Annotated in this window: 50 protein-coding genes (1 of these 50 running past the window's edge); 35 read left to right on the top strand and 15 right to left on the bottom strand. The window is 62.0% G+C overall.

Annotation, left to right across the window (positions count from 1 at the left end; all coding sequences use genetic code 11):
* From tgt to CSZ94_RS27980, 8 genes are all read left to right on the top strand, one after another.
* A protein-coding gene (gene tgt / locus CSZ94_RS10000) for a tRNA guanosine(34) transglycosylase Tgt (RefSeq protein ID WP_102121353.1) crosses the window boundary here: on the top strand, positions 1-461 show its final stretch. 679 nt of this gene lie to the left of the window's left edge; the window shows 461 of its 1,140 coding nt (coding positions 680-1,140); the start codon falls outside the window, past its left edge; it ends in the stop codon at positions 459-461.
* Between the two features lie 196 nt (positions 462-657).
* Positions 658-990, top strand: coding sequence for a preprotein translocase subunit YajC (yajC, locus tag CSZ94_RS09995; RefSeq protein ID WP_096238151.1), 333 nt, complete (start codon positions 658-660; stop codon positions 988-990).
* A 97-nt stretch (positions 991-1,087) separates the two neighbouring features.
* Complete coding sequence (gene secD / locus CSZ94_RS09990) at positions 1,088-2,953, top strand: protein translocase subunit SecD (protein WP_102121352.1); 1,866 nt, start codon at positions 1,088-1,090, stop codon at positions 2,951-2,953.
* Between the two features lie 90 nt (positions 2,954-3,043).
* Entirely contained in the window at positions 3,044-4,066 is a 1,023-nt protein-coding gene (gene secF, locus CSZ94_RS09985) for a protein translocase subunit SecF (protein WP_102121351.1), read from the top strand.
* Positions 4,067-4,138: 72 nt separating this feature from the next.
* Entirely contained in the window at positions 4,139-4,888 is a 750-nt protein-coding gene (locus tag CSZ94_RS09980) for a hypothetical protein (RefSeq protein ID WP_102121350.1), read from the top strand.
* The gene (locus CSZ94_RS09975; protein WP_180977426.1) at positions 4,885-5,586 is read left to right on the top strand and encodes a helix-turn-helix transcriptional regulator; all 702 of its coding nucleotides are present in this window, start codon (positions 4,885-4,887) and stop codon (positions 5,584-5,586) included. The genes CSZ94_RS09980 and CSZ94_RS09975 overlap by 4 nt, the downstream gene beginning before the upstream one ends.
* Before the next feature lie 74 nt (positions 5,587-5,660).
* The gene (locus tag CSZ94_RS09970; protein ID WP_102121349.1) at positions 5,661-6,287 is read left to right on the top strand and encodes a glutathione S-transferase family protein; all 627 of its coding nucleotides are present in this window, start codon (positions 5,661-5,663) and stop codon (positions 6,285-6,287) included.
* A 185-nt stretch (positions 6,288-6,472) separates the two neighbouring features.
* Positions 6,473-6,646: a hypothetical protein gene (locus CSZ94_RS27980; protein WP_180977425.1), complete on the top strand. Its 174-nt coding sequence runs from the start codon at positions 6,473-6,475 to the stop codon at positions 6,644-6,646.
* Here CSZ94_RS27980 and CSZ94_RS09965 read toward each other — a convergent pair.
* The 3 genes from CSZ94_RS09965 to CSZ94_RS09955 form a co-directional block, all read right to left on the bottom strand.
* On the bottom strand, positions 6,643-7,488 hold the full coding sequence (locus CSZ94_RS09965) for an HDOD domain-containing protein (RefSeq protein WP_102121348.1): 846 nt from the start codon (positions 7,486-7,488) through the stop codon (positions 6,643-6,645). The genes CSZ94_RS27980 and CSZ94_RS09965 overlap by 4 nt on opposite strands.
* A gap of 153 nt (positions 7,489-7,641) precedes the next feature.
* Entirely contained in the window at positions 7,642-7,926 is a 285-nt protein-coding gene (locus CSZ94_RS09960; protein ID WP_071075179.1) for a hypothetical protein, read from the bottom strand.
* Positions 7,927-7,971: 45 nt separating this feature from the next.
* Positions 7,972-8,406 (bottom strand): MarR family winged helix-turn-helix transcriptional regulator, encoded by a 435-nt coding sequence (locus CSZ94_RS09955; protein ID WP_180977424.1) that lies wholly within the window; start codon positions 8,404-8,406, stop codon positions 7,972-7,974.
* A 132-nt stretch (positions 8,407-8,538) separates the two neighbouring features.
* Here CSZ94_RS09955 and CSZ94_RS09950 point away from each other — a divergent pair, with 132 nt between their 5' ends.
* The 10 genes from CSZ94_RS09950 to CSZ94_RS09905 all read left to right on the top strand — a co-directional run bounded on the left by CSZ94_RS09950 (position 8,539) and on the right by CSZ94_RS09905 (position 23,520).
* Positions 8,539-9,483: a GlxA family transcriptional regulator gene (locus tag CSZ94_RS09950; RefSeq protein WP_102121347.1), complete on the top strand. Its 945-nt coding sequence runs from the start codon at positions 8,539-8,541 to the stop codon at positions 9,481-9,483.
* 140 nt (positions 9,484-9,623) lie between these two features.
* Complete coding sequence (astC, locus tag CSZ94_RS09945) at positions 9,624-10,865, top strand: acetylornithine/succinylornithine family transaminase (RefSeq protein ID WP_102121346.1); 1,242 nt, start codon at positions 9,624-9,626, stop codon at positions 10,863-10,865.
* 104 nt (positions 10,866-10,969) lie between these two features.
* The gene (locus tag CSZ94_RS09940) at positions 10,970-12,001 is read left to right on the top strand and encodes an arginine N-succinyltransferase (RefSeq protein WP_102121345.1); all 1,032 of its coding nucleotides are present in this window, start codon (positions 10,970-10,972) and stop codon (positions 11,999-12,001) included.
* Between the two features lie 13 nt (positions 12,002-12,014).
* Positions 12,015-13,067 (top strand): arginine N-succinyltransferase, encoded by a 1,053-nt coding sequence (gene astA, locus CSZ94_RS09935; RefSeq protein ID WP_102121344.1) that lies wholly within the window; start codon positions 12,015-12,017, stop codon positions 13,065-13,067.
* The gene (gene astD / locus CSZ94_RS09930) at positions 13,060-14,556 is read left to right on the top strand and encodes a succinylglutamate-semialdehyde dehydrogenase (protein ID WP_102121343.1); all 1,497 of its coding nucleotides are present in this window, start codon (positions 13,060-13,062) and stop codon (positions 14,554-14,556) included. Before astA ends, astD begins: the two co-directional genes overlap by 8 nt.
* A 9-nt stretch (positions 14,557-14,565) precedes the next feature.
* Complete coding sequence (astB, locus tag CSZ94_RS09925) at positions 14,566-15,906, top strand: N-succinylarginine dihydrolase (protein ID WP_180977423.1); 1,341 nt, start codon at positions 14,566-14,568, stop codon at positions 15,904-15,906.
* Between the two features lie 150 nt (positions 15,907-16,056).
* Positions 16,057-20,784 (top strand): NAD-glutamate dehydrogenase domain-containing protein, encoded by a 4,728-nt coding sequence (locus CSZ94_RS09920; RefSeq protein ID WP_102121341.1) that lies wholly within the window; start codon positions 16,057-16,059, stop codon positions 20,782-20,784.
* Positions 20,784-21,797 (top strand): succinylglutamate desuccinylase, encoded by a 1,014-nt coding sequence (locus CSZ94_RS09915; RefSeq protein ID WP_102121340.1) that lies wholly within the window; start codon positions 20,784-20,786, stop codon positions 21,795-21,797. The genes CSZ94_RS09920 and CSZ94_RS09915 overlap by 1 nt, the downstream gene beginning before the upstream one ends.
* Positions 21,798-21,943: 146 nt before the next feature.
* A complete protein-coding gene (locus CSZ94_RS09910; protein WP_258000894.1) occupies positions 21,944-22,900 on the top strand; it encodes a DUF2167 domain-containing protein in 957 nt (318 codons plus the stop codon).
* Positions 22,901-23,010: 110 nt separating this feature from the next.
* Entirely contained in the window at positions 23,011-23,520 is a 510-nt protein-coding gene (locus CSZ94_RS09905) for a DUF1993 domain-containing protein (protein ID WP_102121339.1), read from the top strand.
* A gap of 6 nt (positions 23,521-23,526) precedes the next feature.
* Here the strand turns inward: CSZ94_RS09905 and CSZ94_RS09900 are convergent, their stop codons facing one another.
* Positions 23,527-24,048: a glycine zipper 2TM domain-containing protein gene (locus CSZ94_RS09900; protein WP_102121338.1), complete on the bottom strand. Its 522-nt coding sequence runs from the start codon at positions 24,046-24,048 to the stop codon at positions 23,527-23,529.
* A 164-nt stretch (positions 24,049-24,212) separates the two neighbouring features.
* Here CSZ94_RS09900 and CSZ94_RS09895 point away from each other — a divergent pair, with 164 nt between their 5' ends.
* The 6 genes from CSZ94_RS09895 to CSZ94_RS09870 all read left to right on the top strand — a co-directional run bounded on the left by CSZ94_RS09895 (position 24,213) and on the right by CSZ94_RS09870 (position 33,123).
* Positions 24,213-25,325, top strand: a complete 1,113-nt coding sequence (locus CSZ94_RS09895) for an NADH:flavin oxidoreductase/NADH oxidase (RefSeq protein WP_102121337.1) — start codon at positions 24,213-24,215, stop codon at positions 25,323-25,325.
* 152 nt (positions 25,326-25,477) lie between these two features.
* On the top strand, positions 25,478-27,061 hold the full coding sequence (locus CSZ94_RS09890) for an ATP-binding cassette domain-containing protein (RefSeq protein ID WP_102121336.1): 1,584 nt from the start codon (positions 25,478-25,480) through the stop codon (positions 27,059-27,061).
* A 254-nt stretch (positions 27,062-27,315) separates the two neighbouring features.
* Positions 27,316-27,774: a RidA family protein gene (locus CSZ94_RS09885; RefSeq protein ID WP_102121335.1), complete on the top strand. Its 459-nt coding sequence runs from the start codon at positions 27,316-27,318 to the stop codon at positions 27,772-27,774.
* A 129-nt stretch (positions 27,775-27,903) separates the two neighbouring features.
* Entirely contained in the window at positions 27,904-29,334 is a 1,431-nt protein-coding gene (locus CSZ94_RS09880) for an amino acid permease (protein WP_102121334.1), read from the top strand.
* A gap of 299 nt (positions 29,335-29,633) precedes the next feature.
* The gene (locus tag CSZ94_RS09875; protein WP_102121333.1) at positions 29,634-31,106 is read left to right on the top strand and encodes an amino acid permease; all 1,473 of its coding nucleotides are present in this window, start codon (positions 29,634-29,636) and stop codon (positions 31,104-31,106) included.
* Positions 31,107-31,173: 67 nt separating this feature from the next.
* A complete protein-coding gene (locus tag CSZ94_RS09870; RefSeq protein ID WP_258000893.1) occupies positions 31,174-33,123 on the top strand; it encodes a S9 family peptidase in 1,950 nt (649 codons plus the stop codon).
* Between the two features lie 9 nt (positions 33,124-33,132).
* On the opposite strand, the gene CSZ94_RS09865 is transcribed toward CSZ94_RS09870, so the two are convergent.
* Together CSZ94_RS09865 and CSZ94_RS09860 are read right to left on the bottom strand one after the other, a co-directional pair.
* Positions 33,133-35,283, bottom strand: coding sequence for an FUSC family protein (locus CSZ94_RS09865; RefSeq protein ID WP_102121332.1), 2,151 nt, complete (start codon positions 35,281-35,283; stop codon positions 33,133-33,135).
* 90 nt (positions 35,284-35,373) lie between these two features.
* Positions 35,374-37,062: a M14 family zinc carboxypeptidase gene (locus CSZ94_RS09860; RefSeq protein WP_102121331.1), complete on the bottom strand. Its 1,689-nt coding sequence runs from the start codon at positions 37,060-37,062 to the stop codon at positions 35,374-35,376.
* A gap of 150 nt (positions 37,063-37,212) precedes the next feature.
* On the opposite strand from CSZ94_RS09860, the gene CSZ94_RS09855 reads away from it, so the two are divergent.
* Positions 37,213-37,788, top strand: coding sequence for a hypothetical protein (locus tag CSZ94_RS09855; RefSeq protein ID WP_102121330.1), 576 nt, complete (start codon positions 37,213-37,215; stop codon positions 37,786-37,788).
* A gap of 69 nt (positions 37,789-37,857) precedes the next feature.
* Here CSZ94_RS09855 and CSZ94_RS09850 read toward each other — a convergent pair whose 3' ends face one another.
* The 6 genes from CSZ94_RS09850 to purB all read right to left on the bottom strand — a co-directional run bounded on the left by CSZ94_RS09850 (position 37,858) and on the right by purB (position 44,043).
* Positions 37,858-40,011 carry a S46 family peptidase gene (locus CSZ94_RS09850; RefSeq protein ID WP_102121329.1) on the bottom strand — a complete coding sequence of 718 codons (2,154 nt, stop codon included), beginning with the start codon at positions 40,009-40,011 and terminating at the stop codon, positions 37,858-37,860.
* A gap of 306 nt (positions 40,012-40,317) precedes the next feature.
* Positions 40,318-40,587 carry a GlsB/YeaQ/YmgE family stress response membrane protein gene (locus CSZ94_RS09845; RefSeq protein WP_102121328.1) on the bottom strand — a complete coding sequence of 90 codons (270 nt, stop codon included), beginning with the start codon at positions 40,585-40,587 and terminating at the stop codon, positions 40,318-40,320.
* 165 nt (positions 40,588-40,752) lie between these two features.
* The gene (locus tag CSZ94_RS09840; RefSeq protein WP_102121327.1) at positions 40,753-41,328 is read right to left on the bottom strand and encodes a YceI family protein; all 576 of its coding nucleotides are present in this window, start codon (positions 41,326-41,328) and stop codon (positions 40,753-40,755) included.
* A gap of 33 nt (positions 41,329-41,361) precedes the next feature.
* Positions 41,362-41,916: a YceI family protein gene (locus CSZ94_RS09835; RefSeq protein WP_102121326.1), complete on the bottom strand. Its 555-nt coding sequence runs from the start codon at positions 41,914-41,916 to the stop codon at positions 41,362-41,364.
* Positions 41,917-41,952: 36 nt separating this feature from the next.
* On the bottom strand, positions 41,953-42,477 hold the full coding sequence (locus CSZ94_RS09830; RefSeq protein WP_102121325.1) for a cytochrome b: 525 nt from the start codon (positions 42,475-42,477) through the stop codon (positions 41,953-41,955).
* Positions 42,478-42,663: 186 nt separating this feature from the next.
* The gene (gene purB, locus CSZ94_RS09825) at positions 42,664-44,043 is read right to left on the bottom strand and encodes an adenylosuccinate lyase (protein ID WP_102121324.1); all 1,380 of its coding nucleotides are present in this window, start codon (positions 44,041-44,043) and stop codon (positions 42,664-42,666) included.
* Positions 44,044-44,320: 277 nt separating this feature from the next.
* Here purB and CSZ94_RS09820 point away from each other — a divergent pair, with 277 nt between their 5' ends.
* The 6 genes from CSZ94_RS09820 to CSZ94_RS09800 all read left to right on the top strand — a co-directional run bounded on the left by CSZ94_RS09820 (position 44,321) and on the right by CSZ94_RS09800 (position 51,787).
* Entirely contained in the window at positions 44,321-44,935 is a 615-nt protein-coding gene (locus tag CSZ94_RS09820; RefSeq protein WP_102121323.1) for a glutathione S-transferase N-terminal domain-containing protein, read from the top strand.
* A gap of 7 nt (positions 44,936-44,942) precedes the next feature.
* Positions 44,943-45,971, top strand: a complete 1,029-nt coding sequence (locus CSZ94_RS09815) for a LacI family DNA-binding transcriptional regulator (protein WP_258000892.1) — start codon at positions 44,943-44,945, stop codon at positions 45,969-45,971.
* A gap of 312 nt (positions 45,972-46,283) precedes the next feature.
* Entirely contained in the window at positions 46,284-47,573 is a 1,290-nt protein-coding gene (locus CSZ94_RS28590; protein ID WP_258000891.1) for a TonB-dependent receptor plug domain-containing protein, read from the top strand.
* 18 nt (positions 47,574-47,591) lie between these two features.
* Positions 47,592-48,578, top strand: coding sequence for a TonB-dependent receptor domain-containing protein (locus CSZ94_RS28585; RefSeq protein WP_258000890.1), 987 nt, complete (start codon positions 47,592-47,594; stop codon positions 48,576-48,578).
* A gap of 15 nt (positions 48,579-48,593) precedes the next feature.
* Positions 48,594-50,462 carry an alpha-amylase family glycosyl hydrolase gene (locus tag CSZ94_RS09805; protein ID WP_258000889.1) on the top strand — a complete coding sequence of 623 codons (1,869 nt, stop codon included), beginning with the start codon at positions 48,594-48,596 and terminating at the stop codon, positions 50,460-50,462.
* Positions 50,459-51,787, top strand: a complete 1,329-nt coding sequence (locus tag CSZ94_RS09800) for an MFS transporter (RefSeq protein ID WP_102121322.1) — start codon at positions 50,459-50,461, stop codon at positions 51,785-51,787. Before CSZ94_RS09805 ends, CSZ94_RS09800 begins: the two co-directional genes overlap by 4 nt.
* A gap of 56 nt (positions 51,788-51,843) precedes the next feature.
* Here CSZ94_RS09800 and bfr read toward each other — a convergent pair whose 3' ends face one another.
* Positions 51,844-52,320 (bottom strand): bacterioferritin, encoded by a 477-nt coding sequence (gene bfr, locus CSZ94_RS09795; RefSeq protein WP_034745609.1) that lies wholly within the window; start codon positions 52,318-52,320, stop codon positions 51,844-51,846.
* Between the two features lie 421 nt (positions 52,321-52,741).
* Here bfr and CSZ94_RS09785 point away from each other — a divergent pair, with 421 nt between their 5' ends.
* Complete coding sequence (locus tag CSZ94_RS09785; RefSeq protein ID WP_102121320.1) at positions 52,742-53,422, top strand: Fe2+-dependent dioxygenase; 681 nt, start codon at positions 52,742-52,744, stop codon at positions 53,420-53,422.
* 185 nt (positions 53,423-53,607) lie between these two features.
* Here the strand turns inward: CSZ94_RS09785 and CSZ94_RS09780 are convergent, their stop codons facing one another.
* Together CSZ94_RS09780 and CSZ94_RS09775 are read right to left on the bottom strand one after the other, a co-directional pair.
* Positions 53,608-54,309 (bottom strand): energy transducer TonB, encoded by a 702-nt coding sequence (locus CSZ94_RS09780; protein ID WP_102121375.1) that lies wholly within the window; start codon positions 54,307-54,309, stop codon positions 53,608-53,610.
* 17 nt (positions 54,310-54,326) lie between these two features.
* On the bottom strand, positions 54,327-54,542 hold the full coding sequence (locus tag CSZ94_RS09775) for a (2Fe-2S)-binding protein (protein WP_102121374.1): 216 nt from the start codon (positions 54,540-54,542) through the stop codon (positions 54,327-54,329).
* A gap of 413 nt (positions 54,543-54,955) precedes the next feature.
* Between CSZ94_RS09775 and CSZ94_RS09770 the strand changes: the two genes are divergently transcribed.
* The 3 genes from CSZ94_RS09770 to CSZ94_RS09760 are packed head-to-tail and all read left to right on the top strand — an operon-like array spanning position 54,956 to position 57,429.
* Positions 54,956-55,240 carry a FeoA family protein gene (locus CSZ94_RS09770; protein WP_102121319.1) on the top strand — a complete coding sequence of 95 codons (285 nt, stop codon included), beginning with the start codon at positions 54,956-54,958 and terminating at the stop codon, positions 55,238-55,240.
* Positions 55,241-55,242: 2 nt separating this feature from the next.
* Positions 55,243-57,144, top strand: coding sequence for a ferrous iron transporter B (gene feoB, locus CSZ94_RS09765; protein ID WP_102121318.1), 1,902 nt, complete (start codon positions 55,243-55,245; stop codon positions 57,142-57,144).
* Between the two features lie 9 nt (positions 57,145-57,153).
* Positions 57,154-57,429 carry a hypothetical protein gene (locus tag CSZ94_RS09760; RefSeq protein ID WP_102121317.1) on the top strand — a complete coding sequence of 92 codons (276 nt, stop codon included), beginning with the start codon at positions 57,154-57,156 and terminating at the stop codon, positions 57,427-57,429.
* Positions 57,430-57,671 lie beyond the last annotated feature (242 nt).

Below are 57,671 nucleotides of genomic sequence, written 5' to 3'. Positions count from 1 at the left end.
TCGGCGAGCCGAAGGAAGACATGATGCGCATGCTGGCCCACGTAGGCCTGCGCCTGCCTGCCAACAAGCCGCATTACCTGATGGGCGTGGGCACGCCGGAAGACTTGGTGGCCGGTGTGTCGAACGGCATCGACATGTTCGATTGCGTCATGCCGACGCGTAACGCCCGCAATGGCTGGCTGTTTACCCGTTTCGGCGACATCAAGATCAAGAACGCCAAGTACAAGGAAGACCAGGCGCCGCTCGACGAGACCTGCAGCTGCTACGCCTGCCGCAACTTCTCGCGCGCCTACCTGCACCATTTGCACCGCTCCAAGGAAATCCTCGGCGCGCGCTTGAATACCATCCATAACCTGCATTACTACCTGGAACTGATGCGCCAGATGCGGGTAGCGCTGGACGAAGACCGTTTCCATGCGTTTACCCTGCAATTCCACGCGGAACGCGCACGCGGAACTTAAGAAAAGCTTAGCTTGCGCCCTTGCGGTAGCCTGACCGGAAGTTTTGTGTATTGGTGCTTGGACTGGGGCGATAAAGCATTGCATAATGCTTTTTTAGCCCCATTTAAAGTTGCCATGCCTGCAATTCGGGTTATGACGTATAGCCAATGCTAGAATACAGCGCTATTTTTTCAAACTGATTAGAACTGGAGTCACCGTGTTTTTCATTTCCAACGCTTATGCGCAAGCCCCAACCGATGCCCTGGGCTTCGGCGGCAACCTGACCAGCTTCCTGCCGCTGGTATTGATGTTCGTGGTCATGTATTTCCTGATGATCCGTCCACAGCAAAAACGCGCCAAAGAACAACGGGCGATGATGGACGCGCTGGCCAAGGGTGACGAAGTCGTCACCGCTGGCGGCATGCTGGGCCGTGTTGTCAAGGTAGTGGACGCTTACGTCACCATCGAAGTGGCGACCGGCACCGAAGTCACGGTGCAAAAGAGCTCCATTACCACCTTGCTGCCTAAAGGCACCCTGAAGGCGCTGTAATTCCTCGCTGCCATTGCCTCGGCAATGGTAGACCCGGAGCGGCTACCCGCCGCTCCTCGCGACGCCTCCGACGCTCAACACTGAACGCTGAATCACTATGAATCGCTATCCTGCCTGGAAATACATCATCATCGTCGTCGCCTTATTGCTGGGCGCACTCTATACGGCGCCCAATTATTTCGGTGAATCACCGGCGCTGCAAGTAACCAGCGGCAAGTCGACCGTCAAAGTGACGGGCGAGCTGATGACGCAAGTCGAGCAAATATTGACGAAAGAAAACGTCAAGTCGGAAGGTATCACCATGGATGGCGCCGGCAATCTGGCCTCCGTGCGCGCGCGTTTCGCCGATCCCGACACCCAGTTCAAGGCGAAACTGGTGCTGGAAAAGGACTTGAATACGGATGCCAGCGACCCTGCTTACATCGTGACGGTCAATCTGCAAGCCAATACACCGATGTGGATGCAAAAACTGCATGCCTTGCCGATGTTCCTGGGCCTGGACTTGCGCGGCGGCGTGCACTTCCTGATGCAGGTCGATGCGAAAGCCGTACTGAACAAGAAAGTCCAGGGCGTGCAGTCCGCCGCGCGTAGTGTCTTGCGCGACAAGAATATCCGCCACGCCGGCATCGAGCGCGTGGGCGATAGCGTGCAGATCAACTTCCGTGACGCGGAAACGCGCCTGAAGGCAAAAAATGTCTTGTCCGACCAGATGACGGAGCTGGCGTTCGCCGATGCGGGCGAAGGCAGCGATTTGAAACTGAACATCACCCTGAAACCGGCGGCACTGAAGGCGACCATCGATGAAGGCGTGAAACAGAATATCTCCACCCTGTCCAAGCGCGTCAACGAGTTGGGTGTGGCCGAGCCGCTGATCCAGCAACAAGGTCCTGACCGCATCGTGGTGCAATTGCCTGGCGTGCAGGACGTGGCCCGCGCGAAAGCCATCATCGGCCGCACGGCCACCCTGGAAGTGCGCCTGGTCGATGAAAGCATCGTGCCTGGCACGGAACTGTCGAGCGCCATCGCGTTCAACTCGGAACTGTTTACGGTTGGCAAGGGCGTCCCTGTCGTGCTGTCGAAAGACGTGATCTTGACGGGCGACTATATTTCCAGCGCCACGGCCAGCTTCGACCAGAACCAGCAAGCGGCCGTGTCGATCGACCTGAACGGCGACGGCGGACGCAAGATGCGCGAAGCGACGCGCGAACGCGTAGGCAAGCGCATGGCCATCGTGCTGTTTGAAAAAGGCAAGCCGGAGGTATTGTCGGTCGCGACCATCCAGCAGGAACTCGGTTCGCGCTTCCAGATCACCGGCATGGGCGGCGCGGAAAACGCGAATGAACTGGCGCTGCTGCTGCGCTCGGGCGCCCTGTCCGCACCGATGACCGTCATCGAAGAACGCACGATCGGACCGCAGCTGGGCGCGGAAAACATCGCCAAGGGTTTCCACTCGACCTTGTATGGCTTCATCGCCATCGCCATCTTCATGATCGCCTATTACATGCTGTTCGGCGCCTTCAGCGTGCTGGCCCTGGCCACCAACCTGCTGTTGCTGATCGGCTTGCTGTCGATGATACAGGTGACCCTCACACTGCCCGGTATCGCCGCTATCGCGCTGGCCTTGGGCATGGCGATTGACGCCAACGTGCTGATCAATGAACGTATCCGCGAAGAGCTGCGCGCCGGCAATACGCCGCAAGCGGCAATCTCTGCCGGCTTCGACCGCGCCTGGGCCACGATTCTCGATTCGAACGTGACCACCCTGATCGTCGGTCTGGCGCTGCTGGCCTTCGGCAGCGGCCCGGTGCGCGGCTTCGCTGTCGTGCATTGCCTGGGTATCCTGACCTCGATGTTCTCCTCCGTCTTCGTCTCGCGCGGCGTGGTCAACCTCTGGTATGGCCGCAAGAAAAAGCTGACGACCTTGTCGATCGGCACGGTGTGGGTACCGGGCACCAGCAAATAAGCCACAGCCCCGACTCACCCAATAGCGTCAACAGCGATAGCGTCCGGCGGCACAGCCGGCGGACGCACAGAAAAGAACTCAGAGGATTTCATGGAATTTTTCCGCATCAAAAAAGATATTCCCTTCATGCACCATGCGTTGATTTTCAACGTCATTTCGGCGGTGACCTTCCTTGCCGCCGTCTTCTTCCTGGTGCACAAGGGCTTGCACCTGTCCGTTGAATTCAAGGGCGGTACCGTGATGGAGGTGAAATACCCCAAGGCGGCCAATCTTGAAGGCATACGCGGCACCCTGATCGCCATGGGCTATGAAGAGCCGGGCGTGACCAGCTTCGACACGGCGCGCGACGTGATGATCCGCCTGCCGGTGGAAAAAGGCGTGAGCGCCGCGAACACTTCGCTGCGCGTGTTTGAATCTCTGTGCAAGGCCGAACAAGGCACGACCAAGGCCATCGATACCGTCACTGAAAAGGGCGAGCATGTGCTCAAGAGCGCGTGCATGGACGCCGCTGGCAGCGAGGCAGTCGTGTTGCAGAAAGTCGAATTCGTCGGCCCGCAAGTGGGCGAGGAACTGGCGCAGAACGGCTTGAACGCACTGGTGGTGGTGATTATCGGCGTGATGATCTACCTGGCCATCCGCTTCGAATGGAAATACGCCGTCTCGGCCATTATCGCCAACTTGCATGACGTGGTGATCATCCTGGGCTTCTTCGCCTTCTTCCAGTGGGAATTCTCGCTGACGGTACTGGCGGCGATCCTGGCGGTGCTTGGCTACTCGGTCAACGAATCGGTAGTGATTTTTGACCGTATCCGCGAAAACTTCCGCAAGCAGCGCAAGTCCAGCGTGCATGAAGTGATCGATAGCGCGATTACCAGCACCATTTCGCGTACCATCATCACCCACGGCTCGACCCAGATGATGGTGCTGTCGATGCTGGTCTTCGGCGGCCAGACCCTGCACTACTTCGCACTGGCGCTGACCATCGGTATCTGCTTCGGTATTTACTCGTCCGTGTTCGTCGCGGCATCGATCGCCATGTGGCTGGGCGTCAAGCGCGAAGACTTGATCAAGCCGGTCAAGGAAAAAGACGAAACCGACGGCGCCGTGGTGTAAGCGCAGTTTGATGCATGACGAATTCAAGAACGATCACCCGCGCGGTGGTCGTTTTTTTTGTAACGGATGAAGATGAAGCGTTTGATAGTGATGGGCATCATGGCGGGTATCAGCACGCTGACCAGCGGCGCGCAATTGCGCCTTATGGCCAGCGATACCATCGTCCTGCGCGGTGCCATCGCCGTGGGCGACGTGGACAAGCTGCGGCAGCTGGCCACGCCAGGGACAACCGTGTTGCGCATCAATAGCGACGGCGGCGACCCGCAGGCGGCCATGCAACTGGGCCGCTACCTGCGCCAGCGGCAATGGGATATCGCCATCGACACCGTGTGTGCCGGCAGCTGCGCCCTGTACGTTTTCCCGGCCGCGCGGCGCAAGAGCATTCCCGGCACCGCCGTGCTGGCGCTGCAGGACACGGCCGTCCTGCGCGCGCAGGCCGGCCCGGAGCACATGCGCCGCAGCCTGATCGAGGCGGGCGTTCCGGCCGATGAGCTGGACCGTGAAACGGCGGCGCTGGCCGTGCAACTGGCGCAGGTCGCGGCGCTGGAAGCGGCCTTTGCTGTGGAGCTGGGCATCGCCCCCGCCTTTTACCGTGATTTCCGGCAGGTGGCCGCGCAGGCCGATAGCGTGCGCCAGCGCTTTCCCGACCAGGAGGCAACCATCTACTGGTGGCCGGCTGCCGCCCGCCTGCAACGTTGCTACGGCATCGCCGGCGTGCAAGAGGGGCCGCGCGCGGCGCGCCTGGCGCCGGACGGCTATCTGTACGTGCCGGCCCTGTCAGCCCTGGTCATGGGTGATCAGGCCTTGCAGGACTGTCCATGAGCCGCAGCGGCCGTTTGTTCCTGCTGATGGACGCCATGCGCGCCAGGCGCGTGCCCGTGACGGCGGCCCAGCTGGCGCAGCAGCTGGGTGTCTCCGAGCGCACGATTTACCGCGATATCCAGACCCTGGCCGAGCTGGGCGCCCCCTTGCAGGGCGAGGCGGGCATCGGCTATGTGCTGCGCCGTGGCGCTTTTTTGCCGCCGCTGATGTTCGGCGCCGACGAACTGGAAGCACTGGTCCTGGGCGCGCGCTGGGTGCGCCGCCAGGGCGATGCGGGCCTGGCGCAGGCGGCCAGCAATGCCCTGGCGAAGATCGCAGCCGCCTCGCCGCGCGACCTGCGCGACAGCATGGCCGAGACCAGCCTGTGGGTGCCGCTGGGGCGCCCCGCCGATGGCGCGCAGCCGGCCGACCTCCATGTGCAGCCGGTGCGCGAGGCGATCCGCTACGAACAGAAACTCACCCTGGGCTACCAGGATGAGCACGGCAGCGCCACCTCGCGCATGGTGTGGCCGTTTGCGCTGGCCTTTTTTGAAGGCAAGCGCCTGCTGGCCGCCTGGTGCGAACTGCGCGGCGATTACCGACATTTCCGCATCGACCGCATCGCCAGCGTGCAGCGGCATGATGAGCGCTATCCCACGCGCCGCCACGCCTTGCTCGACACCTGGCGCAAGGCGCACGATATTGATCCGGAATCCTGAGATTTTCTCCTGACAAAAACTGTCAGTGACGGCAACTACCATGGTGGCTTCTTAACACACCGGAGCCATCTACCATGCGCCTGTATCACCACCCCATGTCCTCGAATGCCCGCCGTGCCCTGATGACGGCGATCCACCTCGGCTTGCCTCTGGAACTGGCCGAAGTCGACCTGATGAATGCGGATGACCGCCGCCGCCTGGCCGAGGTCAATCCGAACGGCAAGCTGCCCGTACTGGCCGATGGCGCTTTCCTGCTGTGGGAATCGTGCGCCATCATGCAATACCTGGCCGAGCAGGTGCCGGGCCAGACGATTTATCCGCAACCGCCGCAGGCCAGGGCCGACGTCAACCGCTGGCTGTTCTGGGCCGCGCAGCATTTCGCGCCGGCCATCAGCGTGCTGGCCTGGGAGCGTGCGTGGAAAGGCATGACGGGCGGCGGCCCGGCGGACCCGCTGGAAGAGGCACGCGGCGAGCGCGATCTGCATGAGTGCGCCGTGGTGCTGGACGCGCATCTGGCGCAGCGCGACTGGCTTTGCGGCGATGCCCTGACCCTGGCCGATTTCGCCGTGGCCGCGCCGCTGATGTACAGCGAGGCCGTGCGGCTGCCGCTGGCGCAGTACCAGCATATCGAGGCCTGGTTTGCCCGCGTGCGGCAGCTGCGCGCCTGGCAGGAAACGGATGTGCAGCTGTTGCCGGGATAATCTGCCCGCTAAGTGTGCCAGCGCACGGAGCCGGCGCGGCGCACCACATAAGATAGGGCTGTCTCTTTCAGGACATCCCTAGCTTTGGACTTTACCCGCTTTCGAGCGGGTTTTTTTTGTCTGGAGCTTGATAATTGGGTCATCGCTGCACATATGCGGCGTCTCCCACTGCAAGCAGGTACGCCATGTTCATGCCACGCCATCCGAAGCCACTCTTGAGTACCCAGGCGGTCGCCAAACAAGTTGCCCAGCAGAAGCAGGGAACGCAGGCCATGGACAAGCATGTGCTGATCGTCGACGTGCCGAAGCCGGCGCCAGGCGTGCCGATCATGCCGCCGGTGCCGGAAAAACAGGATTAATGCACGAGCACCTTCAGCAGCGACTGCACTTCATCGTCCGATTCTTCCATGATGCTCGACAGGGTCGCATCGCCGATCACGCAGTCGATGCTGCCGGCAGCGCGGGCGGCCCGCACGGCGATGGCGGCCGGGCTTTCGTTGAGGGGCGAGGCCACCGGCGCCAGGTCATTCGCCAGCAGCAGCGTGTCGCCCAGCGATTCTGGCGGGATGGCGCGCAAGCCTTCCCACAACGCAGCGATGGCGCCCATCACCGCTTCCGGCACCTTCAGTTTGGTCAATACGCCATGGCCGATGGCTTGTTCGCCATGTTCCACCCAGTCCTGCGGTTCACCGTCGAGGATGCCGGGGAATTCGGCTGCGCGTGACAGCAGATAAAAGCCACCCACTTCATGCATGATGCCGGCAAACAGGGCCGTATCGGGGTCCACCCTGGTGACGCGGCGAGCCAGTACCTGCGACAGGGCCGCCACGTGGGCCGTATGTTCCCACAACTGCTTGGCCTTCGCCTGCAGCATGGGATCGGTAATGGTGCTGCCCAGCTGGCGCACGATCAGCGACGCTACCACCGACTGCAGGGTACGCACGCCGAGCCGTTGCACGGCATTGCGCACGCTGGTGATTTCATTGCCGGACCGGTTGAACGCCACCGAATTGGCGATGGCCACCGTGCGCGCGGCCAGCAGCGGGTCGGCTTGCACCAGCTTGGCAGCGGCCTCGATATGGCAGTCGGGATCGGCCAGCGCCTCTTGCAGCTTGAGCGAAGCGTTCACATTGGCAGGAAAGGTCAGCTCGCCACGAGCGGCTTGTGCGGCGATGCTTTTAAAGGCGTCGAGTCTGTTCATTGAAAAAATTATACTCGCAATATTTCCGTACGGAACTTTTTAACCGTGATCTTTTCGCAAACAAGCGAGTAAAAAGCAAGTAAACCCCCGTAAACGGAAAAAGGGCAGGCCACTGGATCAGCGGCATGCCCTTTTTGGATTATGCGAGCGCTATCAGTCAGATTCACTAAATATCGCGTCGCAGCCTTCAACCAGCTCGTCGCTGTCTTCCAGCTCATCCGTCAAGCCCAGGTCGAAGAGTTCCTCGACGGCATTCATGAAGCTGTTGTGCTTGGTGGCGCCGATCAGGCGGTAGATTTCGCCGTCTTCGTTGCGCACGCCGATGATCAGTTTTTCCTGGCGTACCAGTTCCGGCGTGCTGGCGTTGAGCAGCAGGTTGCCGATGATGTGTTTATCGAAATGAGCGGGCTTTTTGCCGTCGAGCAGTGTGGTTTTCAACTTGGTTTCCTTTGTCTTGTTTGAATGTCTGTGCTTGGTGAATTGTCAACTGTGGCCGTTGGCGATGGCGTGTTTCAGGTTTGCCAAGGTGGTTTCCAAGCGCATGAAGTCGTCGTCGGTATAGCCGTCAAACAGGCGCTGGCCCTGCTTTGTCAGCTTGGGGAACACCTCATGGAACACCTGTTCACCCTCGCAACTCAAGCGCACGAAGTAGGAGCGCTTGTCTTTCGTGCAACGTTCGCGGACCACCAGCCCCTTTTGCTCCAGCCGGTCTACCACACCCGTCAAGGTACCCTTGGTAATCAGGGTTTTCTGGCCCAGTTCCTTGTAGGACATGCCACAGGTGTTGCCGAGCGTGGCAATGATGTCGAACTGCGCATGCGTCAAGCCGTACTGGCGCACGAAGTCGCTAGAAAACCGCTCGAAGCCTTGCATGCATTCGGCCAGCAGCCGGATACTTTTTAAATATCGTTCACCCATGGGGTGTGATTATATCCTTCCATCCCGCTTTTTTCCGCCGTGTCATGCCCCGCTGTTGCATGCGGGTCTGGATGGGGCTTAACTCCGGTATCATGTGGGCAACTCAGCCCTTGTCCCAGGTTCGCCTCGCCGATGTCTTTCGCTAATCTTTCCCGTATCGGCCTCGACAAACCGCTGCGTTTGCTGCTGGTCCATGCCGGCGATGCCGAGTCGATTACCTGGGCCGGCCTGGTGCAGCCGCTGCGTCTGTGCGCGCGGGCGCTGGGGCCGGACGCCCTGCAACTGGACGTGCGCACGCCCGAGCAAGTCGCCCAGCAGGGCGGCAACTGGCATATCGCGCTGCTGGTGGCCGATGAAACGGAGGCGCCGCTGCGCGCCGAACTGTGCCGGGCCGTGATCGAGCGCTGCCGTTCGGCGCCGTTCTGGGGTGGCGTGGGCGCGGCGGTGCTATGGCTGGCCGATGCGGGCGTCATGGATGGCGTGCGCATCGCCTTGCCGTGGGCCCTGTACGCCGATGCGGAGGCGAAGGCCGAACGCGCCATCCTGACGCCGCACCTGTTCGACATCGATGGTCCGCACCTTACCTGCTGCGGCGGTGCGGCCAGCATCGATTTTTCGCTGACCCTGATCGAGACCATCTTTGGCGCCGACGTACAGGCGCTCGTCAAGGAAGCCTTGTGCGTGGACAAGGTGCGCGGCAAGGAAGAACGCCAGCGCGTGGCCTTGCAGGCGCGTTTCGGCGTGCTGCAGCCGAAATTGTCCGAAGCGGTCACCTTGATGGAGGCCAATATCGAGGAGCCGCTGTCGACCGATGACATCGCCAGCCTGGTGGGCCTGTCGCGGCGCCAGCTCGAGCGCCTCTTCAAGCAATACCTGGGCAGCTTGCCGTCGCGCTATTATCTGGAGCTACGTCTGCAGCGCTCACGGCAACTGTTGCTTGATACGCATTATTCCATCGTGCAAGTTGGCCTGATGTGCGGCTTTTCCTCCGGTTCGCACTTTTCCACGGCGTTTGGCACCCTGTTTGGCAATACCCCCCGCGAAGAGCGGCAGCGCAAGCTGATGCCGCCGGCCTAGCCGGTGTCAAGGCAGCTGTGATGAATTGTGAAAATCCTTGTCGCAGATTCAAAAGAGTTTTAGCATCCCGCTTTTTATAATGCAGTACACACGTAGCTGTCGTAGCTGCGGAGTACCTAACATATTGATGGGGAAATGCTATGAATGCCAAGCTTGATTCGACCGTAACGGCTCGTCCAGTCACCCGGGATACCTTTGACCAGGTCCTCGTTCCTACCTACGCCCCTGCAGCCATGGTGCCCGTGCGCGGTTCCGGACTGGATCTGTGGGACCAGACCGGCAAGCATTACCTCGATTTCACCTCCGGCATCGCCGTCAACAGCCTGGGCCACTGCCATCCGGTGCTGGTCGACGTGCTGACCAAGCAAATCAATAATTTGTGGCATTTGGGCAACGGCTACACCAACGAGCCCGTGCTGCGCCTGGCCCTGGCCCTGACGGAAGCGACCTTCGCCGACCGCGCCTTCTTCTGCAACTCGGGCGCGGAAGCCAACGAAGCGGCCTTGAAACTGGCGCGCAAATACGCGCATACCAAGTTTGGCGCGCACAAGTCGCGCATCATCTCGTGCTTCAGCTCTTTCCATGGCCGCACCCTGTTTACTGTTTCCGTCGGCGGCCAGGCCAAGTACACGGAAGGCTTCGAGCCGCTGCCACCGTCGATCGACCACATCGCCTACAACGACATCGAAGCGGCGCGCGCCGCCATCGGCGATGACGTGTGCGCTGTGATCGTCGAGCCGGTACAAGGCGAAGGCGGCGTGGTGCCAGGCAATCCGGAGTTCCTCAAAGAGCTGCGCGCCCTGTGCGACAAGACGGGCGCCCTGCTGATTTTCGACGAAGTCCAGTGCGGCATGGGTCGCACTGGCGCGTTGTTCGCCTACATGGGCTACGGCGTCACGCCGGACATCCTGACGGCCGCCAAGGCGCTGGGCAACGGCTACCCGATCGGTGCCATGCTGACCACCGAAGAACTGGCGCAAACCCTGGCCGTCGGCACCCACGGCACCACCTACGGCGGCAACCCGCTGGCCGCTACCGTGGCCTTGAGCGTGCTCGAAACGATTAACACGCCGGCGTTCCTCGCGCGCGTGAAAGAAGCGAGCGTCAACACCATCGCCATGCTGCAAGGCTTGATCACGGATTACCCGCAAGTGTTCTCCGTGGTGCGCGGCAGCGGTTTGCTGCTGGGCCTGGTAGTCAGCGATGCCTACAAAGGCCGCGCGAAAGACATCCAGAAAGCGGCCGAAGCGCAAGGATTGATGGTGCTGATCGCTGGCATGGACGTGGTGCGCCTGGCGCCGGCCCTGATCGTTTCGGACGAGCAGATCGCTGAAGCGGGACGTTTGCTGCGCGTGGCCATCGACGGCCTGCTGAAAGCCTGAAGCTAGTCTTGCCCCGCACTATCACCGGCCCGCCGCTTTGCTGCGGGCCGGCTTGGTTCTACCCGGGTTTCAGCCCAAGAATTGTCTGCATTGAAGGAGTACCCATGTATGTTGTCCGTCCGGTAGAAATTGCGGATATTGCCGCCCTCGAAGCGCTGGCCGCAGTCACCATGCCGGGTGTCCATACCCTGCCGAAGACGCGCGAAAAAATCGCCGCCTCCGTCGAGCGCTCCATCGCCTCGTTTGCCGCCCATGTCGACATCCCCAGCGAAGAGTCATATCTCTTCGTGCTTGAATCCCTGCTCGACAAGAGCATCTTTGGTACCGCCGCCATCTTCGCCTCGGCCGGCTCGAACGGCACGTATTTTTCCTTTCGCAACGACGTCATCCAGCAAGTCTCGCGTGACCTGAACATCAGCCACAGCGTGCATGCGCTGACCCTGTGCTCGGAGCTGACGGCGTATTCGCAGCTGTCCGGCTTTTACGTGCGCAATATGGAGCAGGTTGGCCTGGAAGCGGCCTTGCTGTCGCGCGCGCGGCTGCTGTTTGCCGTGCTGGCGCCGCACCGTTTCGGCGACCGCTTCTTCGTGCCGCTGGCCGGCATCACCGATGGGAATGGCCAGTCGCCGTTCTGGGATGCGCTGGGCCGCAAGTTTTTCCAGATGGATTTTCTCGATGCCGAAAAAGTCATCGGCGGCGCGCGCAACCGCACCCTGATCGTCGAACTGATGCCGCATTACCCCGTGTACGTGCCGTTGTTGCCGGGCGATGCGCAGGCGGCCATGGGCCAGATCCACCCGAGCGGTGAACTGGCTTTCAATTTGCTGACGGAAGAAGGCTTTGAAGCCGACGATTACATCGATATCTTCGATGGCGGTCCGATCCTGCAGGCGCACAAGCATGCGCTGCGCTCGTTTACGGGTTCGCTCACGCGCCGCGTCGTCGCAGGCGTCACGCCAAGCCGCACGGGCCTGAAAGTGCATTACGCGGTCGCTTCGGGCGCGGAGCGCAACTTCCGCGCCGTCACCTTTACCTGCGATGCGCTCGAAGCGCAGGACACCGTCGGCTTGCCGGCCGAGCTGTTTGAAGCGCTGGCCGTGGCCGAAGGCGACAGCGTCATCTGCGTGCGCATCTAACCGAGAGAACAATATGCTAGTAGTACGCGCCATCAACGCTTCTGACCTGGACGCCCTGTACGGCTTGGCCAGCCAGGTCGGCACCGGCATGACCACCCTCAAGCCGGACATGAAAATGCTGGGCGACCGCCTGGCCATCGCCTGCGCCTCGTTCGCCGAAACCATCGCGCCCGAAAAGCGCGACTACATGTTCGTCATGGAGGATACGGATACGGGCCGCCTGGCCGGCGTGTGCGCCATCAAGGGCGCCGTGGGCCTGGAAGAGCCGTTCTATAACTACCGCATCGGCACCCTGGTGCATTCCAGCCGCGAACTCGACGTGTTTACGCGCATGGAAACCCTGTACCTGTCGAACGACCTGACGGGCAGCACGGAACTGTGCTCGCTGTTTTTGCACCCCGACTACCGCAGCGGCAACAACGGCAAGCTGTTGTCGAAAAGCCGCTTCCTGTTCATCGCCCAGTTCCCGCACCTGTTCACGGAAAAGCTGATCGCCGAAATGCGCGGCTACCAGGCGCCGGACGGCAGCTCGCCGTTTTATGAAGGCCTGGGCCGCCACTTCTTCAAGATGGATTTCCACCACGTCGACGACCTGACGAGCCTGGGCAAGAAATCCTTCATCGCCGAACTGATGCCGCGCCAGCCCATGTACGTGGCCTACCTGCCCGACGAGGCGCAGGAAGTCATCGGCAAGGTGCATCTGAGCACGGCGCCCGCGCGCCGCCTGCTGGAACAGGAAGGCTTGCACTTCGAAGGCTATGTCGACATTTTCGACGCCGGTCCCGTGCTGCAGGCGCGCGTCTCCGAGCTGCGCGCCATGCGCGACAGCATGTCGGCCGTGCTCGACACCGACGTTGTACCCGATACCTGCGACGATGCGGCGCAAGCCGAACCGTACATGGTGTCGAACACCGACCTGAAAGATTTCCGCATGATCGTCACCAGCGCCAATCCGCATAACGGCAAGATCGCGCTGGACGCCGATGAATTGCATCTGCTGCGTTGCCATCACGGCGACACCGTGCGCACATTGTCACTCAACCCGAGGAAGCATCCCCATGTCTAAATCGTCCGACCTTCATTCCTCTACCGCAGCATCGAACTTCATCAATGGTGCCTGGCTGCCAGGTACGGGCCGGGAACTGCTCACCATCGACCCGTCGAACGGCAAGCAGACCTGGGCCAGCCTGGAAGCGACGGAGAGCGAAGTCGAGCAAGCTTGCCAGGCCGCCCGTGCCGCCTTTGACGCATGGGCCGATACGCCCGTCGAAGAGCGCATCGCCATCTGCGTGCGCTTTCGCGACCTGCTGAAGGAACATGCGGAAGCGCTGGCGCTGTTGATCTCGGAAGAAGTGGGTAAGCCGTTGTGGGAGTCGCGCACGGAAGTGGCTACCATGGCCAACAAGATCGATATCTCGGTGCAGTCGTACAAGGCGCGCACGGGCATCACGCAAAGCAAGATCGCCGATGGCGACGCCGTGCTGCGCCACCGCCCGCACGGCGTGTTCGGCGTCTTTGGCCCGTACAATTTCCCCGGCCACCTGCCCAACGGCCACATCGTGCCGGCCCTGATCGCCGGTAACACCATCGTTTTCAAGCCCAGTGAATATGCGCCCCGCACGGCGATGAAAACCGTGCAACTGTGGCAGCAGGCAGGCTTGCCGAATGGCGTCGTCAACCTCGTCAACGGCGGGCGCGACACGGGCGTGGCCTTGGGCGCGAATGCGCACCTCGACGGCGTGCTGTTTACCGGTTCGTGCCAGACGGGCATCAGCCTGCACCGCCAGTTCGGCGGCCAGCCGGGCAAGATGCTGGCGCTGGAAATGGGCGGCAACAACGCCCTGGTGGTGTGGGATGTGAAGGACGTGGATGCCGCCGTGCACCACGCGATCTTCTCCGCCTTTGTGTCGGCTGGCCAGCGCTGCACCTGCGCGCGCCGTCTGGTAGTGCAAGATAACGCTGCGGGGGCTGCCTTCGTGGCGCGCCTGGTGGACGTGGCCGCGAAACTGGGCATCGGCGCGTCCGATGCGCAACCGCAGCCCTTCATGGGCCCAGTAGTGTCGGCCGCCGTGGCCGCGCGCCTGGTGCAGGCGCAGGCGGACATGGTCGCCAAGGGCGGCACCACTCTGCTGCAGATGCGCCAGTTGAATCCTGAGGCAGGCTTTGTCACGGCCGGCATCGTCGACGTCACCAACGCCGCCGGCATTCCCGACGAAGAATGGTTTGGCCCACTGCTGCAAGTGATCCGCGTGGCCGATTTCAACGCGGCCCTGAAGGTGGCCAACGCCACCGAATTCGGCCTGGCCGCCGCCTTGCTGTCCGACGACCCGGCCCTGTGGCAAACGTTTCAAACGCGCGCGCGCGCCGGCATCATCAACTGGAACCGTCCCACCACGGGCGCGGCCAGCACGGCGCCGTTCGGCGGTATCGGCAAGTCGGGCAACCATCGTCCGAGCGCTTATTACGCGGCCGACTACTGCGCCTACCCGGTCGCTTCGATCGAGAACAGCGTATTGGAAATGCCGGTCAAGCTGTCGCCCGGCCTGAATTTTTAAGGAATCCTCATGCACAGCACGCGCGAATACAATTTTGACGGCCTGGTTGGCCCATCGCATAACTACGCGGGGCTCTCGTTCGGCAACGTGGCCTCGTTCAGCAATGTGAAAAGTGCTTCGAATCCGAAGCAGGCCGCCTTGCAGGGTCTGGCCAAGATGCGCGCACTGGCCGCGCGCGGCTTTGCGCAAGCCCTGTTGCCACCGCAGGACCGGCCCAATTTCCGCCTGCTGCGCGCTATCGGTTTCACGGGCACGGACGCCGAAGTGCTGGCGCGCGCCTACAAGGAGTCGCCCGTCATCCTGGCCTGCGCCTATTCTGCATCGCCCATGTGGACGGCGAATGCCGCCACGGTCAGCCCGTCGGCCGATACGCAGGATGGCCGCGTGCATTTCACGGCCGCCAACCTGAATAACAAGCTGCACCGAGCCTTCGAGCACGCGCAGTCGGCGCGCAGCCTGCGCGCCATTTTCAGCGACGAGCAGCACTTCGCCGTGCATGACGCGCTGCCGTCGACGCCCGCCTTTGGCGACGAGGGCGCGGCCAACCACACGCGTTTGGGCGCGGGCCACGGCGCGCCATCGGTTGAGTTGTTCGTGTATGGTCGGGTGGAGTTCGATCCTTCCGCGCCTTCGCCGAAGCGCTACCCGGCGCGCCAGACCCTGGAAGCGTCGCAGGCCGTGGCGCGCCTGCATGGCCTGGACGCCAGGCGCACCGTGTACGTGCAGCAGAATCCGGACGTGATCGACCAGGGCGTGTTCCATAACGACGTCATCGCCGTCGGCAATGGCAATGTGCTGTTCTATCACGAGCAGGCGTTTGCCGATGAAGAGGAGAGCCTGTCGCAGTTGCGCCGCGCCGTCGCCGCCTCGGGTGCCGACTTGCAGGCGCTGCGCGTGGACACGGGCCAGGTGCCGATTGCCGACGCCGTCAGCAGCTATCTTTTCAACAGCCAGTTGCTGACGAAAGAGGGTGGCAAGATGGCGCTGGTGATACCGCAGGAGTGCCAGGAAAATCGCGCCGTGTCGCGCTACCTGGAAGGCCTGGTGGCCGGTGGTGGGCCCATCGATGAACTGATTCATTTCGACCTGCGCCAGAGCATGCGCAATGGCGGCGGGCCAGCCTGCCTGCGTTTGCGCGTGGCCCTGACGGAAATCGAGGCGCGCGCCATGCACCAGGGTGTGATCATGACGGAAGCGCTGTACCATCGACTGGTGCAATGGGTGGAGAAGCACTACCGCGACCATCTGGAACCGGGCGAGCTGGCCGACCCGCAGCTGGCGCTGGAAGTGCATGCGGCGCTTGAAGAATTGACGATCATCCTCAACTTACCTGGATTGTACGACTTGTAGGCGATAGAAAAAACACAGAAAAAAATTCGAGACAGACTATCCGCAACACAGAATTGGACGGGAGACCCCCGTCTCTTGACACCGCTGCCGCCCAGCCACAAGCCCGAACGACAGCGTTGGACATTCACATTACCGTAATGGAGATGCAAGATGAATCACACGCCACAAGATTTGCGCACACAAACGCTGGAGCTGATTAACGCGGCTGGCAGTGCGAACAAGGCGGCAGCGCCTGTCGTACAACTGGTGCAGGCATGGCTGGACTCGCTTGACGCCGAAGACCTGGCCGATATCGCGCCCGACAGCCTGGCGCCCGTGTTAATCGACGGTTTCACGCAAGCGGCCAAGCGCACCGGCAGCGGCTGCCAGATCGCCACCCTGCGTTATGCGGATGGCCGTGGCGGCATGGCGAGCGCCTTGCTGATCCTGAACGAAGACATGCCTTACCTGGTCGACTCCATCGTCATGGCCATGCGCCGCCAGCACCTGGCCGTGCGCGGCGTGATGAATACTGTGCTGCCGGTACGCCGCGCCGCTGACGGTAGCGTGGAAGCGGTGCGCCAGCCGGGCGACCCGCTCGAATCGTACGTGCTGGTGTTGCTCGACGAAGAGCTGGCGCCGGAAGCCCTGGCCGCGCTGGTCGCTGCCATCGACATGGTGGCGCGTGACGCCGCCGTCGTGCGCCGCGACGCCGCCGCCATGAGCGAGCGTCTGGCCGCAGTCGCCACCACCGCTTCCCAGCATGGCGAAGAAGGTGCGGAAGTCGCCGCCTTTTTGGAATGGGCCCGCAGTGGCGGCTTCGAAGTGTTCGGCTACGCCTATTACCGCGTCAAGCCGGGCGTGCGCGAACTCGAACGCGATATTCCTAGCCGCGTCGGCGTGCTGCATGATACGGCACACCCAGTCTACGGCACCAGCCTGGCGAATATTCCCGGCGACTTCGATACCCTGGCCAAGCGCGAATCGGCGCTATCCATCGTCAAGGCCGACGTGGCAGGCACCCTGCACCGCGACCAGCAGCTCGATTTCATCGGCGTGCGCGACATGGATGCGCAAGGCGCGATCCTGGGCGAGCATTGCTTTGTCGGCTTGTTTACCCGTGCCGGCAATTCCACTCCGCTGGCAGCGCTGCCGTTTGCGCGTGGTCGCGTGGCCAAGGTATTGAGCCTGGCCGGTGTGCGCCAGCAAGGCTTCCGTGCCGAGAAATTCCGTGAAATCCTCGAATCCCTGCCACGCACCGAAGCGCTGGAAGCGGACCTCGACTGGCTGGCGCAAGTATGCGGTGCCGTCGTTTCGCTGTACAAGCAGCCGCGCACCAAGATCTTCGCGCGCCGCGACGTGTATGCGCGCCACCTGAACGTGCTGGTGTACCTGCCGCGTGAGCGCTACAGCGCCAGCGTGGCATCGAGCCTGGCAAAAGCCCTGCAAGCCAGTTCCGGCGCTACGCATGTGAGCACGCAAACCCTGGTCGCCGACGGCCCCCTGGCACGCGTCTACCTGATCGCCCACGCCGCCCGTTACCCGCTGGACCTGGAAACGGATATCGAACAGCCGCTCCTTGGCGTGCTTGATGGCTGGCATAACGGCTTTGCCGCCGTGGCCGACGCCGTGCCCGACGTCGCCCTGCGCACCAGCCTGCGCAAGCTGTGCGCCACCTTGCCGCTCGATTACGTGGCCGCCACGGCGCCGGCCGTCGCCTTCCGCGACCTCGACACCATCCTGCGCAACACCGACCCATCGCATGTGGCCGTCCGCATCGAGACGGGTGCCGTCACCACCATCCGCCTGTATTCGGCCAACAAAGTGCCGCCGCTATCGGCCATCCTGCCGGCGCTGCATAACGCTGGCGTGGCAATCGACCGCGAGCAAGCCTTTTCGATTTCGCCGCCGGACGGCACGCGCTATTTCGTCACCAGCCTGACGGTCGATGCCGCCAGCGCGGCGAAACTGGCGCAGCCATCGGTCGTCGCCGTGGCGCAGGAATTGTTTGCCGCCCTGTTCAACGACACGGCCGAAGATGGCCGCCTGAATGGCCTGGTCATCGAAGGCGGCTTGTCGACGCGCGAAGTGCAACTGGTGCGCGCCTACACCAGCTACTGGCGCCAGGCAGGCAGCAGCTTCTCGGTGCGCTACATTGCCGAAAGCCTGCGCAAGCAGCCGGCCCAGGTCAAAGCCCTGGTCGAGGCCTTCCTGCAGCGCTTCGATCCGGCACTGTCCGACGCGCAGCACGCGGCGGCCCTGGAAAGCATCGCCGCCATCAAGGCCGGCCTGCCGTCCGTGAACCACGCGGACACCGAGGAAATCCTCGGCGCGCTGGCCGATCTGATGGCCGCCACCCTGCGCACCAGCTACTTTCAGAACAATCAACAGGGCGACAAGATCATCTTCAAGTTCGACACCAGCAGCCTGGCGCTGGTGCCGGAACCGCGTCCTTACCGCGAGATTTTCGTCTTCTCGCGCCGCTTTGAAGGCGTGCACCTGCGCGGCGGCCCTGTCGCCCGTGGCGGCTTGCGCTGGTCCGACCGCATGGAAGACTATCGCACCGAAGTGCTGGGCCTCGTCAAGGCGCAGATGGTGAAAAACGCCGTCATCGTGCCGGCCGGCGCGAAGGGCGGTTTTGTCTGCAAGATGATGCCGAAGGACGCCGTGCGCGAAACCATCGCGGCCGAAGGCGAAGCCGTGTACCGCCTGTTCATTTCCAGCCTGCTGGAAGTGACGGACAACCGTTCCCTGGGCAATATCGTGCCGCCGGTCGATACCGTCTGCTTCGATGAAGCCGACCCGTACCTGGTGGTGGCGGCCGACAAGGGCACGGCCACGTTCTCGGACATCGCCAACGGCATCGCCGTGCAGCGCGGTTTCTGGCTGGGCGACGCGTTTGCCTCGGGCGGCTCGAACGGCTACGACCACAAGAAACTGGGCATTACCGCCAAGGGTGCATTCGAAGCCGTGAAGCGCCACTTCTATGAAATGGACCACGACCTCAATACCACCCCGATCACCATGGTCGGCGTGGGCGACATGTCGGGCGACGTGTTCGGCAACGGCGTATTGCTGTCGCGCCAGTTGAAACTGGTGGCCGCGTTTGACCACCGCCACATCTTCCTCGACCCGACACCGGACGTCGCCGTCTCGTTCGAAGAACGCGCGCGCCTGTTCGCCTTGCCGCGCTCTTCGTGGGATGACTACAACAAGGAGCTGATATCAAATGGCGGCGGCGTGTATCCACGCTCCGCCCGCAGCATCGAACTGTCGCCGCAAATCCGCGCCGCCCTCGATATTGCCGAGACCTCGCTGCCGCCGGAAGAACTGATGCACCGCATCCTGAAGTCGCCCGTGGACCTGTTCTACAACGGCGGTATCGGTACCTACATCAAGGCTTCGACGGAAACGCACGCACAAGTGAAAGACCGTGCGAATGACCATATCCGCGTCAGCGGCAATGAGCTGCGCGTGAAGGTCGTCGCCGAAGGGGGGAATTTGGGTGCAACGCAGGCCGGCCGCATCGAATTCGCGCTGGCCGGCGGACGCATCTTCACCGATGCGATCGACAACTCGGCCGGCGTGGATTGCTCGGACCATGAAGTGAACGTGAAAATCTGGCTGGACGTGGAAGTCAATGCGGGCAAGCTGACGGAAGCCGAACGCAATCGCGAGCTGTATGCGATGACGGACGACGTCGAGCGCCTGGTCTTGCGCGACAACACGCAGCAGACGCATTTGCTGGTGCGCGAATTGCAGGCGCAAGGCGAGAGCGCCGTGCAGGATGGCTATGCCGCCCTGATCGCCAGCCTGGAAGAAGAGGGCGCCCTGTCGCGCGAACTGGAACAATTGCCGTCGGTGGCCGAACTGGCGCGCCGCAAGCTCGACAACCGTGGCTTGACCACGCCGGAACTGGCGGTGGTGATCGCCAACGTGAAGAACCGCTTCAAGCGCATCCTGTCCGCGCTGCCGTTGACGGATGAAACATGGGCCGAGCCGGTGCTCAAGCCATATTTCCCATCCTTGCTGGTGGAAACCCGTTCGGCGCTCGACCACCCGCTGGCCAACGCCATCCTGGCGACCGTGCTGGCCAATGAAGTGATCAACCGCTGCGGCCCGCTGATGATCCGCAACCTGGCGGCAGAACATGGCGTGGACGAATCGGCAGTGATCCTGGCCTGGGGCCAGGCCTGGGTGGCGCTGAACCTGGCGCCCGTGTTCGACGCGCTCGATGCCGATGCGCTGACGGTGCCGCGTGACGTGTCGATCAAGGTCGACGCGCAAACGCGCGTGCTGCAGCAAACCATGATCGCCGGCGTGCTGTCGGTGCCGGCCGAGCAATTGCGCGGCGCCGGCCTGGCCGAGCTGACCCGTTTGTTTGGCGCGGAATCGAAGCGCGAGCTGCTGCAAGCGGTCGGCATCAAGTCGGAAGCGGCGCTGGTGCCGGGCTTGAAACCGGCCTTCGTGCAGGCCTGGGACGCGGTCGATGCGCTGGAAGTGGTCGCCGGTTTCCTGTTCCCGGCCCTGTCCGTGCCGCGTCCGGCTTCGATGGACCTGGCCGCCTTCCTGCAAGTGGGCCTGGCCCTGCGCAGCCAGGCGGGCATCGACACGCTGGAGCGTGGCCTGAAGCTGGCCGCGCAAGGCAAGTCGCAGGAACAGTTGCGCAACTACGCGCAGCAAGCGCTGCGCCGCACGCAACAGCGTTTGCTGACGCAGGTGCTGGCGCGTGCCGAGCAAGGCAACGCAGGCCAGGCCGTCGATGCGGTGACGGGCGCGCTGGGCCTGTCGGCCTATGTGGCGGCGACGGAACTGGAGCAAGCCATGCTCGACGTGTGGACCTTGTCGGAAGCCGTGAATAAAATCACGGTGAAATCCACAGCGGAAGCGGCGGTGTAATGACGCAAGAAGTACGACAAGTTGGGCAGGGCGCTGGCGGCTTGCCGCCAGCCGTGCAGGCGCTGGCGCAGGTCGATTTCAGCGGCGTGGCGCAGCTGTTTGCCAACGCCGGTTTCACGGTGGGCTTGCCGGCGCCGGGCATGCTGCAAGTCGTCAAGCCGGGAGACGGGCGCGCCAGCGTGGCCGTTTCGGTGGGCGTGCATGGCGACGAGACGGGGCCGATTGAAGTGCTGGCGCATTTGCTCGATGCGCTGTCGCGCGATGCGGCTAAGCTGGCCGTCGACTTGCTCGTTTGCGTGGGCAATGTCGATGCGATCCGGGCCGGCAAGCGTTTTATCGACGCCGACCTGAATCGCATGTTCCGTCCCGTGCGGGGGAGCTTGGCGCAAGCGGCGGAAAGCGCGCGCGCCGATGAAATGATCGCTGCGACAAAAGGGTTCTTTGAAGCGGCGGGCCCCGTGCGCTGGCACCTGGATTTGCACACGGCCATCCGGCCTTCCGTGTACCCCACGTTTGCCATCGTGCCGGACCTGGTGGCCGACGACGCCAAGGCGCAGCTGATAGCCTGGCTGGGCCAGGCGGCCATTGGCGCCATCATCATGAACCCGCAGTCGGCCGGCACCTACAGCTATTATTCGGCCGAGCATTTCGGCGCGGCCGCCAGCACGGTGGAACTGGGCCGCGTGGGCACGCTGGGGCAGAACGATTTGTCCCTGTTCGACGACGTGTCGCGGGCGCTCGACGGCTTGCTGCGCGGCTTGCCTGCGCAGCCCGTCAAGGCGCCGCCGCATGTGTTCAAGGTGGCGCAGGAAATCATCAAGCACAGCGATGAATTCCGCATGGCTTTTGATCGCAGCACGCAGAATTTCACGTCGCTTCCGCAGCACGCCGTGATCGCCAGCGATGGCGACCATGTGTACACGGTGCAGCATGCGGAAGAGCTGGTGGTGTTTCCCAACCCGGACGTGCGCGTGGGATTGCGCGCGGGGTTGATGGTGGTGCGTAGCTCCTGATCGTCCAGCCATCACGCAATATCAGGCGCCAGCCGGGGAAACCCGCTGGCGCTTTTTTTATGGGAAAAATGCCACACAGAAATAATTATCCATTAGGCAATCAATTGATTTAAAATATTTATCCTTTGCAATTTTTTGGACCGATCATGTTGAAACGCCTGCTGACAGCCTTGCTGTGCCTGACCCTCTCCGGCCTGACGGCTGCCGCCCCGGCCGATGACAAGGCTGCCGCAACGGAAATGACGGCCGAGCAGTTCCTCGCCCAGTTGCACCTGCAGCGCGGCAAGGTCACTTTGCCGGGCGGCATCGCCACCCTGGATTTACCGGCCAATTTCCTTTATTTGTCGCCAACGGACGCCGAACGCGTGCTGGTCGATGCCTGGGGCAATCCGCCTGGCATGGTATCGCTGGGCATGATCGTGCCCGCCAAGACCAGCGTGCTCGAGCGCGATAGCTGGGGTGTCATCGTCACGTATGAAAAGCAAGGCCATATCAAGGATGACGATGCGGACAGCATCCAATATGAAGAATTGCTCAAGGATATGCAGGCATCCGTGCTGGACAATAACGCGGAGCGCAAGAAGCAGGGTTATCCCCGCATCCATTTGATGGGCTGGGCGGAAAAACCCAGCTATGCCAAGGATACGCACAAGCTGTATTGGGCCAAGGATCTGATGGTCGATGGCGGCGAGCATTCGCTGAACTATAACGTGCGCGTGCTGGGCCGCGAAGGCGTACTGAACCTGAATGCGATCGCCGGCATGCAGCAGATCGAGGCGATCAAGAAAGAAATGCAGCAAGTGACGGCGTTCACGGAATTTACCGAGGGTAACCGCTACACGGATTTCGACAGCAAGACGGACAAGGTGGCCGAATATGGCCTGGCGGCGCTGGTGGCCGGTGGCGTGGCCAGCAAGCTGGGCCTGTTTGGCAAGTTGCTGGCGCTGCTGCTGGCCTTCAAGAAAGTGCTGCTGCTGGCCGTGGTGGGCGGCGGCGCGGCCATCGTCAAGTTCCTGGGCGGCAAGCGCAAGGATAAGCAGTCACAGCCGCCGGTGGTGCAGCCCGGCCATGCGCCGGACGGCGAGGTCAACCTGGACAAGTAAGGGCAACTGTGACGCTCGGTGCGCTGGCGCACAGGAGTGGCACATAAGCACGCTGCCGGAAAACAGCGCCTCGGGTACACTGACGCATCGTTCACTATCAGGAGTCCGTCATGTCCGTGTCCATGTATCAGGCAACCATTCCCGTCTTCATTCGCGGCTTGCGCGTCGTCTCAGCCCTGCTGGAAAAAGCGCAAGCGCATGTGGAGGAAGATGGCATCGTGCCCGCGATTTTACTGGGCGCGCAGCTGGCGCCCGATATGCTGGACTTGACGGCGCAGGTGCAGCGCGCCAGCGATACGTCGAAGATGTCGGTCGAGCGCCTGAGCGGCGTGCCGGCGCCGAAGTTCGAAGATAATGAAGCATCGTTCGAGCAATTACAAGAGCGCATCGCCAACACCATCGCCTACATTGACAGCGTGAATGCGGGCCAGATGGCGGGCAGCGCGCAGAAGGAAGTCGTGCTGAACTGGACAGACGAGGGGACAAAATTCTCGGGCGACAATTACTTGCTCAGCTTTGCCTTGCCGAACTTCTATTTCCACGTTTCCATGGTCCACGCCATTGTGAGAAACAATGGCGTGGCCGTGGGCAAACTCGATTATCTGGGACCGTACGACTGATACTGATTATCGCTGCGGTTGCTGAACTTGATTCTGCACCGCATTGCCCAGCATGCCGCCGCCGATCACGCCGGCCACGGTCGCCAGCGCCTTGCCGCGGCCGCCACCGACCTGATTGCCGATCAAGCCGCCGATAACGGCGCCCGTGCCGATGCCCACGTAATTGGGCTGGGCAGGTGCCGGCGCCGGCTGCTGCTGGCGTACCGGTTCGCGGTAGGCTGTGTTGCGGTAGCCATCATCATTATAGGCAGGACGCGCCTGTGCCACTTGCGTGTGGTGCACGACGCGCTTGTGCACGACGGGCGCCGGGGCGGCTTGCGCGACGACAGGCGCGGCAACCGGTGCAGTCACGGGCGCTGCCAGGGCCGCCATCTCGGCAGGTACGGTGGCTGCGGCAGGCACATTCGCCCGCGAATTGGGCAGGATGCCGGCGATGGATGCCGCGCCCACCAGGCACAGGACCGTCACGGAAATGGCGGCGCCGGCCATCAAGGGGTGGATGCGGCTGGCGGTAGTCGTGGTGTTCATGTGTTCTCCTGGGATGGCAAGGTGTTGCGCTGTTATTGATGTGTCCAGACTAACGGTGTGCTGCCCGCAAGGCTAGACGGTGCGCTGTATCAAACGTAAGCAGGTGTAAGCCGCGCTGTCCAAAGCGCAGTAGAATCGATGCTTCCCCTTTTCCGGAGTCCGCCATGAGCCAGCTATTCACGCCGTATGCACTGGGGCCGCTGCACGTGGCCAACCGCATCGCCATCGCGCCCATGTGCCAGTACTCGGCCGACAACGGCAACGCCACAGACTGGCACATGATCCACCTGGGCCACCTGGCCCTGTCCGGCGCGGGCTTGCTGATGACGGAAGCGACGGCTGTTTCGCCCGAAGGACGCATCTCGGCCGAAGACCTGGGCCTGTGGTCGGATGCAAATCAAGCTGCGCTGGGAAACGTGGTGCAGGCGATCCGCCGCCACGCGCCGATTCCGCTGGTGGTGCAGCTGGGCCACGCGGGACGCAAGGCCTCGAGCCGCGCGCCCTGGCAGGGCGGTGCCTGCGTGCGCCTGGCCGACGGCGGCTGGCAAACGGTGGCGCCATCGGCCATCGCCCACGCGCCCGGCGAAACGGTACCGATCGCCCTGGACGAGATGGGTTTGTTGCAAATCAAGGGCGCCTTTGTGGCCGCCGCGCAGCGCGTGCATGCGCTGGGCATCGAAGGCATCGAATTGCATGCGGCGCACGGCTACCTGCTGCACCAGTTCCTGTCGCCCCTGTCCAACCAGCGCACCGATGCGTATGGCGGCAGCCTGGACAACCGCATGCGCTTTCCGCTGGAAGTGTATGAAGCCGTGCGCGCCGCCGTGCCCCCCAGCGTGGCCGTGGGCGTGCGCATTTCCGCTACCGACTGGGTCGATGGGGGCTGGGAAATCGAGCAAAGCGTGCGTTTCGCGCAGGAACTCAAGCTACTGGGTGCCGACTTCATCCACGTTTCCAGTGGCGGCATTTCGCCGCAGCAGCAGATTCCTGTGGCGCCCGGCTACCAGGTGGCGTTTGCCGAACGCATCAAGCGCGACAGCGGCTTGCCCACCATCAGCGTCGGCTTGATCACGGAAGCGCAGCAGGCGGAAGACATCATTGCCAACGGCCAGTCCGACATAGTGGCGCTGGCGCGCGCCATCCTGTTCGACCCGCGCTGGCCCTGGCATGCGGCGGCCCAGTTGGGCGCGCAAGTGTCGGCGCCGCCCCAGTACTGGCGTTCGCAGCCGCGCGAGTACAAGCACTTGTTCGGCGACACGACCCTGGGCCAGCGCTAAGTGACCTCGTCTGCTACACTGACGTTTCTTCCCCCTCTACCAGGACGCTTCGACATGCGCCATTGATACTGCCGTGCTGTGCACGGCCTCGCCCATCCCGCCAGCGCATCATTGCGCCGCGCGGGTTTGCCAGCCTTGCTCAAGGAGTATCCATGTCTGCATTATTACAACTCGACCGTCTTTCCTTTGTGCTGCCCGATGGCCGCGCTCTGTTTTCCGATTTGCAATTTGCTTTTGCTCCGCAACGTATCGGCCTCGTCGGCGATAACGGCGTGGGCAAGAGCGTGCTGGCGCGCCTGCTGGCAAGCCAGGCGCAGCCGTCTTCCGGCACCGTGCGCTGTGATGGCAGCCTGCATTACGTGGCGCAGGAACTGGCGCCGCAACATTATCCCAGCGTGGCGGCGCTTGCCGGCATGGAGGATTTGCTGGCCGCGCTGGCGCGCATCGCCGCCGGCAGCATCGACGAGGCCGATTATGCACTGGTGGGCGAACGCTGGGATGCCCACGCGCGCCTGCGCCAGGCGCTCGATGCGCTTGATTTACATCATGTCGATGCAGACACATCGACGAGTAGCCTGAGCGGTGGCGAGCGCCAGCGCATCGCCTTGCAAGGTGCCTGGCTGTCGCAGGCGGATTGGCTGGTGCTCGATGAACCGAGCAACCATCTCGATGCGCAGCAGCGTGCCCGCCTGGTGGCGCAGATGGCGCGCTGGCAGGGCGGCTTGCTGTTGATCAGCCATGACCGCGCCCTGCTGGAGCACGTCGATGCCATCGCCGAGTTGTCGCCGCAGGGCTTGCGCAGCTATGGCGGCAATTACGCGCTGTACGCGCAGCAGCGCGCGCTGGAACAGGTCGGCTACGCCGCTGCCCTGCAGGCAGAAAAGGCCGGTGCCAGACGCGAACAGCGCGAGGCGCAGCAGCAAGCCGAGCGCCAGCAGCGCCGCGTGGGACGCGGTGAGCGCGAGGGACGCGAAGGCAATCAAAGTAAGCTGTTGCTGGACGCGAAAAAGGAGAAAAGCCAGGATAGCCAGGGCAAGCTGCGCCTGCGCGCGCAGGCGGCGCAGCAGGCGCGCCAGCAACGCGTGATGGAGGCCAGCGCCCGCTGCGCGCCCGAGGCCGAACGGCTGCTGCTGGCGCCCGAGAGCCTGGTGCCCAACGGGAAACTGATTCTGGAGCTACGCGACGTGGTCTTGCCGCATGGCCAGGCGCGCACCATCAACTTGCTGCTCAGCGGGCCGCGCCGCCTGGCCGTGATGGGTGACAATGGCAGCGGCAAGTCGACCCTGCTGCGCGTGATCGCCGGGCAACTGGCGCCCGCCAGCGGCGAACTGCGCTGCCATGCGCAGGTGGCCTGGCTGGACCAGCATGCTGGACTGCAAGACGGCGACTTGAGCGCCGTGCAGCGCTTGCAGGCACGCAATAGCTCTGAGGCGGAAGGGGACTTGCGCACGCGGCTGGCGCTGCTGGGCATTGCCGGCGCGCGCGCCACCATGCCCAGCCGTTTGCTCAGTGGCGGCGAGCGCATGAAGGTGGCGCTGGCGGCCGAACTGTATGCGCAAACGCCGCCGCAACTGCTGCTGCTCGACGAACCCGACAATCATCTGGACCTGGCCAGCCTGCAGGCGCTGGAGCAGATGCTGCTGCAATATCAGGGAGCCTTACTTGTGGTTTCGCACGACCAGGTATTTTTGGCGGCGATAAACCTTGACCCGCAGGGCTTGACATTGCATAAATGATAATTGAATGAAAAAGTACACGCTCGATGCCTGTAGGGCATGCTTCATGAACCGATGCTGAATTTTGTTTGATTGTCGGTATAATCCACTGAATAACCGGGCCTATTTGTGAACTAAAACTGCCGGTTCACCAATATGATGACGTTTAATCTGGCACTGTTGTCGGTCACTGCCGCGCTGCCAGGGCGGCCTCCTCCGTGCCTTGCCGTGCATGAATTTTGGTTTCGCTTATATTGTTTTCTTGGAGAAATAGCATGTCGTTTTACGAAAAACTCAAAGCCCTCAACATTGAACTGCCAGTCGTTGCAGCGCCAGCTGCCGCTTACGTGATGCATGCCCGCACGGGCAACACCGTCTTCCTGTCCGGCCACCTGGCCAAGAAGGATGGCAAGGTCTGGGTCGGCCAGCTGGGCAAGGACGTCACCACGGAAGAAGGCAAGATCGCAGCGCGCGGCATCGCCATCGAACTGATCGCCACCCTGCAAGACGCCTGCGGCGGCGACTTGAACAAGGTCAAACGCATCGTCAAGGTCATGAGCCTGGTCAATTCCACCGCTACATTCACGGAACAGCACCTGGTGACCAATGGCGCCTCGGAACTGTTCGTCGAAGTCTTCGGCGACAGCGGCAAGCATGCCCGCTCCGCCTTCGGCGTGGCGCAAATCCCGCTGGGTGCTTGCGTCGAGATCGAACTGATCGCCGAACTGGCCTGACGCAGTGGTCTGACCACATGAGCATGCCGGCGCTTGCCGCCGGCTCGCCTTTTCTTCCTTTCCAGCAAGAGCGGAACCGCCATTGGGGTGGAGGGATCGGTGTATTCAAGAAAAAAACGGAGACATGTAATGAAAACGAGTGAACAAGGCTTGCAGCGCGGCCTGGGCGAGCGGCAGATACGCCTGATGGCGCTGGGCGCCGCGATTGGCGTGGGCCTGTTTTTGGGGTCCGGCAACGCCATCAAGATGGCCGGTCCCGGCATCATGCTGTCATACATCATCGGTGGCGCGGTCATCTTCATGATCATGCGCGCCCTGGGCGAAATGGCCGTGCACAATCCGGTGGCCGGCTCTTTCAGCCGCTATGCCCAGGATTACCTGGGCCCCCTGCAAGGCTATCTGACTGGCTGGAACTACTGGTTCCTGTGGCTGGTCACGTGCGTGGCTGAAATTACCGCCGTCGCCATCTACATGGGCATCTGGTTCCCCGACGTACCGCGCTGGATCTGGGCCCTGGCGGCCCTCGGTTCCATGGGCGCCATCAACCTGCTGGCCGTGAAAGCTTACGGCGAGTTTGAATTCTGGTTCGCCCTGATCAAGGTCGTCACCATCATCCTGATGATCATCGGCGGCACGGGCATGATCATCTTCGGTCTCGGCAACAACGGTGTGGCCATCGGCATCTCGAACCTGTGGACGCATGGCGGCTTCTTCCCGAATGGCGCGCAAGGCGTGCTGATGTCGCTGCAGATGGTGATGTTTGCCTACCTGGGCGTGGAAATGATCGGCCTGACGGCCGGCGAAGCGGCAAACCCGAAGAAATCGATTCCCGACGCCATCAATTCGGTGTTTTGGCGCATCCTGATTTTCTATGTCGGCGCGCTGTTCGTCATCTTGTCGATTTACCCATGGAATGAAATCGGCACCACCGGCAGCCCCTTCGTGATGACGTTCGAACGCCTGGGCATCAAGACGGCCGCCGGCATCATCAACTTCGTCGTGCTGACGGCAGCCTTGTCGTCGTGCAATGGCGGCATCTTCAGCACGGGCCGCATGCTGTACAACCTGGCGCTGCAAGGTCAGGCACCGAAGGCGTTTGCGGAAACCACGGCCAGCGGCGTGCCGCGCCGCGCCATCCTGGTGTCCGTGTTTGCCCTGCTGCTGGGCGTGCTGCTGAACTACCTGGTGCCGGAAAAAGTGTTTATCTGGGTCACCTCGATTTCCACCTTTGGTGCCGTCTGGACCTGGGGCGTGATCCTGGTCACGCAGATCCAGTTCCGCAAGACCCTGACGCCGTTGGAAATCAAGAATCTGGCCTTCCGCATGCCGTTCGCGCCATACGGTTCCTGGATTTCGCTGGCTTTCCTGGCGCTGGTGATCGGTCTGATGGCGTATTTCCCCGATACGCGCATCGCCCTGATGGTGGGACCAGCCTGGCTGATCCTGCTGACGGTGCTGTACTACGCGCTGGGCCTGGCGCCGAAAGAGCGGCGTGACGACGTGCCGCAAGGCTACGAGGCAGGCTGGCCGCCGGCCGATGCGCCCCACGTCAAGAAGTAAGCCAGCGTAGTTGAGCTGATCGGAAAGCGCGTCCCTGCCCCTGCAGCGGCGCGTCTTTTCTTTCCTGGAAGTAATTTCTTCTTTTTCAGCACGCTTGCGGGTTTGCCGGCGCATGCCTGGCGTTGTTTCCTTGCATCAAAGTTCTGTTTAGCTGAGCCGATGAAAGCCCTATAATCGCTTAGTTTTGAAAATGGACGCGATCTTTCCGGTTTTTTGCCAGGTAGGGCCGGAGCGCCGTTTTCTCTTGTTTTTACCCGTCATGTATACAAAACAAAAGCATGCCTCATAAAGGAAGTCTAGTGAGCCAAACCCTGGTCCAGAAACTTTGCCGCACCAAGCCGATCGATACCACGGTCGACTATGGTGAAGGCCTCAGCAGCAGTGGCTTGAGCCGGTCCATCGGCCTGTTTTCCCTCACCATGATCGGCGTCGGCGCCACCATCGGCACGGGCATTTTCTTTACCATGGTCGAAGCCGTGCCCAAGGCGGGCCCATCGGTCGTCCTGTCTTTCCTGATCGCCGCCATCACGGCCGGCTTGACGGCCTTGTGCTATGCGGAATTGTCGTTCCGCATTCCCGCCTCCGGCTCCTCGTATTCGTTTGCCTACGCCACCGTGGGCGAGTTTCTTGCCTTCATCATGGCCGCCTGTTTGCTGCTTGAATACGGCTTGGCGGGCAGCGCCGTGGCCATCGGCTGGTCGTCTTACCTGAATAACTTCCTGGAAAATGCCTTCGGCTGGCATATTCCCGAGATGCTGCGCACGCCGATGATCGTTTCCGGCCCGCATGGCATGGAGTTTCATGCCGGCCACATCAACTTGCCGCCGATCTTTTTGATCTGCATGTGCGGCTTTTTGTTGCTGCGCGGCGCCAAGGAATCGGCCATGATGAACGCCATCATGGTCATCATCAAGCTGGCGATCCTCGTGTTTTTTGTCGCCATCGCGTTTTCCGGATTCAATGCCGACAATTTCTTCCCCTTCTTTAATACGGACAACAGCAAGGGTTTTGCCGGCATGACGGGCGTGACGGCCGCCGCCGGCACCGTGTTCTTCTCCTTCATCGGCCTCGATACGGTGGCGACGGCCGGTGACGAAGTGAAAAATCCCACGCGCAATGTGCCGCGCGGCATCCTCGGCGCCTTGCTCATCGTCACTGTGTTCTACCTGCTGGTGGCCGTGGCCGCCCTGGGCGCGCAACAGGCCAAGCTGTTCGAAGGCCAGGAAGCGGGCCTGGCGGTGATCCTGCAAAACGTCACGGGCAAGACCTGGCCCGCGCTGGTGCTGTCGGCCGGCGCCGTCATTTCCGTCTTCAGCGTAACCCTGGTGACGATTTACGGCCAGACGCGCATCCTGTTTGCCGTCAGCCGCGACGGCCTGATCCCGAAGTCGTTCCAGAAGATACACCCGCGTACCCTGGTGCCAGTCAGCAATACCATCATCGTTTGCCTGGTGGTCGCCGTGGTGGCAGGCTCCGTCGATGCGACTTATTTGTGGGACATGGTCAGCATCGGTACCCTGACCGCCTTCATGGTGGTCTCGGTTGCCGTGCCCGTGCTGCGCCACAAGCAGGGCGTCAACCGCATCGAAGGCTTCAGCGTGCCGTTCGGCCCGTATGTGATTCCCGGCCTGAGCATACTGGCTTGCCTGTACATCATGCGCGACTTGCCGCATACGACGTTTGTCGTGTTCAGCGTGTGGATGGCAGTGACCGTGGCCATTTATTTCTTGTACAGCATACGGCATTCGCACCTGGGCAAGAAGGCCCGCTAATGCAGTCTGCTCCATCCAAAACCGCCGCGCTTGCCGGCGGTTTTTTTTATTCTTAACCGGAATTTACATGATGAAAATAACTGATCTGGCCGCATGCGGCTTGCTGGCAAGCAGCCTTCTGGGGAGCCTGGCGCAGGCAAGTCCTGCCAGCAATATGCTGTTGCGCGATTACCGCGCCGTCGCCCTGTCGGCCAATGGCCAGCGCATTGCCGCCATCGAATCGAGCAAGGCCGATGAACAGCCGCAGCGCCCGCATGCCGCCATCGTCGTGCGCGACGCCGCCAATGGCGCCATCGTGCAGCAATTCGACCCGTGTGCCGCGTGTTCCTACGACAAGCCCAGTTGGTCGCCCGATGGCAGGCAGCTGGCCTTTGTTGGCTACGACGCCAAGGCGGGCATGGCGCATCTGTACCTGGCCACGATGACACAGGCGCAGGCGCAGGTGTTGACCAGTATCAAAGGCGTGGCCAGCACGGCGCGCTGGTCGCCTGACGGCAAGCAGCTGGCCCTGCTGGCCACGGTGGGCGCGCGCAAGCTGGCCGGTGCCGTCGAGGCGGGCGTGCGCCAGGTGGGCGAAGTGGGCAGCGCAGACGATGCCCAGCGCATTGCCGTCGTGCCTGCCAGCGGTGGCGAACCGCGTCTGCTGTCGCCAGCCGACACCTATGTGTATGAATACAGCTGGACGCCCGATGGCCGCGGCTTTGTCGCCACCAGCGCGCAGGGCAATGGCGACAGCAACTGGTGGGTCGCCAAGCTCAGCCATATTGATGCGGCCACGGGCGTCCTGCGCGTGATCGCCGCGCCAGCCATGCAGTTGAACTTGCCGTCCGTCTCGCCGGATGGCAAGACAGTGGTCTTCATCGGTGGCCTGATGAGCGACTTCGGCTCCATCGGCGGCGATATTTATAGCGTGCCGCTGGCAGGCGGCACGCCGCGCAATCTCACACAAGACTATCGCGGCACCTTCAATGGCGTCGTCTGGCGCGGCGCCGGCTTGCTGGCGACGGCCCTGACCGATTCGCAGCTGGCGCTGGTACCTGTCGATGCGCAAACCGGCCCCAGCCAACCTGTGATGCTCGGTGAGCTCAGCAGCAGCGGCAGTGATGGCCGTCTGTCGTTCAGCGCCGATGGCCGGCAAGCCGCTGCCGCGCAGGAAGATTTTACGCACGCCAGCTACCTGGTCGCGGGACCGGTAGGCCAGCTGAAAAAGATCACGCGCGACAATGATGGCTTTGCGCCGCAGCTGACGGTGCAGAACGTGGGCTGGAACAACGAGCAATACAAGGTGCAAGGCTGGCTGCTGGGACCGTTGAAGGTGGAGGCCGGCAAGCGCTACCCGATGATCGTCAATGTGCATGGCGGCCCGGGCGCTGCCGCCTCGCCCCGTTATGTGGCGGCGAACACCGTGATCGAGAAATTGACGCAAAAAGGCTATTTCGTCTTCCTGCCCAATCCGCGCGGCAGCTTTGGCCAGGGTCAGGCGTTTACGCGCGCCAACATGGCGGACTTCGGCGGCGGCGACTGGCGCGACATCCTGGCCGGCATCGATGCGGTGGAAAAAGTGGCCCCCGTCGACGGCCAGCGCCTGGGCCTGATCGGCCATTCGTATGGCGGCTTCATGACCATGTGGGGCGTCACGCACAGCGACCGTTTCAAGGCGGCCGTGGCGGGCGCTGGCGTGTCGAACTGGATCAGTTATTACGGCCAGAACGGTATCAATCAATGGATGATCCCGTTTTTTGGCGCCTCCGCGTATGACAATCCGGCCGTCTACCGCAAGGCTTCGCCCATCGAATCGATCAAGGCGGCCAAAACGCCGACCCTGATCTACGTGGGTGAACGCGACGTGGAAACGCCGGCCGCCCAGTCGCTGGAATTCTGGCACGGCTTGCGCGCCATGGGCGTGCCGTCCAGCCTGTTCATCTATGACGGCGAAGGCCATTCCTTCCGCAAGCCCGAGCATCAGCGCGACTTGCAGAAACGCACCATCGGCTGGTTCGAACGTTACTTGAAGTAAAGGTGCAGCCTAGCGCGGTGAGACGATGTGTACGATCGCCGCGCTATGTGCCACGATTTTGTCGGCATCTGCCTGTAACAATCGGATACGTCTTTTGGCCAGCGGCCAGCCCGACCAGGCCACGTCGCTGACGGGCGGTGCGGCAGGGGTAGTCAGCGGGGCGCTGATGCTGGCCTTGTTATCGAGCTGCTCCAGCGCGCGCGACAGGGTCAAACACACTTGCGTATGGCTGTGGCTGAGCAAGGCATTGACGGGTGCGACGGGCAACTGGCTGGCATGCCGGCCCAGGATCGAGCGCAGCGCCGCCACGTGGGCCACCAATAAATAATTTTGCACGATGAACAGGTTGATGTCTTCCACGGCGCGCTGCTTGCTGGCCGGTTCATCGAGCATGCGCACCAGTGCCGAGCTGAGCGCGGCCAGGCTGTCCATCAAACGCTTGCGCTCGATGCGGTAGGCGAAATCATCGAAGCATTTTCCCTGCAGCAACTCGAAGCTGGCTTGCATATAGCTGAGGTTTACATTCAGTACCTGGCGCACCAGCCGTGGCAGGCTCTGGTATTCCCAGTTGGCCAGCACGAAGCTGAAGATGGTCGCCACCGCCGCGCCGATCAGGGTGTCGATCAGGCGCTCACTGACCAGGTTCGGGTTGCTGGGCGCCACCAGGTGCATTTGCAGCAAGATCATCAGGCTCACGGCGATGGCCGTGTAGCGGTAGCGCAGATAGATGAAGGTGGGCGTGGCCACGATGGAGAGAAATAGAATGGCCATCAGCACGATATTGCTGTGCACGTAGCGGATCACGATGGCCGTGACCACGCAGCCGATGATGGTGCCGATGATGCGGTCGGCGCGGCGCTGGCGCGTCATGCTGAATGTGGGGCGCAGGATGATGACGATGGTGAGCACGATCCAGTAGCTGTGCGCTGCGTATGGCAGCCAGTGGCCTACAGCCAAGCCGACCGAGATGGCCATCGATACGCGCAGGGCGAAGCGGAACACGGGCGAGTCCAGGCGCAAATTTGACAGCAGGGTTTTGAGTTCGTATTTCTGCTGCGACAAGAACGGCGCCATGTCCGCGCCGCTCCAGAATGGCACGTCGGCATAGACTTTTTGCGTGGCCAGGTGCAGTTCGACTATCATTTTCAAGATGGCACGGATCTTGTTGCGCTGCGCGCGCAGGGTCGCCAGCGCTTCTTGCGCCTTGTCTCCCTTCGCATACAGGCGGGCAATCTCCGCTTCGATATCGGCCCATTCCTTGTCATAGTTGATCTGCGCATACGAGGCACGCTTGCGCGTGACGGCGTAGGCGACGGCTTCGATGTCGCGCGCCGCCTTGTAAGCGAGGTCGTGCAAGGATTTGAGCACGTCAGAGTCGGCCAGGTGCTGGCGCAGCAGCGCGTAATCGGTATGCGTGGAGAGGATCAGCTCGTATAAATCCAGCATGCACACGTGGACCTGCACGACGATGGCGTCCTTGCTGTTTTTGTGGCTGCGCAAAATCAGGTCGCGCGACGCTTGCTGGCGGTCGGCCAAAATGCTTTGATGGCGTACCAGCTTGTTAAACTGTTGCGTCAGGTTAAAACGCGTGTCGTAAAAATCGGCCTTGATGTCGATATAGGCGGCTAACTCGAACAGGGCTTCGGCCAGCACTTGCTGTTTGATGCGGTGGCGCAAGACCCAGGCGATGGCCATGGCGTAGGCCAGATAGATCAATCCCCCCAGCATGAACAGGCCAGCATGGTGAAACGATTGCCGCCACGTCATCTGATGCTCCATCGACATGGTCATGATGAAGAGGGCTGCCAGTTGCAAGGGCATGGATTTCTTGCCATACACCACCATCATGCTGGCGAGAAAGCTGACCAGCACAAGCACCGTCAGCAGCAGCCAGTGCACGGGGCCGCACAGGCTGATTAATAAGGTGACGGCGCTGCACAGCAGCACGGAAGCGAGCATTTCGTTGAACTTGTGGCGCAGCGGGCTGGGCATGTCCATCAAGGTCGTGCACAGGGCGCCTATGCACACCGTCATGGCGGTGGTGCTGTCGCTGATTTCCAGGGTCAGCAAGGTCAGGCCGACCAGGCCGATGGCCACGCGCAAGCCCAGGTAAAAATAATGGCTGTAAATGAAGGTGCGCAGGTTCAGTGCGTAGTGCATGGGATTACCTTGTGGGTAGGGCACAGAAAGAGGCGCCGCACCGGGGTCTCCGATGCGGCGCCAGGATATTGCATTCGCTCCAGCCCGGATTTACATCAGGGCAATGACGGGATAACGCCGCCATTCGGGCTCGGCAAAGCGCTGGCAGTGTTCAAAAATGAAATCGAGCACGGCTTCCTGATTGCTCAACAAGGCCGGGTTGGCGGCTTTCCAGTCGGCGAACTTGGCGGCCAGCGCCGGTTCGTCGCGCAGCAGCTCGGATGCCATGTCTTCGAACACGTAGTCGGAAAACGCTTCTTTTTTCTCCAGCACGCTATTGAAGAAGCCCCAGCGGAAGAAACTGTCGTGCGCCTGCGGTTCCAGCGTTTCCACGGCGTAGCGCGCATTGTCTTGCTCCAGGCTGATCACATAATCGCCTGCCTGCACGGTGAATTGTCCCGTGCATGCTTCCACGTCCACCGTCTCGTGGAACATGTGGCCTTCGTAAGCCGTGGCGCGCGTGCCAACGTTGGTGATGTGGTAGTAGCGAGCCGTTAGGGTCTGTTCAGCGGTGATGCGGCTCATTTCGACGCCGTTCCAGCGCAGGCGCTCGATGACTTCGCGCCAGGCTTGCGGCACCACATAGGCTTTCGGCGCAGCCACGATGACATCCGCATCGAAGCGGTTGTAATACTTGATATCGCACTCCCATGGCTGCGAGCGGTCATACGACAGGCGCTGGTAGTCGCCCAGCACGCTCGGCGTGTATTGCGCCGCATAGCCCTTGAAGGGGAAGGTCGACGGCTGTTCTTCGTTCATGGCCCAGTGGATCGGCCACGCGGCTTGCGTGCGGCCAGCCGCTTTTGCCTGTGCGCGCAATTGCTTGATCTGTTCGCCATGTTCGATGGTAAACGCCATGGTGATGTCGAGCAGGGCGCGCATGGAAGCGTAGCGGTCGGCAAAGGGTTTCAGCATGTGCGTTTCCGGCATGAAACCGATGACGTGATGCAGGGCCGCAAAACCGGTGGAGAAACGCGGCACTTCGAGGAATTCGGCGATGCCGTGGTCGGGGCTATCCTGGACGGGATTCACATAGGGGCAGGTGGGCCAGCCGGCTTGTTCCATGTGCGCAAAGATGTGCGGCAGCATGGTGTCTTGCAGGAAGTGGCCCAGGCCATTGCCCAGCTTATCCGTCTGCGTGTGGATCAGGGTCATCGTGTACGGGTAGTCGGCGCCGTTCGACGTGTGCGTGTCGACCATCACGTCCGGGTCCCAGCTGGCCAGCAGGCGGTTGAACACTTGCGCGTTCAGGCTGTCACACTTGATGAAATCGCGGTTCAAGTCCAGGTGGCGGCTGTTGCCGCGGAAACCGAATTGCTCCGGGCCATCCTGGTTCACGCGCGACGTATTGGCGCGGTTCAGGCTGCCGTCGACGTTGTAGATCGGAATGAACAGCAGTACGGTGCTGCCCAGGGCCGCCAGGCGCTCGGGCTGCGTGCAGAGGTCGCGCACGATGGCCATGCAGGCGTCGATGCCTTCCGGTTCGCCCGGGTGGATGCCGTTATTGTTGAAGAACACGGTGCGGCCTGCGCGCTTGATCTGCTCGCGCTCAAACACGCCGTCCGCGCTGACGACGCCAGCGTGGATGGGCACGCCCGAGTCGGACAGGCCGATCTGTTCGAAGTGCAGCACCTGCGGGTAGCGTGCGGCGAGATCCTTGTAGAAGGTGATGCATTCCAGCCAGGTCGTGGTCTGGTTGTGGTTACCGAGTTCGTAGGTCGTGCGCAAGTCTGGTGGCATAGCGGTCTGAGTCTGGGAGGGGGAAGGCGCGCTGGGTAAGTACGCCCGCTAGGGGCCAATTGTAGCACCGGCGCTCCTGCCTTGAGGCGCCGCAGGGGCTTGCTGCAGTACTTGTGTTATGAATACGTTTCACGCGCAAGGGGAGGCGGCATGGGCAAGGCAGCGATGGCAGCGATGGCGGCGCTGGTGTGGTGGACTTGCCTGGCGGCACAAGCGGCGCCGTTGCGCTTGCCGGTGAACAAGGAGCCTGTGGCGCAGGGCGGCTCCGTCACGGCCACCGCGCAAGGCGCGCTGATACGCTACCGGGGCTGGCTGCTGGCCGTCGATGGGGCCGTGTCGGAGCGGCGGCCCGATGTCTTGCTGGCTTGGGCGGATGCGGGCCAGGCGCCGCAGCTGCAGATCGGTTCCACGCGGCGTACTTTGCCCACGTGGTCAGGCTTCGAGCTCGTCAAGGGACGCACGCGCTTGCGCATCACGGCGCTGCCGGGGCCTGAGGCTCCCGCGCTGCTGCTGGACTTTGGCGAGGCCGATTACCGCATCGTGATTCTTGCTGCCGCTATCGAGCGGCAAGCGTATCGGCTGCTGGCGCAGCGCTTTCCCGGCGCGGATCTGGCCTTGCTGCTGCAGGATGGCCGGCGCGTGATGCTGCCCTTGGTAAGCAGTCGGGAGCAGGTGTTTGGCGCGGAGCAAGCCGTGCCTTACCGGTTTTCAAAGATCAAACGCTAGACGAAAAAAAGCCACTCCCGCAGGAGTGGCTCAGCTGACAAGCGCCCGTTGCCGGGCTATTGTTTCTTGTTATTCAGCGCCCATTTCTTTCAGCAGATTGTCTGCGTGGTCGATGTGTTTCATGTTCCACAGCATGTAGCGCAGGTCGACCTGGATCGAACGGGTGTTGGCCTTGTTGTAATCCCAATCGGAGATGATCGAGTCCAGGGTGCCATCGAAGGCCAGGCCGATGAATTCGCCTTTGGAATTGAGGGCAGCCGAACCGGAGTTGCCGCCGGTGATGTCCAGGGTGGCCAGGTAATCTACCGGCACGGTTTTCAGCTTGGGATCGACGAATTTACCGAAGTCCTTGGCCTTGATCGCGGCCAGTTGTTTCGCTGGTGCATTGAACTCACCCTCGCCCGTGGCTTTGGCAACGACGCCATTGACGGTGGTGAAAGCGGTCCAGGTAGTGCCATCGGCGCCGTGGTCACGGCCGGCAACACGGCCGAACGTCACGCGCAGGGTGCTGTTGGCGTCAGGATAGACGGCTAATCCCTTGCTCTTCATGAAGGCAATTTTTGCTTTCATGTAGTTGGCGTAGGCTTGCTGGATCTTGCCGGCCAGTTCTTCGTCTTCCGCTTCGTTTTTCAGCGAATCGGGATACATGGCAACGGCTGCCTGGATGAAGCTGTCTTTGCTGGCCTGGAATTCTGCAGGCGTGCGTTTCAGCCATGCTGCGCGCTCTTCCTTGTCGCCCAGCTTGCTGCCCGCATACAGTTTGTCCAGGGCGGCGGACAGGTCGGCTGGCGACATGCCATCCTTGATGCCGATGGCGGCGTCAAAGCTGGCGCGGCGTTGTGCTGCCGGTTGCGCGGCGTACTTGCTCAGGCTGTTGAGTACCAGTGCCTTGTCGACTTTTTCATCGTAGGTGCGCTCGACCGAGGTGATGCCCGAGGTCAGGCGTGGCAAATCGCGCGTCTGGTAGCCGGATTTGCGTTCCGTATCGGCCTTGGTGCTTTCGTTCGACAGGCGGTACAGGCTGCGTGCCGTGTTCAGCAGGCGTGGCTGTGCGTAGCCCAGGAAGAAATCGCGCTTGGTGTCGGCATCGCGTTCGGCGATCAATTTTTCCACTTGCTCGATATCGCCGGCAAATTCAGCCTTGCGGGCAGGATTGGCGTTGACCCAGGTTTTCAGGGCATCGTGTTCCGCCGTCTTGCGCGCGAGGAAATCGCTGCCGACGTAGGAATCGAGCATGCCCTGGCGGTTCTTGTAGTAATTGTTGACGCCAGCGACTTGACCCGCGTATTTCAGGGCTACGTCCTTGTTGTCCTTGGTTTCGCGCGCGATGATGGCCAGGGTTTCGCCCGACGCTTTTACGAAGGCCGGGTAGTTCCAGTCAAACGTGAATGCCACTTCCGATGGCAAACGGTGACGGTTGGTGCGGCCAGGGTAGCCCAGTGCCATCACGAAATCGCCTTCTTTCAAGCCATCCTTGGCCAGTTTCAGCACGTGTTTTGGCTGGTAAGGCACGTTGTCCTTGCTGAAGTCGGCAGCTTTGCCATCGCGGCTGACGTAGGCGCGGTAGAAACCGTAGTCGCCCGTGTGGCGTGGCCACATCCAGTTGTCGGTGTCGCCGCCGAACTTGCCCACGCCCGCTGGAGGCGCGTGCACCAGGCGCACGTCGCGGATTTCCAGTTGCTTGATCAGGTAGAACTCCAGGCCGCCGTAGTAGCTCGACACGGTGCAGCGGAAACCGGCTTCTTTTTCGCATTCGGCGACCAGTTTTTTCTGGTTTTTCTCGATCGCGTCGATGCGTGCCTTGCCTTGCAGCTTGGCTACGTCGGCGGTGATGATCTTGTCGCTGACATTGGTCACGGCCGAGGTGACGAAGATGCGGCTGCCTGGGGCGGCCGGCAATTCTTCAGCGAAGGTCTTGGCCAGGAAGCCGTTGGCCAGCAAATCGCGTTCCTTGGTCGAATTGACTGCCACGCTGTTGTAGACGCAATGGTGGTTGGTGGCAACCAGGCCTTGTGTCGAGACGAACGAGGCCGAGCAACCGCCCAGGCTGACGATGGCGCCCATCGGGAACTCGGTCAGCTTGGTCAGGGTGGTCGGATCGAGTTTCAGTCCGGCCGCTTTCAATTCCTTGGCTACTTGTGGCAGCTGTTGGGGCATCCACATGCCTTCGTCGGCGTGTGCGAAATTGCTCAGGATGGCGAGCGCGATTAAAGATTTTTTCATTCGAGTTCTAGTCTTTTTACATGGTGGGAAGTCGGAACCAACGTGTACCCAGTGTTTTTTCTCAGCGGGCGACCTAGAGTATCCGTATCGAACTCGCACTAGTCAATCACATTTTCCGGGCGGCATGAATGCATTAAGTTACTTAAGTAGCATTTTTTTTGGTGATATAAGGGCAGGAACCGGCCGCCAGCCCGCATTTTTCCGTGCGGCGACTGTGGTATTGTCCATACGTGTCTTGGCAACAATGAAAAATGGCCGGGCGCTTGCACGGCCCGGTCACCTCGTGAGACACGGCGTGTTGCCGCGCTAGCGTATTTTGCTGCGGCGCAAAAGATTCACGATGCCCAGCAGGATCACGGCGCCCAGGAACGAGACCAGCAGCGAAGACACGCTGAAATTGTCGCTGTTGATGGTGCCCGTGCCGAACAGGGGCGCCAGCAGCCAGCCGCCCAGGAAGGCACCCACGATGCCGACGACGATATTGAGGAAGATGCCCTGTTGTGCATTCGTTCTCATGACCATGCTGGCCAGCCAGCCGATGACGCCGCCAATAACGATCCAGATAATGAAATTCATGTAGTCCTCCGCGCGATGGGTGAGTGGGGTGTCATGTCAGAACAACATCATGCCAATGGATAGTGATGCCGCACGATAGAAAAGTCCAGCGGATTCGCGTCGCGCATGCAAAAGCCCGCCTGGCTGCAGGCAGCGAGGCGGGCTTGTCATGTGGCAAGGTCTTGTTTAATCGGCCTTGATCGCTTCGACCTGGATGGCCAGCTTGACTTCCGGCGAGAACGCCGGCATGCCGTAGTTCAGGCCAAAGTCGCTGCGCTTGAATTCCGCGCTGGCATCGGCGCCGCACACTTCACGCTTGTAGCGCGGGTGCATGATGCACTTGAATTTGCTCACATTCAATTTGACGGGCTTGGTTACGCCCAGCAGGGTCAGTTCGCCATCGACTTCCACCAGTTGATCGCCGTTGAACTTGAACGACTTGCTCTTGTAGGTGATTGCCGGGAATTTGTCCACATTGAACATGTCCGCTTTTTTCGCGTGCGTGTTCATGGCGTCGAGGCCGAAATCGATGGAATCGGCATCGATGACCAGGTCCAGACTGCCCGTCTTGGCGGCACGGTCCAGGGTCACGGTTCCCTTGGTCTTGTTGAACTTGCCGCGCCAGACGGACATGCCCATGTGATCGGCTTCAAAGCTGGGGAAAGTATGCGTCGGGTCGAGGTTGTAGGTGTCGGTAGCGGCCATGGCCGAACCCGCGCCGGCAGCTGCCAGCATGGCGATCATCAAATGCTTGAATGTCATGTATATCCTAAGGTTGAACAAGGGGTGTGGCGATTACTGCGCAGAAACATGGAATTTAATTGTGACTTCATCGGCAACCATGCTCGTGTCTTTCCACTCGCCTTCGCCGATGTTGTAGGTCAGGCGTTTGATCGGCAGGGCACCGTCGAACGCATATTTGCCGCCGTCGGCTTTCACCGTCAGGGGGAAGCTCACGTCGGTGGTCTTGCCTTTGATGCTCAGCTTGCCGCTTACCGTCAGTTTGCCCGCGCCGGCGGCCTTGATGCTGCTCGAGACAAAGGTGGCTTTCGGGAACTGGGCCGCGTTGAACCATTCTTTCTTGGCTACTTCCTTGTTGTACTCGGGGTCGCCGATATCGATGCTGGCCGTGTCGATGTCCACCGACGCTTTCGAGGCGTCCGGCGTGGCCGGGTTGTAATCGATGGCGATATTGAATTTCTTGAACTTCGCTTCCACGGGCACGTTCATTTGCTTGAACACGGCCGACACGCTGGTCTTGGCGGGATCGACTTTCAGCAGGGTGGCGGCGGTGGCGGCCACGGACAGTCCCAGCAGGGAAGCGAGGACGATGCGTTGGGTGGTTTTCATCTTATTTTTCCTGTGTTTCAGTGAGCAAGGGGGACGTTAAGGCAGCATGCGCTTGAGCACGCCATCGCGGTCGATGAACTGGTGCTTCAGCGCCGCCAGCACATGGGCGGCCACGGCGGCGGCCATCGTCATGTTCAGAACATAATGAATCTCTTTTAAAAGTGGCTTAAGTTCCGGGTTCGGCGCCATGATGACCGGCAGCTGGAACAGGCCCAGATAGACCACGGGCACGCCGGCGGCCAGGGTGTACAGGTAGCCGGAAATGGGCACGGCGAAGATCAGGAGGTACAGCAGCACGTGCATGGCGTCGGCCGCCTTCTTTTGCCAGACAACCATGCTGGCCGGGTGCGGCGGCGGCACATTGGCCTTGCGCCACAGCAGGCGGATGGCGGCGATGGCCAGCACGGTCACACCGAGCCACTTGTGCCAGGAGAAATATTTGAGTTTGGTGGGTGTCAGGCCGGGAATGTCCGTCATGACCAGGCCCATGACAAAGGCGCTGATGATCAGCAGGGCGGTCAGCCAGTGCAGGATGATGGCGGTGGTGGTGTAGCGTTGCATCGGCGGCTTTCTTGAAAATAGTACGTATTAGGACTAATTCGGCTTAATATACCAAAGAAAAGCAAATTACGCTGCGTGCTGCAGATTCTACAAGAAAGATTGCCGGAAAAACCGCGGGGCGGGCAGCATTTGTGTGCCGGCCGCCCCGTGGATGTGGATCTGCTTGATCCAGGTACAGATAGTGGCTTAGATTGCCTTGGCCAGTTGCGCCGCGATACCGATGTAGTTACCCGGCGTCATGCTCAGCAGCACTTCCTTGGCATCCTGTGGGATGGCCAGGCCATTGACGAAGGTTTGCAGCGCCTCTTTCGAGATACCCTTGCCGCGCGTCAGCTCTTTCAGTTGCTCGTACGGATTTTCGATGCCATAGCGGCGCATCACGGTTTGTACGGGCTCGGCCAGCACTTCCCAGGTGGCGTCCAGGTCTTGCGCCAGGCGCGCGTGGTTTACTTCCAGCTTGTTCAAGCCGCGCAGGCAGCTGTCATAGGCCAGCAGGGTGTAGCCCAGGCCCACGCCGATGTTGCGCAGCACGGTCGAATCGGTCAGGTCGCGCTGCATGCGCGAGACGGGCAGTTTTTCCGACAGGTGTTTCAGGATGGCGTTGGCCAGGCCCAGGTTGCCTTCCGAGTTTTCAAAGTCGATCGGGTTGACTTTGTGCGGCATGGTCGACGAACCGATTTCGCCCGCTTTCAGCTTCTGCTTGAAGTAGCCCAGCGAGACATACGTCCAGATGTCGCGGTTCAAGTCCAGCAAGATCGTGTTGACGCGCGCGAAGGCATCGAACAGTTCGGCCATGTAGTCATGCGGCTCGATCTGGATGGTATACGGGTTGAAGACCAGGCCCAGGCGTTGTTCGATGACGGCCTGCGAGAACGCCGGCCAGTCGAAGCCGGGATAGGCGGACAAATGGGCGTTGTAGTTGCCGACGGCGCCATTCATCTTGCCGAGGATTTCCACTTGCTCGATGCGCTTGACGGCGCGCTGCAAGCGGGCCACGACGTTGGCCATTTCCTTGCCCAGAGTGGTCGGGCTGGCCGTCTGGCCGTGCGTGCGCGACAGCATAGGCACGTCGGCATTGTCGTGCGCGATCTGCGTCAGCTTGGCTACCAGGCCGTTCAATGCCGGCAGCATCACGCCATCGCGCGCAGCCTTGAGCATCATGCCGTGCGAAGTGTTGTTGATGTCTTCCGAGGTGCAGGCGAAATGGATGAATTCCGACGCCGCCACCAGTTCCGGCACATCCGCCACTTGTTCCTTCAGCCAGTATTCGACAGCCTTGACGTCATGGTTGGTGAACGCTTCGATGGCCTTGATGCGGGCCGCATCGGCTTCCGAGAAATCCGCCGCCATCTTGTCGAGCAGGGCGCTCGCTTCTGCCGAGAACGGTTTGATTTCAGCGAAACCGGCTTGCGACAGCGCTTGCAGCCAGGAGATTTCCACTTTCACGCGGTGGTGCATGAAACCGGCTTCGGACAGGATCGGGCGCAGCAGATCGGTCTTGCTGGCGTAGCGGCCATCGAGCGGAGACAGGGCCGACAGCGTGGAATACGGAGGTGTAGAAGTCATGAGAGCGGACGCAAGTTAAAGAAACGGTTGGCGTGTGGCGCGCGGGGAGGACAGGACTATTGCAATAAAGCAACACTGACGGCGCCACAGTAAAGGGCGATTTTACCACCGCTGGCCGCTGGCCAGCCGTGCGTCGGCGGCGGATGGCCCCCATTTTGGCCGAATCCGGCCCCGATGCGGCGTGCCTGCCACACCCAGGGGAGCGCCGGGTGCGTGCTGCCAAACGCCGCTGCCGCCGATGCTATACTGCTTGCTGCTCCTTTACCTTAAAGTACTTATGAAACTGATCGGCTCCCTCGCCAGCCCGTATGTCCGCAAAGCCCGTATCGTGCTGGCGGAAAAAAAGCTCGACTATGTCTTCGAGCTGGAAAACGTGTGGGTGCCGGAAACCCGCATTGCCCAGGCCAATCCGCTGGGCAAGGTGCCCTGCCTGGTGATGGAGGATGGCAGCACGCTGATCGATTCGAAAGTCATCGTCGAATACCTCGACACGCTCACGCCCGTGTGCAAGCTGCTGCCGGCTGGCGGCAATGGCCGCGAGCGGGCCGATATCAAGAACTGGGAAGCGCTGGCCGACGGCATTCTGGACGCCGGCGTGCTGGTGCGCCTGGAGCGCACGCAGCGCCCGCCCGAGCAGCAAAGCGCGGCCTGGATCGCGCGCCAGCTCGACAAGATCTCGCTGGGCCTGGCCGCACTCGAGGCGCGCCTGGGCGAGAGCGCGTATTGCGCCGGCAAGAACTACACCTTGGCCGACGTGGCCGTGGGCTGCACCCTTGGCTGGCTCAGCTTCCGCTTCCCGGAAATCGACTGGCGCGCGGACCATCCCGCGCTGGCGCGCCTGTTCGACAAACTGTCCGAGCGGCCATCGTTCAAGGACACCGCGCCGCAGTGAGCGTACGATGACCGGTACCGATTCGAAGGCGCAGCAACGCCTGCAAATGGCCGATATCGCGCGCCTGGCCGGCGTGTCCACGTCCACCGTGTCGCGCGCGCTGAGCGGCAGTTCGCTGGTCAATGAAGAGACGCGCGCGCGCGTCATCGCGCTGGCCCGTTCGCTCAAGTATTCCATCAATATCGGCGCGCAAAACCTGCGCCTGAAACAGAACCGCACGGTCGGCGTCGTGGTGCCGTATGACGCGGCCACGCGCCAGCACCTGTCCGATCCTTTTTTCCTCAGCATGCTGGGCAGCCTGGCCGATGCGCTGACGGAGCAGGGCTTCGACATGCTCATTTCGCGCGTGGATGCCGAAACGCTCGATGCGGCCGCCCAGCCCTTCGACAGCGGCCGCGTGATCGGCATCATCCTGATCGGCCAGTGGCGCCACCATAAACAACTGAATCAGCTGGCCGCGCGCCAGGTGCCCATCGTCGTGTGGGGCGCGCAATTGCCGCAACAGCTGTATTGCACCGTCGGCGGCGATAACGTCGCCGGTGGCAGGCTGGCCACGGAACACTTGCTGGCGGCGGGGCGCACGCGCATCGCCTTCTTTGGCGACGCCAAGCTGCCCGAAGTGGCGCAGCGCCTCCAGGGTTATGTGCAGGCGCTGGCCGCGCAGGGGCTGGCGCCCGACCCGCAACTGTACGTGGCCGGCTCCTTCCTGCCGCAGGGCGGCGCGACGGACGTGCAGGAACTGCTGGACCGCCACCTGCCGTTCGATGCCATCTTTGCCTGCAGCGACTTGCTGGCCATGAGCGCCATCAGCGCCCTGCGCGCGCGCGGCGTGGCCGTGCCGGAACAGGTAGCCGTGGTCGGCTACGACGATATCGAACTGGCCGCGTATTTCCACCCGCCGCTGACCACCGTGCGCCAGCCGATCCGCGCCGCCGGGCGCGCGCTGGTGGCTTCGCTGCTGGCGCTGGTCGACGGCGCGCCTGCGCCATCCCAGCAATTGCCAACCGAGCTGATCGTACGCGCCTCGGGCCGCTGAAGCGCGCATCTGCTATCGAGTGCAACCGATTGCAATGATTTAAAATTGGCCCCCATATTTTCATGCTGCGATGCCGCATGAAAAACCCTGTGTGCTCAGCCAGCAGCCACTTTTTTCCTCTGTGTATCCCATATTATTCTCTTAAAAACAACATAATTTCCATGTTACAGCGCTCGATTGCAATCGATTGCAATAAATTCATATCCGTTGAATAATGACGTACCGGCTCAGCCAGCGCGCCACGGCAGGCAGCGGCCAGGACTCATAACAAGCGGATACCTCGATGTATCGGCATACAACACTGGAGACAAGATGAAAACACGTACTGCTCAACGCGGCTGCATGGCCGCAGCCGTCGCCCTGGCCATGCTGCAATTGGGTACCGCCCAGGCGCAATCGGCCGGCGACACCGCCAGCGCCGCGCCCGCCGATGGCCTGAACCTGGAACGCATCGTGGTCACGGGCACCACCGGCGGCACGTCCAAAATGAAATCGAGCAATTCCGTCAGCAGCATGGAACTCGACACCATCTTGCACAACGCGCCGACCAGTGCCGCCGAAGTCCTGCGCTCGGTGCCGGGCTTGCGGGCCGAATCCTCGGGCGGCGAAGGCAATGCCAACATCACCGTGCGCGGCCTGCCCATTTCCGCTGGCGGCGCGCGCTATGTGCAGATCCAGGAAGACGGCTTGCCGGTGCTGCAGTTCGGCGACTTCAACTTCACCACGCCCGACAGCTTCATCAAGATCGATTCCACGCTGGACCACCTGGAAGTGGTGCGCGGCGGTTCGGCCTCCACCCTGGCCACCAATTCGCCGGGCGGCATCATCAATTTCATCAGCAAAAATGGCAAGGAGAAGGGCGGCAGCGTGGCCATCAGCCGCGGCCTGGGTTACGACCAGACGCGCGTGGACTTCGACTATGGCGCGCCGCTCTCGGAGCGCACGCGCTTCTTCATCGGCGGCTCCTGGCGCACGGGCGAAGGCATCCGCCACAGCGGTGTCAACAGCGAAAAAGGCGGCCAGATTCGCGGCAACGTCACGCATGAATTCGACAGCGGCTTCGTGCGCCTGTCGTTCAAGCACCTCGACGACCAGTCGCCCACGGCCCTGCCTGTGCCGGTCAGCGTGCGCAATGGCCGCATCGGGGAAATCGCCGGCATCGACCCGCGCAAGGCCAGTTTCTATTCGCCGTTCTGGGTGCCTGACATGGTGCTGAACAAGGATAACCAGCGCGTGGCCACGAATGTCAACGACGGCTTGCACGTGAAGAGCGATAGCGTGGGCGTGGAAGCGTCGGTCAAGCTGGGGCAGGGCTGGAGCGTGAGCGAAAACTTCCGTTACGCCGACAATTCCGGCCGCTTCACGGGCGTGTTCCCGTCGAATAGCGGCAGCGACGGCAGCTATGTGTTTGCCAGCGGCCCGAATCAGGGCAAGCCTTACATCGGCCGCGCGTTTTCCGCCGTGGTGTTCAATACCTCGATCGACGACGCCAGCAATACCCTGAGCGACACCAAGCTGGCCAAGACTTTTGTTCTCGACAGCGGCAAGCTGACCACCACGGCCGGCCTGTACCTGTCGCAGCAAAAATTGGGCCTGACCTGAAACTTCAATGAATACCTGATGCAGGCCACGGGCGACCAGCCGGCCCTGCTGCAGACGGCCAGCGGCACGCCCGGCTATATCGGCCCGGCCTTCGGCGCCTGCTGCTCGCGCGCCGTCGACATGGAGTACCGCACGACGTCACCGTACCTGAACCTGGCCTGGGAAAGCGGCGCGCTGAATCTCGATGGCGGTCTGCGGCGCGACCGCCAGCATGCCAGCGGCACGGCCAATCAGGCGACCGGCGCGCAAGCCTATCTGCCGTCGACGGTGCAGCAGGTCGACTACACCTTGGGCCACACCTCGTACTCGCTGGGCGCGAACTACAAGCTGCAAGCCAACCTGGCCGTGTTTGCGCGCGTCAGCGAAGGCGTGGCCTTCAATGCCGACCGCATCCTGTTCGGCACGCCGTTGGATGGCAGCGTGCCGGTGGCCATCAATACCGTGCGCCAGCTTGAAGGGGGCGTGAAATGGCGGCAGGGTCCTCTGAGCACCTTCGTCACCGTGTTTCAGGCCAAGACGAAGGAAAGCAATTACGAGGCGACCACACAGCTGCGCACGGCCAACAGCTATGAAGCCAAGGGCGTGGAGCTGGAAGCGGCTTACAGCGCCGGCGACTTCCGCATGAATGGCGGCCTGACGTTCACGGATGCCGAGATCACGGGCACGGCGGCGGCCGACGTGGCGCTGATCGGCAATACGCCGCGGCGCCAGGCGCGTGTCGTCTACCAGCTCGCGCCCACCTATGAATGGGGGCCTGCCACCTTCGGCGCCAGCCTGGTCGGCACGGGCAAGTCGTGGGGCGACGATGCGCACACGATCACCTTGCCCGCCTACCAGGTGCTCAATGCCTTCGTCAATTACCAGCTCACGCCGCAAATGCAGCTGGCGCTGACGGCGAACAATCTGCTCGACAAGATCGGCTATACGGAAGTCGAGGGCGATGGCCATGCGGCCCGCTCGATCACGGGGCGCGCCGTCAAGGTCAGCCTGAAATACGCATTTTAAGCAAGGATAGGATTCATGATGTCGATACGCAGCCCCCTGGCGCGCCTGCTGGCGCCGCTCCCCACGCACTTGCGCGACGATGCGGCGCGCCGCTATGCGCGCCAGGAGGCGGTCTTGCTGGACCGCCTGGGCAGCCTGTATGGCCAGCGGCCGGACTTCCTGCCCTGGCTGGGCGAGCTGATGGAAAGCGTGGGGCGCCTGTACGCGGCACGTGCCCCCGAACTGCTGCGGCAGGATGCGCAGCGCGAAGCGCAGCCTGACTGGTTTGCCAGCCAGTCCATGCTGGGCTACAGCGCGTACGTGCAGCGCTTCGGCGCCAATTTGCAGGGCGTGGCCCAACGCATTGCCCACCTGCGCGAACTGGGCGTGACGTATCTGCATTTGCTGCCCTTTTTGCGTGCGCGCGCCGGTGAAAGCGATGGCGGCTTTGCCGTCGCCAGCTTCGAGGAAGTCGACCCCGCGCTAGGCAGCAATGCCGACTTGCTGGCGTTGACGGCGCAGCTGCGCGCGGCCGGCATCAGCCTGTGCTCGGACCTGATCCTCAACCATGTGGCCGACGACCATGCATGGGCGCTGGGCGCCAAGGCGGGCGATCCGCTGCTGCGCGATTTTTTCCTCACCTATCCCGACCGCGTGCAGCCGGACCGCTACGAGCGTACCGTGGGCCAGGTCTTCCCGCAGGCGGCGCCGGGCAATTTCACGTTTGTGCCAGAGCTCCAGCGCTGGGTCTGGACCACGTTTTATCCGTATCAGTGGGATTTGAATTACGCTAATCCGGCCGTCTTCGCGGCCATGGCCTGCGCCATGCTGGGCCTGGCCAACAAGGGCATCGAGGTGTTCCGCCTCGATTCGACGGCCTTCCTGTGGAAGCGCGAAGGCACGGACTGCATGAACCAGCCCGAAGCCCACAGCCTGCTGCAAGCCCTGCGCGCCATTGCCGCCCTCGTTGCGCCTGGCGTATTGCTCAAGGCCGAAGCCATCGTGCCCACGCCCAAGCTGCCCGCCTACTTTGGCAGCGATGCCGCGCCCGAATGCCATATCGCCTATCACAGCAGCCTGATGGCTGCCGGCTGGGGTGCGCTGGCCGAGGAAAGCACGGACTTGCTGCAGCAAGTGATCGCCGCCACGCCGCCCCTGCCGCCTGCCGCATGCTGGCTCAGCTATGTGCGCTGCCACGACGACATCGGCTGGAACGTGCTGCTCAATGAAGCGGGCGCGGACGGGCCGGCGCGCCTGGCGCGCATCGCGCAGTTCTTTGCCGGCACGCCCGGCAGCGGCAGCTATGCGCGCGGTGCCGCCTTCCAGAGCAGCAGCGCCGACAAGGCGCATGGCAGCAACGGCATGGCCGCCTCGCTGGCCGGCCTGCAAAGCGCCGTCACCGTGCAGGAGCAGGAATACGCCTTGCGCCGCCTGCTGCTGCTGCATGGGCTGGCATTGAGCTTTGGCGCCTTGCCGGTGCTGTACATGGGCGATGAACTGGGCATGACCAACGATGACAGCTACACGCAGCGGGCCGACCGGGCGATGGACAGCCGCTGGCTGCAGCGTCCCGCGTTTGACGACAGCTTGCTGGCTTGGCGCCACGATGGCGTGAGCGCCAGCGGCCGGCTGTACCTGGCGCTGCGCCAGCTGATCGACGTACGCAGGCGCTTGCCGGCCTTGGCCGCCGATGCGCCGCGCCGCGTGCTGCCCGCCGCCACGCCGGCCGTGCTGGCGCTGCTGCGCGGCGACGCTTTCCTCAACCTGAGCAATTTCAGCGGCGCCAGCCAGCGCTATACTTTGCCTGCAGGCGAATGGCGCAATAGCCTCGATGGCAGCGTGCTGGCCGGCACGGTAGGCCTGCAGCCATGGCATATGCTGTGGCTGGAAAGGGAGCAAGCATGAGCGACGCCACGGCGCACCGTCCGCATCTGTCGTTCTGGCAGATCGTCAACATGAATGTCGGCTTTTTCGGCATCCAGTTCAGCTTTGGGCTGCAGCAAAGCAGCATGAGCCCCATCTACAAATACCTGGGCGCCGACGAAGCGAGCCTGCCGTATCTATGGCTGGCCGGCCCCATGACAGGCCTGCTCGTGCAACCGCTGATCGGCGCCATGAGCGATCGCACGGTGACGCGCTGGGGCCGCTGCACGCCCTACTTCCTGATCGGCGCCATCCTGTGCAGCCTGGGCTTGCTGGCCATGCCCTTCAGTCCCACCCTGTGGATGGCCGCCAGCCTGCTGTGGATACTCGACGCGGCCAACAACGTGACGATGGAGCCGTACCGCGCCTTTGTCAGCGATAAGCTCGACAAGAAGCAGCATTCGCTGGGCTTCCTGACGCAGAGCGCGTTTACGGGGCTGGGGCAAACGCTGGCCTATCTGACGCCATCGCTGCTGGTCATGCTGGGCATGAACAAGGATGCCGTCAATGGCAGCCATATTCCGCACATCGTCATCGCCGCCTTCCTGATCGGCGCCGTGTTTTCCCTCGCCTCGGTGCTGTGGACCTTGAAGACGACGCCGGAAAACCCGCTCACGGCCAGCGAGCTGGCGGCCATCCGCAACCGCCCGCCGGGCTGGCGCCACACGCTGGCCGATATTGGCGCGGCCTTGCGCGAGATGCCGCCGACGATGAAGCAACTGGCCCTCGTCAACCTGTTCCAGTGGTACGCCATGTTTTGCTACTGGCAGTACATTGCGCTGTCGCTGGCGGCCACCCTGTTCCATACGACCGATCCGGCGTCGCAAGGCTTTCGCGACGCGGGCCTGCTGAACGGGCAGGTGGGCGCCTTCTACAATTTCGTCGCCTTTGTCGCCGCCTTTGCACTGGTGCCGTTCACGCGACGTTTCGGTCCCAAGCGCATGCACAGCCTGTGCCTGTGCGCGGCCGGCGTCGGCATGCTGAGCATCCCGCTGATCCACAGCCCGGCGCTGCTGTTGCTGCCCATGCTGGGCGTGGGCCTGGCCTGGGCCAGCATTATGGGCAATCCCTACATCATGCTGGCCGGCTGCATTCCGCCCGAGCGCACGGGCGTCTACATGGGCATCTTCAATATGTTCATCGTCATCCCGATGATCATCCAGATCTTCACTCTGCCGCTGTATTACCGCAGCTGGCTGGGCGGCAATCCGGAAAACGTCATCCGGCTGGCCGGCGCCCTGTTGCTGTGCGCGGCGGTGGCGGTGCTGTGCGTCAAGCTGCGCCCGCAGGTGGCCAGCAAGCCTTGATGGCAGGCGTAAAAAAACCGGCTCTGCCGGTTTTTTTTATCTGCCTCGAAGAACAATTACTCTTCAATCGCCATCTGGCTTTGCAGGTAGTTCTGGATGCCGACTTTGGCGATCAGGTCGATCTGCGTTTCGAGCCAGTCGATATGCTCTTCCGTGTCTTCCAGGATCATCAGGAACAGGTCGCGCGAGACGTAGTCGCCCGCTTTCTCGCTGATGGCGATGCCTTCCTTGACGGTGGCATGCGCGGCGCGTTCCAGCTTCAAATCGCATTCCAGCATTTCCGGCGTGTTCTCGCCGATCAACAGCTTGTGCAGCGCTTGCAGGTTAGGCAGGCCGTCGAGCATCAGGATGCGGTCGATCAGCTTGTCGGCGTGTTTCATTTCGCCGATCGATTCTTCGTATTCTTTTTTGCCCAGCTTTTCCAGGCCCCAGTGCTTGTACATGCGCGCATGCAGGAAGTACTGGTTGATGGCCGACAGTTCGTTGGTGAGCTGTGCGTTGAGCATGCGGATGACTTCTTTATCGCCCTTCATGGGATGTCCTTTGTTCTGTGTCGCGTTCGATGATGAAACCGGAGGCTGCTGGCGTTCACTGCCGGGTGGCGCAGGCTGCCTGGTGGCGCGCAGCTTGCCGGTTTCGCTATGCCCGCATGATAGCGCAAAATATGGGCGTTTTTTGCTGCGAAACGGTGTTTTTCCGTCTTTTTAACGTAAATATCGTGCGAATAAAACCCATTCTCAAGTGGATTTCCCCATAGCGCCGTTTTTTATTTTTTAAAGAAAATGAAGGCCATTCTCATTCGCGTTCCTGGCGCTATTTTGCTGCCGCTGGCGCGCCTGCATGGTCGCGCTGAAAAGGCGGACAATGTTTAGCTGTTCTTGCTTTTGTCTCTTTTGGGACGCTGCCGGCAATGCGATAATCCGGCAGCGAGTTTTACTGAAAAAGGATAACAAGATGATGTTGCATATACCCGGCGTGCTGACGTCGGAACAGGTCACGCAGTTTCGCCAGCGCCTGGCGCAGACGGATTGGGTCGACGGGCGCGCCAGCGTCGGCGCGCAAGGGGCGCAAGTCAAGCGCAATCGCCAGTTGGCCGAAGGTTCGCCGCTGGCGCTGGAGCTGGGCGAGATCGTCAGCCGCGCGCTGATGGCCCATCCGCTGTTCTTTGCGGCCGTGCTGCCGCTGCGCATCCTGCCGCCGTTCTTCAACAGCTATGCGGGCGGCGAGCACTATGGCCTGCATATCGATGGCGCCATTCGCACGCCGAAAAACGGCATGCAGTCGATGCGCGCCGACGTTTCTTCGACCGTGTTCCTGAGCGAGCCGGACGAGTACGAAGGCGGCGAGCTGGTGGTGGTCGATTCCTACGGCACGCATGAGGTGAAACTGCCGGCCGGCGACGTGATCGTGTATCCGTCGAGCAGCGTGCATCAGGTGCTGCCCGTCACCAGCGGCGAGCGTATCTGCTCCTTCCTGTGGACGCAAAGCATGGTGCGCGAAGACTGGAAGCGCAGCATGCTGTTTGAGCTCGATCAGAACATCCAGAGCGTGCGCGGCGCGCACGGCGATTCGGCCGCGACGGTGGGCTTGACCGGGCATTATCATAATTTGCTGCGGATGTGGGCGGAGATGTAAGGCTGGGGTCAGTCGCTGCGCGAGGGGAATGGGCCCCAAAAAAAAGTCTGCCTGGCCCGGGGATGGTGGCTGGCAGACTGAAACAAGCAGTTGCTTGACTGGTACAGAAAATAGGGCGCAAAAAAGCAAGCAGGGCATCGGTGCGGTGCTTGCGGGCTGGCAGCGGCGCAGTGGCCGCCGCAAGGCTAGCTCAGTTGGAAGGTCAGCGGTACTAAAACGTAGACGGGGACAGGCTTGCCGTTTTCGATCATGGGCTTGAACAGCGCGCGCTGCGCGGCCTGACGGCCCGCTTCATCGAGGTTGCCGTAGCCGGTCGATTTATGGATCAGGATTTGCTCCGGCAAGCCTTTTTCATTAATCAGAATGCGCAGCACCACGGTGCCGCTTTCGCCCAGGCGGCGCGATAAATTCGGGTAGATCAGTTGCGGTGCCTTGATGTATTCGACGCTGCTGACGGTGCGCGGCGCCGACGGTGCCGGTGGTGTCGGCGACGGTGAGGCTGGCGCAGTCGGCGCGGCGGTGGCCACGGGAGCTGCTTCGGCGCGTGTCGGCTGCGGCGGCGTGATCGTCGGTTCGCTCGGTGCCACGGCGATCAGCGGCAACGGCGGGATGACGGCGCGCGGTACGGGCGCGCTCAGCTCCACGGTTTTTGGCACCGACGGTGCCGGCGGCTTGGGCGGCGCCGGTGGGGCGATGATGCTGATGGTGGTGATGGTCGGCATGGCCGCCGTGACGACGCGGCTCAGCAGGCCGCTCTGGATGGCGTAAAAGCCGGCGAGATGCAGGACGACGATGGCCATCAGCGGCGCGAACTTGTTGCGCTTCTTGTCGAAGTCGGCAAATTGTTGCACGGCCTGCACCGTTACGGGCGGGGGCATCATCGTCATGGCATTCATCGCTTTCTTTAGTTTGTCAGTACAGCTCGCATCAATACGGTTTCTTGCAGCACTACGCTAGCGCTCAGGTGATCGTTCAGCACCTCCCGCGCGCAGCTATGGCATTTGCCGCAGCAAGTGGCCACGCCCAAGTCGCGGCGCAGTTCGGCCATGCTGGACAGGCCAAGATCGACGGCTTGACGGATTTCACGATCAGATATGTTGTTGCAGACACATACAATCATTGATACACCTTCTGGCTGGAGGATGAAAAATGCACTAGTGCTGGGAAGCATTGTTGCTAGTGTTTTAATGAGAATCATTATCATTACGTTTCATTGTCGCGCAAAGCGGGGGACAATGCAAGCGATTTTGATCAAGTGTGCGGTGCCTGGCGGCATGGCGCGGCGTGTTGATATGGCCTTCCCGCGAATGGCGTAGCCCTTGACAGGGGCTACTCTCCGGGCTAAATAAAAACAATTCGCATTCATGTTTATAATGCTGGTATTGTCTCGGACGGTCGCCGTCCGGACAGTTTGAAAGGCCGCTTGTCGGTAATGCGCAACAGTTGCGTTTTACCTCACAACACCCCAGTCAAACGCGATGCGCCACGCGCAGCAGTTTGTCCCGGTGTTCTTAATTTGAACGGAATTTGCTCATGACTCTAGTTCCACCCTTGATGACGCTCGATGCGCTGGCAGTCGGCCAGAGCGGCACGGTGTTGCATATCACGCCCCACACGGCAGGACAGGCGGAAGACGGCGTCGACCTCGCCCGCCGCTTGATGGAACTGGGATTCGTTCCAGGCGAACGACTCCGCATGCTCAAGCGCGGCATTCCCGGCGGCGATCCGCTGGCCATCAAGGTCGGCAATGCCACGTTCGCACTGCGCCGCTTCGAAGCGGCGCTGATCACGATTCAACCGCTGCTTCAACCGGAATAACCATGGGTGCTGTCGAAACTATCGTCGATGCGGGCGTGCACAAGCCGCCGCATCAGCCACAAATTGCCTTGCTGGGCAATCCGAACTGCGGCAAAACCGCGCTGTTCAACCGCCTGACGGGCGCGCGCCAGAAAGTGGCGAACTACGCCGGCGTGACCATCGAGCGCAAGGAAGGCCATTTCACGTCGCCCGCCGGCAAGCCCGTGCGCGTGCTCGATTTGCCGGGCGCCTACAGCCTGTCGGCCACCACGCCCGATGAAGCCATCACGCGCGACGTGGTGGGGGGCTTGCGCAAAGGCGACCCGCGTCCGGACGCCATCATCTGCGTGGTCGACGCCACCAATCTGCGCCTGAATTTGCGCCTGGTGCTGGAAGTCAAGCGCCTGGGCCTGCCCATGCTGCTGGCGTTGAATATGACGGACGTGGCGCGCAAGCGCGGCATGCTGATCGACACGGCCAAGCTGTCGGCCGAACTGGGCATGCCCGTGGTGGAAACCGTCGCGGTGCAGCACGATGGCGAAAAAGCTTTGTTGGGCGCCATCGACGCCATGCTGCCGCTGCCGACAGTGGAAGCGAAACCGCTGGAGGCCATCGATGCCGTCAGCGTCGAAGAAACCCAGCGCGAAGTGCGCCGCATCCTGGCCGCCGTCAGCAATGACGCCAGTGACACGGGCAACCTGACGGAAAAAATCGACGACGTGGTGCTGCACCCCGTGTTCGGCCCTCTCATCCTCGCCGTGCTGATGTTCCTGATCTTCCAGGCCGTGTTTGCCTGGGCCGCCACGCCGATGGAAATGATTACCGATGGCGTGGGCCGCCTGGGCGCCCTGCTGACGGCGAATATGCCAGACGGTCACCTGAAGAGTTTGCTGGTGGAAGGCATCATCGGCGGCGTCGGCAGCGTGCTGGTATTCCTGCCGCAAATCCTGATCCTGTTCTTCTTTATCCTGAGCCTGGAAGACTGCGGCTACCTGCCGCGCGCGGCCTTCTTGCTGGACCGCCTGATGGGTGGCGTGGGCCTGTCGGGCCGTGCCTTCATTCCGCTGCTGTCGAGCTTTGCCTGCGCCATTCCCGGCGTGATGGCGGCGCGCACCATCCAGAACCCGCGCGACCGCCTGGTCACCATCATGATTGCGCCGCTGATGACGTGCTCGGCGCGCCTGCCCGTGTATGCGCTGATCATCGCCGCCTTCATCCCGCAGCGCCAAGTGTGGGGCTATCTGAGCCTGCAAGGCCTGGTACTGTTCGTGCTGTACTTTGCCGGCATCATCTCGGCCATGGCCGTGGCCTGGGTCATGAAGCGCGGCATGGGCGTGCGCGGCAACCAGCCGCTGATGCTGGAACTGCCAGCCTACCACTGGCCGCACCTGCGCAATCTGGCCGTCAGCCTGTGGGAGCGCGCGAAGATTTTCCTGACGCGCGTCGGTACCATCATCCTGAGCCTGATGATTATCCTGTGGTTCCTCAGCACCTTTCCCGGCGCGCCGGACAACGCGATTCATCCGCCAATCTACTACAGCCTGGCGGGCATCCTGGGCCGCGGCCTGGAAGTGATCTTCGCGCCCATCGGTTTCAACTGGCAGATCTGCATCGCGCTGGTGCCCGGCATGGCGGCGCGCGAAGTGGCCGTCGGCGCGCTGGGTACCGTGTATGCGCTGTCGCAAACGGGCGACGCGCTGGCCACTACCCTGGAACCGCTGATCGCCCATTCGTGGTCGATGGCCACCGCGCTGTCTTTGCTGGCCTGGTATGTGTTCGCGCCGCAGTGCCTGTCGACGCTCTCCGTGGTGAAGCGCGAGACGGGCGGCTGGCGCTATCCGCTGCTGATGGCCGGCTATATGTTCGCGCTGGCTTACGCCGCCTCGTTCATCACGTATCGCCTCGCCCTGATGCTGGGCGCCTAGGAGCACACCATGTGGCAAACCATTATCGTCGCCCTGATCGTCGCAGCCGCGCTGCTGCATTTTTCGACCAAGTATTTGCCGGCGGGCGTGCGCCGCGCCATCGTGCGTGGCCTGGTGCGCTGCGGCCTCGATGAGGCGAAAATGTCGACCTTGTTCAAGGTGGCGCCGGGCTGCGGCAGCGGCTGCGGTTCCTGCGGCTCCTGCGACAGCCCGCCGCCACCGTCCGCCATGCCGCCGGCCGACGGCAGCAGCAAGCGCGTGATCCTGATGCAGGTACAGCGCTAACAGGGTGTTGAAAAAGGACCCCAGTCCTTCGGATTTTGTCGCCAGACATGCGAATTTTTCGGGCTGGAAGCCGCATTTTGCCTAAAAAGCAGTTTTCAGCCACTTTTCAGGCCGTTTTTTGACATTTTTTAGCGCTTTCCGTACTCTATGGACGGAGTTATCCAACCACCGCCGATAAACGCCAGCCAAAGATCGTCGCCATGCGCGTCAGGTTGTAAGCGGCGAAAGTGAACGTGGTTTGT

Source organism: Janthinobacterium sp. ROICE36, assembly GCF_002869965.1.
Taxonomy (GTDB): domain Bacteria; phylum Pseudomonadota; class Gammaproteobacteria; order Burkholderiales; family Burkholderiaceae_D; genus Janthinobacterium.
Note: the sequence above shows the minus strand (reverse complement) of the source record. Positions and strands in the feature narration are given on the sequence as shown.

Coding starts and splice junctions, on each gene's coding strand:
- secD (WP_102121352.1), top strand. CDS start 1,088: ATGAATCGCTATCCTGCCTGGAAATACATCATCATCGTCGTCGCCTTA.
- secF (WP_102121351.1), top strand. CDS start 3,044: ATGGAATTTTTCCGCATCAAAAAAGATATTCCCTTCATGCACCATGCG.
- CSZ94_RS09980 (WP_102121350.1), top strand. CDS start 4,139: ATGAAGCGTTTGATAGTGATGGGCATCATGGCGGGTATCAGCACGCTG.
- CSZ94_RS09975 (WP_180977426.1), top strand. CDS start 4,885: ATGAGCCGCAGCGGCCGTTTGTTCCTGCTGATGGACGCCATGCGCGCC.
- CSZ94_RS09970 (WP_102121349.1), top strand. CDS start 5,661: ATGCGCCTGTATCACCACCCCATGTCCTCGAATGCCCGCCGTGCCCTG.
- CSZ94_RS27980 (WP_180977425.1), top strand. CDS start 6,473: ATGTTCATGCCACGCCATCCGAAGCCACTCTTGAGTACCCAGGCGGTC.
- CSZ94_RS09965 (WP_102121348.1), bottom strand. CDS start 7,488: ATGAACAGACTCGACGCCTTTAAAAGCATCGCCGCACAAGCCGCTCGT.
- CSZ94_RS09955 (WP_180977424.1), bottom strand. CDS start 8,406: ATGGGTGAACGATATTTAAAAAGTATCCGGCTGCTGGCCGAATGCATG.
- CSZ94_RS09950 (WP_102121347.1), top strand. CDS start 8,539: ATGTCTTTCGCTAATCTTTCCCGTATCGGCCTCGACAAACCGCTGCGT.
- astC (WP_102121346.1), top strand. CDS start 9,624: ATGAATGCCAAGCTTGATTCGACCGTAACGGCTCGTCCAGTCACCCGG.
- CSZ94_RS09940 (WP_102121345.1), top strand. CDS start 10,970: ATGTATGTTGTCCGTCCGGTAGAAATTGCGGATATTGCCGCCCTCGAA.
- astA (WP_102121344.1), top strand. CDS start 12,015: ATGCTAGTAGTACGCGCCATCAACGCTTCTGACCTGGACGCCCTGTAC.
- astD (WP_102121343.1), top strand. CDS start 13,060: ATGTCTAAATCGTCCGACCTTCATTCCTCTACCGCAGCATCGAACTTC.
- astB (WP_180977423.1), top strand. CDS start 14,566: ATGCACAGCACGCGCGAATACAATTTTGACGGCCTGGTTGGCCCATCG.
- CSZ94_RS09920 (WP_102121341.1), top strand. CDS start 16,057: ATGAATCACACGCCACAAGATTTGCGCACACAAACGCTGGAGCTGATT.
- CSZ94_RS09915 (WP_102121340.1), top strand. CDS start 20,784: ATGACGCAAGAAGTACGACAAGTTGGGCAGGGCGCTGGCGGCTTGCCG.
- CSZ94_RS09910 (WP_258000894.1), top strand. CDS start 21,944: ATGTTGAAACGCCTGCTGACAGCCTTGCTGTGCCTGACCCTCTCCGGC.
- CSZ94_RS09905 (WP_102121339.1), top strand. CDS start 23,011: ATGTCCGTGTCCATGTATCAGGCAACCATTCCCGTCTTCATTCGCGGC.
- CSZ94_RS09900 (WP_102121338.1), bottom strand. CDS start 24,048: ATGAACACCACGACTACCGCCAGCCGCATCCACCCCTTGATGGCCGGC.
- CSZ94_RS09895 (WP_102121337.1), top strand. CDS start 24,213: ATGAGCCAGCTATTCACGCCGTATGCACTGGGGCCGCTGCACGTGGCC.
- CSZ94_RS09890 (WP_102121336.1), top strand. CDS start 25,478: ATGTCTGCATTATTACAACTCGACCGTCTTTCCTTTGTGCTGCCCGAT.
- CSZ94_RS09885 (WP_102121335.1), top strand. CDS start 27,316: ATGTCGTTTTACGAAAAACTCAAAGCCCTCAACATTGAACTGCCAGTC.
- CSZ94_RS09880 (WP_102121334.1), top strand. CDS start 27,904: ATGAAAACGAGTGAACAAGGCTTGCAGCGCGGCCTGGGCGAGCGGCAG.
- CSZ94_RS09870 (WP_258000893.1), top strand. CDS start 31,174: ATGATGAAAATAACTGATCTGGCCGCATGCGGCTTGCTGGCAAGCAGC.
- CSZ94_RS09865 (WP_102121332.1), bottom strand. CDS start 35,283: ATGCACTACGCACTGAACCTGCGCACCTTCATTTACAGCCATTATTTT.
- CSZ94_RS09860 (WP_102121331.1), bottom strand. CDS start 37,062: ATGCCACCAGACTTGCGCACGACCTACGAACTCGGTAACCACAACCAG.
- CSZ94_RS09855 (WP_102121330.1), top strand. CDS start 37,213: ATGGGCAAGGCAGCGATGGCAGCGATGGCGGCGCTGGTGTGGTGGACT.
- CSZ94_RS09850 (WP_102121329.1), bottom strand. CDS start 40,011: ATGAAAAAATCTTTAATCGCGCTCGCCATCCTGAGCAATTTCGCACAC.
- CSZ94_RS09845 (WP_102121328.1), bottom strand. CDS start 40,587: ATGAATTTCATTATCTGGATCGTTATTGGCGGCGTCATCGGCTGGCTG.
- CSZ94_RS09840 (WP_102121327.1), bottom strand. CDS start 41,328: ATGACATTCAAGCATTTGATGATCGCCATGCTGGCAGCTGCCGGCGCG.
- CSZ94_RS09835 (WP_102121326.1), bottom strand. CDS start 41,916: ATGAAAACCACCCAACGCATCGTCCTCGCTTCCCTGCTGGGACTGTCC.
- CSZ94_RS09830 (WP_102121325.1), bottom strand. CDS start 42,477: ATGCAACGCTACACCACCACCGCCATCATCCTGCACTGGCTGACCGCC.
- purB (WP_102121324.1), bottom strand. CDS start 44,043: ATGACTTCTACACCTCCGTATTCCACGCTGTCGGCCCTGTCTCCGCTC.
- CSZ94_RS09820 (WP_102121323.1), top strand. CDS start 44,321: ATGAAACTGATCGGCTCCCTCGCCAGCCCGTATGTCCGCAAAGCCCGT.
- CSZ94_RS09815 (WP_258000892.1), top strand. CDS start 44,943: ATGACCGGTACCGATTCGAAGGCGCAGCAACGCCTGCAAATGGCCGAT.
- CSZ94_RS28590 (WP_258000891.1), top strand. CDS start 46,284: ATGAAAACACGTACTGCTCAACGCGGCTGCATGGCCGCAGCCGTCGCC.
- CSZ94_RS28585 (WP_258000890.1), top strand. CDS start 47,592: ATGCAGGCCACGGGCGACCAGCCGGCCCTGCTGCAGACGGCCAGCGGC.
- CSZ94_RS09805 (WP_258000889.1), top strand. CDS start 48,594: ATGATGTCGATACGCAGCCCCCTGGCGCGCCTGCTGGCGCCGCTCCCC.
- CSZ94_RS09800 (WP_102121322.1), top strand. CDS start 50,459: ATGAGCGACGCCACGGCGCACCGTCCGCATCTGTCGTTCTGGCAGATC.
- bfr (WP_034745609.1), bottom strand. CDS start 52,320: ATGAAGGGCGATAAAGAAGTCATCCGCATGCTCAACGCACAGCTCACC.
- CSZ94_RS09785 (WP_102121320.1), top strand. CDS start 52,742: ATGATGTTGCATATACCCGGCGTGCTGACGTCGGAACAGGTCACGCAG.
- CSZ94_RS09780 (WP_102121375.1), bottom strand. CDS start 54,309: ATGACGATGATGCCCCCGCCCGTAACGGTGCAGGCCGTGCAACAATTT.
- CSZ94_RS09775 (WP_102121374.1), bottom strand. CDS start 54,542: ATGATTGTATGTGTCTGCAACAACATATCTGATCGTGAAATCCGTCAA.
- CSZ94_RS09770 (WP_102121319.1), top strand. CDS start 54,956: ATGACTCTAGTTCCACCCTTGATGACGCTCGATGCGCTGGCAGTCGGC.
- feoB (WP_102121318.1), top strand. CDS start 55,243: ATGGGTGCTGTCGAAACTATCGTCGATGCGGGCGTGCACAAGCCGCCG.
- CSZ94_RS09760 (WP_102121317.1), top strand. CDS start 57,154: ATGTGGCAAACCATTATCGTCGCCCTGATCGTCGCAGCCGCGCTGCTG.